The organism is Paenibacillus solanacearum, assembly GCF_910593845.1.
Taxonomy (GTDB): domain Bacteria; phylum Bacillota; class Bacilli; order Paenibacillales; family NBRC-103111; genus Paenibacillus_G; species Paenibacillus_G solanacearum.
In genome coordinates this window covers 230,686-288,356 of sequence record NZ_CAJVAS010000001.1, presented here as the reverse complement: position 1 = coordinate 288,356, position 57,671 = coordinate 230,686, and the positions used below count along the sequence as shown (strand labels likewise).

48 protein-coding genes are annotated in these 57,671 nt (G+C 54.2%); 7 read left to right on the top strand and 41 right to left on the bottom strand.

Translation table 11 applies throughout. The annotated features are described in order from the left end of the window. Positions 1–98: 98 nt before the first annotated feature. From KXG62_RS01195 to KXG62_RS01085, 23 genes are all read right to left on the bottom strand, one after another. Positions 99–1,016 carry an aldo/keto reductase gene (locus KXG62_RS01195; RefSeq protein WP_218090068.1) on the bottom strand — a complete coding sequence of 306 codons (918 nt, stop codon included), beginning with the start codon at positions 1,014–1,016 and terminating at the stop codon, positions 99–101. 232 nt (positions 1,017–1,248) lie between these two features. Continuing rightward, entirely contained in the window at positions 1,249–1,575 is a 327-nt protein-coding gene (locus KXG62_RS33980; protein ID WP_246627243.1) for a VanZ family protein, read from the bottom strand. Between the two features lie 338 nt (positions 1,576–1,913). Further along, positions 1,914–2,798, bottom strand: coding sequence for an ABC transporter permease subunit (locus tag KXG62_RS01185; RefSeq protein ID WP_218090067.1), 885 nt, complete (start codon positions 2,796–2,798; stop codon positions 1,914–1,916). Further along, complete coding sequence (locus tag KXG62_RS01180; protein WP_218090066.1) at positions 2,795–3,754, bottom strand: ABC transporter ATP-binding protein; 960 nt, start codon at positions 3,752–3,754, stop codon at positions 2,795–2,797. The genes KXG62_RS01185 and KXG62_RS01180 overlap by 4 nt, the downstream gene beginning before the upstream one ends. Next, complete coding sequence (locus KXG62_RS01175) at positions 3,751–4,905, bottom strand: hypothetical protein (protein ID WP_218090065.1); 1,155 nt, start codon at positions 4,903–4,905, stop codon at positions 3,751–3,753. The genes KXG62_RS01180 and KXG62_RS01175 overlap by 4 nt, the downstream gene beginning before the upstream one ends. A 14-nt stretch (positions 4,906–4,919) precedes the next feature. Then, on the bottom strand, positions 4,920–5,441 hold the full coding sequence (locus tag KXG62_RS01170) for a sigma-70 family RNA polymerase sigma factor (protein WP_218090064.1): 522 nt from the start codon (positions 5,439–5,441) through the stop codon (positions 4,920–4,922). Between the two features lie 302 nt (positions 5,442–5,743). Then, the gene (locus tag KXG62_RS01165) at positions 5,744–7,081 is read right to left on the bottom strand and encodes an ABC transporter substrate-binding protein (RefSeq protein ID WP_218090063.1); all 1,338 of its coding nucleotides are present in this window, start codon (positions 7,079–7,081) and stop codon (positions 5,744–5,746) included. 153 nt (positions 7,082–7,234) lie between these two features. Then, positions 7,235–8,116 carry a helix-turn-helix domain-containing protein gene (locus KXG62_RS01160; RefSeq protein ID WP_218090062.1) on the bottom strand — a complete coding sequence of 294 codons (882 nt, stop codon included), beginning with the start codon at positions 8,114–8,116 and terminating at the stop codon, positions 7,235–7,237. Between the two features lie 27 nt (positions 8,117–8,143). Further along, positions 8,144–9,313: a glycoside hydrolase family 88 protein gene (locus KXG62_RS01155; protein ID WP_218090061.1), complete on the bottom strand. Its 1,170-nt coding sequence runs from the start codon at positions 9,311–9,313 to the stop codon at positions 8,144–8,146. 280 nt (positions 9,314–9,593) lie between these two features. Continuing rightward, positions 9,594–11,150 (bottom strand): FAD-dependent oxidoreductase, encoded by a 1,557-nt coding sequence (locus tag KXG62_RS01150; RefSeq protein ID WP_218090060.1) that lies wholly within the window; start codon positions 11,148–11,150, stop codon positions 9,594–9,596. A gap of 4 nt (positions 11,151–11,154) precedes the next feature. Next, positions 11,155–12,453: an FAD-dependent oxidoreductase gene (locus tag KXG62_RS01145; protein WP_218090059.1), complete on the bottom strand. Its 1,299-nt coding sequence runs from the start codon at positions 12,451–12,453 to the stop codon at positions 11,155–11,157. Between the two features lie 209 nt (positions 12,454–12,662). Next, a complete protein-coding gene (locus KXG62_RS01140) occupies positions 12,663–14,192 on the bottom strand; it encodes an extracellular solute-binding protein (RefSeq protein WP_218090058.1) in 1,530 nt (509 codons plus the stop codon). A gap of 56 nt (positions 14,193–14,248) precedes the next feature. Next, complete coding sequence (locus tag KXG62_RS01135; protein ID WP_218090057.1) at positions 14,249–15,109, bottom strand: carbohydrate ABC transporter permease; 861 nt, start codon at positions 15,107–15,109, stop codon at positions 14,249–14,251. After that, positions 15,103–15,963, bottom strand: coding sequence for an ABC transporter permease (locus KXG62_RS01130; protein ID WP_218090295.1), 861 nt, complete (start codon positions 15,961–15,963; stop codon positions 15,103–15,105). Before KXG62_RS01130 ends, KXG62_RS01135 begins: the two co-directional genes overlap by 7 nt. Positions 15,964–16,264: 301 nt before the next feature. After that, positions 16,265–17,737, bottom strand: a complete 1,473-nt coding sequence (locus KXG62_RS01125) for a response regulator transcription factor (protein WP_218090056.1) — start codon at positions 17,735–17,737, stop codon at positions 16,265–16,267. Continuing rightward, positions 17,715–19,502 (bottom strand): cache domain-containing sensor histidine kinase, encoded by a 1,788-nt coding sequence (locus KXG62_RS01120; RefSeq protein ID WP_218090055.1) that lies wholly within the window; start codon positions 19,500–19,502, stop codon positions 17,715–17,717. Before KXG62_RS01120 ends, KXG62_RS01125 begins: the two co-directional genes overlap by 23 nt. A 369-nt stretch (positions 19,503–19,871) precedes the next feature. Beyond that, positions 19,872–21,083, bottom strand: a complete 1,212-nt coding sequence (locus KXG62_RS01115) for an ankyrin repeat domain-containing protein (RefSeq protein ID WP_218090054.1) — start codon at positions 21,081–21,083, stop codon at positions 19,872–19,874. Between the two features lie 245 nt (positions 21,084–21,328). Further along, the gene (locus KXG62_RS01110) at positions 21,329–22,267 is read right to left on the bottom strand and encodes a metallophosphoesterase (protein WP_218090053.1); all 939 of its coding nucleotides are present in this window, start codon (positions 22,265–22,267) and stop codon (positions 21,329–21,331) included. A gap of 190 nt (positions 22,268–22,457) precedes the next feature. Then, a complete protein-coding gene (locus KXG62_RS01105) occupies positions 22,458–23,504 on the bottom strand; it encodes an alpha/beta hydrolase family protein (protein WP_218090052.1) in 1,047 nt (348 codons plus the stop codon). A gap of 47 nt (positions 23,505–23,551) precedes the next feature. After that, positions 23,552–23,923: a Rieske (2Fe-2S) protein gene (locus tag KXG62_RS01100; protein WP_246627242.1), complete on the bottom strand. Its 372-nt coding sequence runs from the start codon at positions 23,921–23,923 to the stop codon at positions 23,552–23,554. A gap of 1 nt (position 23,924) precedes the next feature. Next, positions 23,925–25,022 carry an amidohydrolase family protein gene (locus tag KXG62_RS01095; RefSeq protein WP_218090050.1) on the bottom strand — a complete coding sequence of 366 codons (1,098 nt, stop codon included), beginning with the start codon at positions 25,020–25,022 and terminating at the stop codon, positions 23,925–23,927. A gap of 273 nt (positions 25,023–25,295) precedes the next feature. Further along, positions 25,296–26,606, bottom strand: a complete 1,311-nt coding sequence (locus KXG62_RS01090; RefSeq protein ID WP_218090049.1) for an ABC transporter substrate-binding protein — start codon at positions 26,604–26,606, stop codon at positions 25,296–25,298. A gap of 129 nt (positions 26,607–26,735) precedes the next feature. After that, a complete protein-coding gene (locus KXG62_RS01085) occupies positions 26,736–27,563 on the bottom strand; it encodes a helix-turn-helix domain-containing protein (protein WP_218090048.1) in 828 nt (275 codons plus the stop codon). 203 nt (positions 27,564–27,766) lie between these two features. Between KXG62_RS01085 and KXG62_RS01080 the strand changes: the two genes are divergently transcribed. Next, positions 27,767–28,192 carry a MarR family winged helix-turn-helix transcriptional regulator gene (locus KXG62_RS01080; RefSeq protein ID WP_218090047.1) on the top strand — a complete coding sequence of 142 codons (426 nt, stop codon included), beginning with the start codon at positions 27,767–27,769 and terminating at the stop codon, positions 28,190–28,192. 1 nt (position 28,193) lies between these two features. Here the strand turns inward: KXG62_RS01080 and KXG62_RS01075 are convergent, their stop codons facing one another. Then, a complete protein-coding gene (locus tag KXG62_RS01075; RefSeq protein WP_218090046.1) occupies positions 28,194–28,613 on the bottom strand; it encodes a MarR family winged helix-turn-helix transcriptional regulator in 420 nt (139 codons plus the stop codon). 129 nt (positions 28,614–28,742) lie between these two features. Between KXG62_RS01075 and KXG62_RS01070 the strand changes: the two genes are divergently transcribed. Then, the gene (locus tag KXG62_RS01070) at positions 28,743–30,239 is read left to right on the top strand and encodes an MDR family MFS transporter (RefSeq protein WP_218090045.1); all 1,497 of its coding nucleotides are present in this window, start codon (positions 28,743–28,745) and stop codon (positions 30,237–30,239) included. A 125-nt stretch (positions 30,240–30,364) separates the two neighbouring features. Here KXG62_RS01070 and KXG62_RS01065 read toward each other — a convergent pair whose 3' ends face one another. The 3 genes from KXG62_RS01065 to KXG62_RS01055 form a co-directional block, all read right to left on the bottom strand. Beyond that, entirely contained in the window at positions 30,365–31,654 is a 1,290-nt protein-coding gene (locus tag KXG62_RS01065) for an ABC transporter substrate-binding protein (protein WP_218090044.1), read from the bottom strand. A 408-nt stretch (positions 31,655–32,062) separates the two neighbouring features. Beyond that, positions 32,063–32,524 (bottom strand): MEKHLA domain-containing protein, encoded by a 462-nt coding sequence (locus tag KXG62_RS01060; protein WP_218090043.1) that lies wholly within the window; start codon positions 32,522–32,524, stop codon positions 32,063–32,065. A gap of 103 nt (positions 32,525–32,627) precedes the next feature. Then, positions 32,628–33,443, bottom strand: coding sequence for a GDSL-type esterase/lipase family protein (locus KXG62_RS01055; RefSeq protein ID WP_218090042.1), 816 nt, complete (start codon positions 33,441–33,443; stop codon positions 32,628–32,630). A gap of 484 nt (positions 33,444–33,927) precedes the next feature. Here KXG62_RS01055 and KXG62_RS01050 point away from each other — a divergent pair, with 484 nt between their 5' ends. Further along, positions 33,928–36,807, top strand: a complete 2,880-nt coding sequence (locus KXG62_RS01050) for a fibronectin type III domain-containing protein (RefSeq protein WP_218090041.1) — start codon at positions 33,928–33,930, stop codon at positions 36,805–36,807. 67 nt (positions 36,808–36,874) lie between these two features. On the opposite strand, the gene KXG62_RS01045 is transcribed toward KXG62_RS01050, so the two are convergent. The 5 genes from KXG62_RS01045 to KXG62_RS01025 all read right to left on the bottom strand — a co-directional run bounded on the left by KXG62_RS01045 (position 36,875) and on the right by KXG62_RS01025 (position 41,598). Further along, a complete protein-coding gene (locus KXG62_RS01045; protein ID WP_218090040.1) occupies positions 36,875–37,681 on the bottom strand; it encodes an alpha/beta hydrolase in 807 nt (268 codons plus the stop codon). Between the two features lie 284 nt (positions 37,682–37,965). Next, on the bottom strand, positions 37,966–38,382 hold the full coding sequence (locus KXG62_RS01040) for a VOC family protein (RefSeq protein ID WP_218090039.1): 417 nt from the start codon (positions 38,380–38,382) through the stop codon (positions 37,966–37,968). Between the two features lie 138 nt (positions 38,383–38,520). Then, positions 38,521–39,321 (bottom strand): carbohydrate ABC transporter permease, encoded by an 801-nt coding sequence (locus tag KXG62_RS01035; protein ID WP_218090038.1) that lies wholly within the window; start codon positions 39,319–39,321, stop codon positions 38,521–38,523. 10 nt (positions 39,322–39,331) lie between these two features. Continuing rightward, positions 39,332–40,225 carry a carbohydrate ABC transporter permease gene (locus KXG62_RS01030; RefSeq protein WP_246627241.1) on the bottom strand — a complete coding sequence of 298 codons (894 nt, stop codon included), beginning with the start codon at positions 40,223–40,225 and terminating at the stop codon, positions 39,332–39,334. A 32-nt stretch (positions 40,226–40,257) separates the two neighbouring features. Continuing rightward, positions 40,258–41,598, bottom strand: a complete 1,341-nt coding sequence (locus KXG62_RS01025; protein WP_218090037.1) for an ABC transporter substrate-binding protein — start codon at positions 41,596–41,598, stop codon at positions 40,258–40,260. Positions 41,599–42,232: 634 nt separating this feature from the next. Between KXG62_RS01025 and KXG62_RS01020 the strand changes: the two genes are divergently transcribed. Further along, positions 42,233–42,658: a VOC family protein gene (locus KXG62_RS01020; protein ID WP_218090036.1), complete on the top strand. Its 426-nt coding sequence runs from the start codon at positions 42,233–42,235 to the stop codon at positions 42,656–42,658. Positions 42,659–42,746: 88 nt separating this feature from the next. On the opposite strand, the gene KXG62_RS01015 is transcribed toward KXG62_RS01020, so the two are convergent. The 4 genes from KXG62_RS01015 to KXG62_RS01000 form a co-directional block, all read right to left on the bottom strand. Next, positions 42,747–44,633, bottom strand: coding sequence for an ABC transporter ATP-binding protein (locus tag KXG62_RS01015; protein WP_218090293.1), 1,887 nt, complete (start codon positions 44,631–44,633; stop codon positions 42,747–42,749). 2 nt (positions 44,634–44,635) lie between these two features. Continuing rightward, the gene (locus tag KXG62_RS01010) at positions 44,636–46,363 is read right to left on the bottom strand and encodes an ABC transporter ATP-binding protein (RefSeq protein ID WP_218090035.1); all 1,728 of its coding nucleotides are present in this window, start codon (positions 46,361–46,363) and stop codon (positions 44,636–44,638) included. Beyond that, on the bottom strand, positions 46,360–47,043 hold the full coding sequence (locus KXG62_RS01005) for a TetR/AcrR family transcriptional regulator (RefSeq protein WP_218090034.1): 684 nt from the start codon (positions 47,041–47,043) through the stop codon (positions 46,360–46,362). The genes KXG62_RS01010 and KXG62_RS01005 overlap by 4 nt, the downstream gene beginning before the upstream one ends. A gap of 224 nt (positions 47,044–47,267) precedes the next feature. Next, complete coding sequence (locus KXG62_RS01000) at positions 47,268–47,975, bottom strand: hypothetical protein (RefSeq protein WP_218090033.1); 708 nt, start codon at positions 47,973–47,975, stop codon at positions 47,268–47,270. A 351-nt stretch (positions 47,976–48,326) separates the two neighbouring features. On the opposite strand from KXG62_RS01000, the gene KXG62_RS00995 reads away from it, so the two are divergent. Next, a complete protein-coding gene (locus KXG62_RS00995) occupies positions 48,327–49,988 on the top strand; it encodes a hypothetical protein (RefSeq protein ID WP_218090032.1) in 1,662 nt (553 codons plus the stop codon). 53 nt (positions 49,989–50,041) lie between these two features. Here the strand turns inward: KXG62_RS00995 and KXG62_RS00990 are convergent, their stop codons facing one another. Further along, positions 50,042–51,055, bottom strand: coding sequence for a DUF3231 family protein (locus KXG62_RS00990; protein WP_218090031.1), 1,014 nt, complete (start codon positions 51,053–51,055; stop codon positions 50,042–50,044). A gap of 170 nt (positions 51,056–51,225) precedes the next feature. On the opposite strand from KXG62_RS00990, the gene KXG62_RS00985 reads away from it, so the two are divergent. After that, complete coding sequence (locus tag KXG62_RS00985) at positions 51,226–51,507, top strand: ArsR/SmtB family transcription factor (protein WP_218090292.1); 282 nt, start codon at positions 51,226–51,228, stop codon at positions 51,505–51,507. A 71-nt stretch (positions 51,508–51,578) separates the two neighbouring features. After that, positions 51,579–52,790, top strand: coding sequence for an MFS transporter (locus KXG62_RS00980; protein ID WP_218090030.1), 1,212 nt, complete (start codon positions 51,579–51,581; stop codon positions 52,788–52,790). 199 nt (positions 52,791–52,989) lie between these two features. Here KXG62_RS00980 and KXG62_RS00975 read toward each other — a convergent pair whose 3' ends face one another. The 4 genes from KXG62_RS00975 to KXG62_RS00960 form a co-directional block, all read right to left on the bottom strand. Next, positions 52,990–54,321 carry an ABC transporter substrate-binding protein gene (locus KXG62_RS00975; protein WP_218090029.1) on the bottom strand — a complete coding sequence of 444 codons (1,332 nt, stop codon included), beginning with the start codon at positions 54,319–54,321 and terminating at the stop codon, positions 52,990–52,992. An 89-nt stretch (positions 54,322–54,410) separates the two neighbouring features. Then, positions 54,411–55,388 carry a hypothetical protein gene (locus KXG62_RS00970; protein ID WP_218090028.1) on the bottom strand — a complete coding sequence of 326 codons (978 nt, stop codon included), beginning with the start codon at positions 55,386–55,388 and terminating at the stop codon, positions 54,411–54,413. 83 nt (positions 55,389–55,471) lie between these two features. After that, the gene (locus KXG62_RS00965; protein ID WP_218090027.1) at positions 55,472–56,107 is read right to left on the bottom strand and encodes a histidine phosphatase family protein; all 636 of its coding nucleotides are present in this window, start codon (positions 56,105–56,107) and stop codon (positions 55,472–55,474) included. A 54-nt stretch (positions 56,108–56,161) separates the two neighbouring features. Beyond that, positions 56,162–57,493, bottom strand: a complete 1,332-nt coding sequence (locus KXG62_RS00960; RefSeq protein WP_218090026.1) for an ABC transporter substrate-binding protein — start codon at positions 57,491–57,493, stop codon at positions 56,162–56,164. Between the last annotated feature and the right edge of the window lie 178 nt (positions 57,494–57,671).

Here is a 57,671-nt window from a genome sequence, read left to right as displayed (position 1 = left end):
GCCGGCATCGGACGAGCGGATCGGACGGCGTTCCGAGGCACCGGCTGAAAAAAAGAAAAACTCCCCAAGAAACGGGGAGTACAGATGCAAAGCAGCCGTTACGGAAGCACGTTGCCGGCCGCGCGGTAAATTTCATACCATTCCTGACGCGTCAACGTAATCTCGCTGGCCTTGCAGCAATCGATCAGCCGCTCCAGGCTCGTCGTTCCGGTAACAGGCTGCATGCGAGCGGGATGGCGCAAAATCCATGCGATAGCGATCGTCGTATTGCTTACTTCATATTTTGCCGCGATCTCATCGATCTTCCGGTTCAATTCCGGGAACTTCTCATTGCCGAGGAACACGCCTTCGAAAAATCCGAACTGGAATGGCGACCACGGCTGGATCGTAATGTCGTTAAGCCTGCAGAAGTCGAGCACACTGCCGTCCCGGTTCACAGCGGAATCGTTCAACATATTCACGTTGATGCCGCTGGAGATCATCGTGGCGTTCGTAATGCTCAGCTGCAGCTGGTTGGCAACAAGCGGCTGCTTCACCGATTTTTTCAACAACTGGATCTGCATCGGATTTTGATTGGAAACGCCGAAATGACGCACTTTACCCGAACGTTCCAGCAGATCGAACGCTTCGGCTACCTCTTCCGGCTCCACCAGCGTGTCCGGACGGTGCAGAAGCAATACGTCCAAGTATTCGGTCTTCAGCCGTTTCAGGATGCCGTCCACCGATTCTAAAATATGCGCTTTGGAGAAGTCGAACATTCCTTTGCGTATGCCGCACTTGGATTGCAGAATCATATTCTCGCGAATGCTGCCGTTCATGCCGATGGCTTCCGCGAATATTTCCTCGCAGGTGCCGCCGCCGTAAATATCGGCATGATCGAAGAAGTTGGCTCCTTGTTCCAGCGCCGTCCGTACGAAGCGCTCCGCCTCTTTTTTGTCGAGCGATTTGATTCGCATACAGCCGACCGCGATCACCGGTACGTCCAGTGCGCTGCTGCCCAGCTTGATCGTTCTCATTTCCGTGTCATCCTCCTTCGGGGTTGTCCGGGGTATGTAGTCCTCTGCCATTGTCTCATACTCTCCGATTCGTTTTCAACATAAACCGAACGGACGTCTCCTTCCCCCGCTCCGCCGCCGGAAATGGCGTATAACGCAAAAAAACATTTGATGGTAGCGAAGAACCGCATCAAATGTTTTTCGGTTAGCACAATCGTCAAACCGAATGTGATGACTCCATGAAAAAACATGTTCAGAGACGCAGTCGCACCGCAAACACTAAATATAATAAAGCAGGTAATCCGGCTGCTGATAGTATTGTAATTGCAGTACGTACTCTTTTCTCATTTCGTAATATGAACCATAAAAGCTTATACCCTAAAATACCCACGACTCCACCCAAAAAATTCAAAAGGATGTCATCAATGTCTGCTGCTCCAATGGCTAAAAGTCCCTGGATGATTTCAATCCATAAACTCACCATGAATATAATTAGCATATGAGTTCTGACGCTTTTATCGTTTTTGAATAATGACAAGTAGGTGCCAAGTGGAATAAAGATAACGATATTGCCAACCACATTCGCAAAAGCGAAGTTTTTTTATAGTGGCCGCGTTGCTAAATAGATACTCGTTTATACTATAAAAAGGAATGAGATTGATGGAACGATCTAAAGTCCTTTGGCCATTGAACACATCCAAAAGCGAAACTCTGGATAAGAGCAATAATTTAAATAAAAAAAGGATATAGCAAAAGAAAACTCCGTATATAAAGACGGTTTCAATTCTCTCTCGTTTATTTATAATACTTCCGTTTTCCATGGCTTCCCGCCTATTCCCTGACGTACCGTTTATACATTCGAAACACGTTGACTATACGCCGACCTAGCGTGTAAACCTTTGTACCAGGCTTACTCGGTTACAAATCTTTGCGCTTGAACAGCCAAAAGCCGGCAAGCAGCGCGATGAGCGTATAAATCACGGCATAGAACAGAAACGCATTCGAAGGCACCTGGTTGAATGCGAACGGTCCCAGCGAGCGGTTCAGATCCACGATGCCCTGCAGCTCGGTCAAGTCGAACATCTCGGCCAGCATCCGCCTCTGAATGGCGTCGGCGGGCATGAGCAGCGACATGAGGCCCGCGATGTTCATCAGCGGCTTGAGCACCTCCGGTTCAAGCGGCAAGCTGCCCGCCAGCTTCTCGATCATGCCGCCAAGCCATCCGACGCCGAACAGCATTGTCATGAACACGCCGTTGCCCAGCGCCGAGAAGTAGCATGAGCCGAGCATCGAGATAGAGATGAGGATCGGCACGACGCCGGCGAATAGTAGAAACGACAGCGTCAGGGAGCCGAGATCCGCCGGAATCGTCGCATGAGCTCGCGTAACGGCGAGGATCGAACAGAACAGCAGCAGGGCGTAGCCGATGCCGAGGCTGACGAATCCGATCCACCGTCCCGCGTACCATTGCCAGCGCGGAATCGGGCGGGGCAGCAGCGCCTGGAGCACCCCCTGCTCCGCTTCTCCGGCAACGACGGAGAACGAGCTGAAAATCGACAGAAACGCGACGACGAACGAACCGAAGAAAAAGCCGAGCGTCAATATAATTCCGCCCGTAACATACCGTTCGATCAAATATTCGGCGCTTGCAAGATCAATACGCGTGTTGTCCATGAACCGGTTGCCGAGCGTCGATGCGACAAACCAGAACGCGATCAGGAAAATGACGGTCATCAGCAGCGTAAGCAGCATTACTTTTTTGCGCAGCATCTCTTTCCAGGTCATGCCGATCATCGTGATCATGGCCGTTCCCCCCTGTGGCTTAATCCGGAGACGGCGCTGACGAACCATTCCTCGAGCCGTGTTTTCGCTTTGGCCACTTCATACAGCGTCAGGCCCTGCTCGATCATAAGCGCGTTCAGCCAGCCCGCCTGCTCCTCGTCTTCCAGCTCGGCGGCCAGCCATACCGTATCGCTGCCTTCCGGCACCGGAAGCTCCACTCGCGATACGGGAAGCTGCGTCGCATCCCGAAGCCACTGCAGCAGAAGCGGCGTAAACCCGCCGACACGAAAATGCCAACGGGTTTTCTCCTGAAGCACGTCGCTCACGCTTCCGGTATGCAGTACATGTCCGTTATTGAGCAGCGCCACGCGATCGCATATGACCTCGACGTCCTCCAGCAAATGCGAATTGAGGAACAGCGTCTTGCCTTGCGCCTTCAGTCGCTGCAATATACGCCGGACGTCGCTCCGCCCCAGCGGGTCGAGCGCCGACGACGGCTCGTCCAGGAACACGATCTTCGGGTCGTTCACCAGCGCGCAGGCTAGGCCGAGTCGCTGCTGCATTCCTTTGGAGTAATGCTTCACCCGATCCCGGCCGCGCGCGCCGAGTCCGACCTCCTCCAGCAGCAACGGAATCTGCCGCTTCGCTTCCGCCGGCTGCACGCCGCATAACCGGGCGTGCAGGCGGACCACTTCTTCGCCGGTCAGCCATTCCTGGTACCGGTACAACTCCGGCAAGTAGCCGATGAGCCGTTTGGCCCCGATCGAGCCGATCGGCTCTCCGAATAGTGAAGCCGAGCCGCTAGAGGGCCGAATCAGACCGACGAGCATTTTGACGAACGTACTCTTGCCCGCCCCGTTCGGGCCGAGGAAGCCAAAGGCTTCCCCTTCCTTCACTTGAATCGTAACGGCGCGGCAGCCGCGGCCGTTGCCGTAATCTTTGGTAAGTTCCGAAGCTTCGATCGCCAGAGCCCTCACAGCCCCATCAGCTCCTTGATCTTCTTCAGCACGGCGTCCTTCTCCGTATACATCGTGCCGCCGTTAAAATTAAACAGCTGGCCGTCCTTTACCCACGTTGCGTTGTACCGCGACCAGGACCGATCCTTGGATTGATCGAGCGTCAAGGCGACGTTGACGCCGTTCACGGAGATTGTCTCCGTCTGGCCGGTGGCGATAACCGGGAACGGCGCGCTCCCGCCTGTCAGCATATTGCTCTGCTTCAGCGCTTGCTTCAGGTGCTCCGGCAGCACGGGAAGGTCAAGCACGGCGCTGAGCGCCTCGGATACTGGAATGGACGGGTCGACCGTCACGACCGGTACGCTCTGCTGCGAGAACGATGCGTAGGTTTTCATTTCTCGGCCGCCGAAGTTGTAATTGACGCCTTCGCCGATCTCCAGCGTGACCGGCTTGCCGTCGACCGAGGCGGGAAGCAGCTTCTTCGCTCCGAGCCGCTCCAGCGCTTTGTTCACCTCATCGACATGGAGCGTGAAGGTCAGCTTGTTGGACGGAGATACGTACACCGAAGGCTCCTTGGCATCCTTTATCTCTTGCGGCACGTAGAGCTTGTATCCGAGCGCTTTGGCCGCTTCCTCCGGCGTAAATTGCCCTTGCAAATTGCCGCTCGTCTGCGAGAACGTGCCGAATTGATTGATTTGCTCGCGCGTCTGGCCGTCGGCCGAGATGCGGTTGAACAGATCGCGCAAATCGTTTTCCTGCACGACCGTCACTTCTTGCATGCGGAATTTGTTCAGAATCGCCGCGAGCGCCTCGTTATCGAACGGCGACGCGATCAACGCGGCAAGCACCGCGCAGGCGGCTGCCGCCGATAATTGCTTGCGGCGGCTGCGAAGCCAGCCGAACCGGCGGGACGCCAAAGGCTCGGCATGACCGCGATCTGCAGCCGGGGCTGCCGACGCATCCGGCGCACCGGTCTTGGCAAAATCGGCTGACATCGCCGCAGCAGGCTGTACCGAATGCTCCTCGCCCAGCAGCGGCTCGGCGGAACGGGGGGCTGCATGCTCCTTCGTCCACTTCGTCTGTACAGGCTCTTGGGCAAGCCTGTCCTGTAATCTTTCCCAGGCCGCGTCCGTCCATTGTTTCTCTAGTTCATCCTTTTTATTGGAAGGCATCGCTGTTTCCTCCTTTAATTCATATATTGCTCAGGCTGCGCTTTGGCATATCGCTTCAATCGCGTCGTCGCCCGGTGAAGCAAGGTACCGACAAGCGGCTGGCGCACCTGCAGCTGCTCGGCGATCTCGGCGTAGCTGTAGCCGGAATAGCGCAGCAGCAGTACTTGCCTGTCGCGCTCGGGCAGCTCCTCGAGCAGCTCCCTGACTTCTTCCTGATCGAGCTTGCGCAGCAGTATATCTTCATTGGAAGGCGGAGCCGTCTCCACCGCCATCAGTTGCTCCTGTTTGGCCTGAAGCGCGCGCTGCCGCGACACTTTGGCCAGATGATCATAGGCGATCCGGGTCAGCACCCGGTGCAGCCAAGCGCCGATTACGGCAAGATCGTCGGGAGGATTACGGTACAGCCGCAAAAACACTTCCTGCGACAAATCCTCCGCCGCCGCTTCGTCGCGCACCAAAGCAATCAGTTTTCGCCGTACGGCGGGATAATGCGTATAAAAAATCGTTCGAAATTGATCGGATTCCGGAATGTCCATTCGATTGCCTCCTTTCCGCTGCAGCTATATATAAGACGAGGGCAGGCCCGGTTTTGTATCACTTCAGTGTAAATGAATATTGCAGCAAGCGAAACCCGGTTATTATTGGATGAAGCGGCCGCCAGATTCACCCGGCGGTTTCGGCGGCGACGGCGTTTGTATAAACGGGAACAAGCCCTATCCCGCATCTCGCAGGTTAAGGCTTGTCGGTAACGCCACGGACCGCTCCGTATCATCTGTTCATCGCCTGTACGACCGCCGTTCACTCCGCTCGATCTCGGCAGGCACCGCAGCGGAACGGATCATTTCTTCATGCTTTCGATCTCTTTCGTCGCGCCCTCTTCCGCCATCTTCAATGCCGTATTGACATCGTATTTTCCGCTTAAATGGTCCAGGAACGTATTTTTCAGCCATTTTCTTACGATGTCGTCATATTGGCTCGCCTTATGCGGCTGTCTCGGCGTCGTTTTGAAGATACCGTTTACATTTTTGGTCTTCAGCACCGGGTAGTCGGCACCGAACGATTTCATTAAATCTTCGTCGTTCAATGCGGGAAGCGCCCGGCCCATCTTCACCAAACCGCTTTGGACTTCTTGAGAAGATGTGAGGAATTGAATGACCTTGAACGCTTCGTCGGGATGCTTGCTTGTTTTGGACAAGGCCAGCACTTGCGCGTCGACCTCCGATGATTTCCCCGGAGAATCGCTGAAGCTTGGGAAGGAAACGACATCCCAGTTGAAGCCGAGCTCGTCGTTCATTTGCGCCGCTTTTTGGACCCGGGTTCCGAAGTAAGGCATCATGGCGATATTTTTATCTTTGAAAAAGTCGTCGGAGCCTTTCCATATGTTTTTCGGATCTTTCGGCTCATTGCCGGGCATCGAATTGAATTCTTTGGCGATTTCGAAAACGTTCTTCCAGCCGTCCGTCGTTACTTTCGCTTTCTGGTTTTGCCCGTCCATATAAGAAAGCGACAGCCCTCCGGCGAACACATCGATAATATCCGCAGGCTGCAGCCCTTTGTACGCGATGCCGTCCTGCACCTTCGTCACTTTCGCGGCAAGCGCCTTCACTTGATCCCATGTCATCTGGTCCTTCGGGTATTCGACGGAAAAGCGGTCGAAGATGTCTTTGTTATACAGCATCGCGTAAAAATTCACATACAACGGCAAGGCGTACAATTCGCCTTTGGCCCCGTAGTCGGCGATCGCATCGATCGCTTCCTTGCGATACAGCGACCGGTCGAGCCGGTGCGTCTTCATGAGGTTCGTCAAGTCGGCCGGAGCGTCCAGCTCTTGAAACACCAGCAGCTGCCTCATGCCGGTCATAATGATGTCCGGCATCGTTCCCGCCGTGGCCAGCTCGTTCGGTGACGTCCCTTTGCCGCTTGCGACATATTCCAGCGTAATGTGCGGATACTTTTGCTTGAGCGGTGCGGCAATGTACTTGTCGAAATCCTCCTTCACCAAAGCCCCCGAGTAAGCGTACGCTTGAAGCGTCACGGGCTTCGACTCCTCCGGCTTGCCCGCTGCCGGATCTTTCGATTCCGCACCCGATGAATGGGACGCTGCCCCGCCGCAGGCGGACATGACCATCAATGCACTCGAAACGGTAAGCGCTGTCAAAAACGACTTTTTATTCATCCTTCTTCCCCCTTGCCATCTTATGGTTTATGAACATCAGCTGCATATGAGTCCGGATTCAAGTACGGCGCTCATCGTTAGCTTATCAACATTGGCTTCGATCCTGTAGGGAGATTCTTGCTGACTTTTGTAATTATTATGCTCTGTTGCGGGCTATGAATCGTCCGTCTGATCCGCATGCGCGTCGCGGTATCGTCTCGGCGTTATTTTTTCGTATCGTTTGAACAGCTTCGTAAAATAGCTCTGATCCTGAAAGCCTGTGCTTTCCGCCACATCGCTTATCGGAAGCCGGGTTGTTGACAACAGCTTCTTCGCTTGGGTCAGCCTGAATTTCATCACATATTCCATGACGGTGAAGCCCGTGCTCTTCTTAAACAATCTTGCAAAATGATAAGTGCTCATCCCCGCGATCTCCGCCACCTCATCCAGCCGCAGCGGTTCGTTGTACCGTTCTTCGATATAACGGAGAGAGGCAAAAATTTCGGCGCATACCGAAACGCTGCGCTCCGTCCCCCAAGGCCCCGCTCCTTCCATTTTGTCCAGCACGATTTCGGAGAGCACTTGCGTCATGATGAGAGAGGAACGGACTTCCATAGAGGGCGGCCGATAATTCAGCAGGCTTACCAACTCCATCAGCGATTGGCGAATCTTATGCAGACGATCGGCCGAAACCTCAAATACCGCCATGTCGCCAGCCTCCACAAGTTCGAAGTAATGGGAAGCCGGCACGCCGTCAAAATGGATCCATAGCAGCTCCAGACCTTGGTTCGGCGACGTACAAATTTTATATCCCTTGTGGAGATCAAGGTAAATGAACTGGCCCGGTTGAAGCGGCCATGTCCGGCTATTCGCCTCCAGACGGCCCGCACCGCTCAGCACCAGGCTCAGCTGGTAGCCGTAGAGCTTGGCGTCGTTGCGTTCCAACGCGTACGACGGGCCGCAATTCGTCTGCCCGACGGACAGCGGATACAATAAGAACGTTTTGGCCGTTTCGCTCGGAGCGTGATTGAACTGGATACTACTGGCTAGCTTCAACGTGATCACCATCCCGAAAGGCTTGACTTACCAATAGCGGTCCCAGTCCTTGATGCATCTCACGAGCGCTTCGAAATAAAAATAATCGCCCCACAAACAGCATTCGTCGACGCCGGCCCACAGCGGAAGATTGTACACGCCATGCAGCAGCACCCCGTTACAGCCGGCTTCGTTGACGGATACATAATCGCCGGTCAACGAATGCAGCGTTCGGGAAACGACCTGCTCGAAGAGCGGCCTTTGCTCCGCATGCGCATCCATATGCTTCAGCAGCTCCAGCATGCCGCAGACCGCAATCGCCGACGCGGACGAATCCCGCTGCTCCCGTTCGCCGGTGTAATACAAATCCCAGCAGCAGACATCGTCGGACGGCAGACGGCTGATGTAATACGCCGTCATGGCGGTTGCCGCCTGCAAGCTTTCTTGATGCGAACTACGGCTGTAATGCAGCGCCAGCCCGTATATGCCCCACGCCATGCCGCGCGACCAGCAAGAGCCCGGTGAGAAACCGGCAAGCCGGTTGATCGGCTCGCCGCTATCCTGATGCAGGTCTACCGCATGGTAAATCATTCCGTTCTCGCGCAGGTTCAGCCGAAGCACATGCTCGATATGACGGCGGCATACGTCCACATACCGCTCATCCCCGGTTTCCTCATAAGCCCAGTGCAGCAGCGGAAGATTCATGACCGTATCGATGACGGTCCGATGCCGTCTGCCCGATTGGTGCTGGTAGATCATGCCATTCTTCGTTGTTTTGCTCCTCAGCAGCTCCGCCGCCTGCAGTGCCCACTCGCGGGCTTCCCGGTTGCCGGTCAATTTGAAGGCGGCTACGCATGAAGGGACGTAAACCATCCCCAGCTCATGGCCGTCATTGACGCCGACACCGTTCACTTTCATCCGGAAGCGCTGGCCGTACGATTCGAGCTGCGCTTCGGCCGCGCGCCGGTACTTATCGTCACCGGTCAAATCATAGGCAAGCCATGACATGCCCGTCCAAAATCCATGCGCCCACATGTGGTTTTCTCCGTGGGGATACCGCAGCCGTTCGCTATGGATTCCCGGAAATGTACGGCTATATTGATTCAAGTTATCGTCAAGCTTCTTCAAGACGAAATGAGCCGCCTTTTCGGCGTCGCCGAACGTTACGGATTCCGTGCTCCGCTTCATTCCGCCGGACTGCCGCACCCGGTTGTCCATGTCCAAACCTCCGCTTTCGGTTAAGTTGCGCTTGCGATTTGAATCCGCAGCGCAATCAAGGGAACTTCTTCCTGACAGTATCATATCACGGGCTTTCGTCGTGGAAAAAGAGAGGACCTTGCTCCATTTTATAACGATCTTGCTTGAAGAAAGGCAGCAGGTTCACCAGGCCCAAGCAAGCGAAGGCGCGCATATAAAAACACCCCTTGGTTCCAGCGCCAGAGGGTCCCGGCGGTTAGAACCAAAGGGGTGTGACTGTAAACGATTTGGGGCAGGTGCATCAAGGCCAGTGCAGCTCGGCGCCCTGGCGCTCCATCGTCTGTTGGAACGCGAGCAGGCGCTCCTTGCGGCTGCGCACCTCTCGCGGGCTCACGCCGTGCTCCAGGCAGAACGCGGCAAGCGTTCCGGCCGCTTCCCCGATGTTCCATTCCACCGGATGAAGCCGGTAGCAGCCGTTCGTGATATGCGTCGTGCCGATATTTTTGCAGGCCGGCAGCATATTGTCCAGACGTACGGGGATCAGCGCGCCGAGCGGAATTTGGAACGGCAGCGACGGGATATCGATATACGTCCGGTTCCCCGTGCTCGGATGCAGGTCGATCGCGTAATAGCCGATGCCGACGGTGTCCTCGAACGGCTGCGCTTTTCCGTCGGGGTGAGCGTCCGGGCTCAGATGCTGCTCCAGCACCGTAAATTCCGCCCGGATGCGGCGCGATTCGCGGATATACGGCGCCATCGCCAGGCCGTCCTCGGTGCCGACGACATCCGGGCGCAGCCGGAGCCCCGGGTATCCCGCTCCGCCGTCCGGCCGCGGCGCCTCCGTCTGCAGCCAGTACAGCAGCGATAGGCTGAGCTGCTTGGCGGCTTCCAGATGCTTGCGCCGCTCCGCTTCGGGGACGTCAATGACCGGACCGAGCCAGTAATCGTTCTGCGGGCAGTTGACGAGCGTAACGTCGCTGGCGAACAAGCCGGGCCGGAAGTGCGACCGGTCGAGGATGCGCCGGTAATGCCACAGCGACAGCTTGCCCTCCTGAGGGAACAGGGACAAGTCGACCGGCTTCAGCGTGCGCGGATTCGGGTATGTCCAGCCGAGCTGCGGGCCCGGCCAAAACTCCGCGCGATACGACTTCCAGAAGTCGTACTGCTCCGGGCGGGAGATCCTATGGTCTCCCCCTTCCTGATAGTCCATGGCAAAGCAATAGGTGATCGCCTGCATGTCATGCGGCATTGCCGGACCGTCCACCGCATGCGGCTCTCCTGTATCGGCGGCGGATTCGGCGCCCGTGACGTATTCCGCCCCCGTCAGCGGCAGCAGGTCGCCGCATTCGGTGGCGTCCAGCACGTAAGCGCCGGACGCGACGATGCGCGAGCAGTCGCACAGCTTCTCCAGCGTGACGGAACGGACGATGCCGCCGTCCGTTTCCGCCGCGACCGGACGCACGCCGCGCAGGACGGTCAAGCTGCCGCTATGCACGTGCGGCGCCAGCATCGTCTCCAGCACCGCGAGCGCGGCGCGCGGTTCATGGCTGATGCGGCTGACCAGCGCCGTGCCGGGATTGAGCAGCGGATTGGCGGCCGCCTCAGCCGTAAGCGGGAAGTGCTGCTTGTAGTATTGGCGAATGCCGTCCCGGAGCTGCCGGTACGTGCGCGTGCAGCCGTGCTGCTCGATCCAACGGTGCTCATCCGGCGGCACCGACTGGCTCGTGAGCTGGCCGCCGATCCAGTCGGTTTCCTCGGTCAGAAGGACGGTCCGCCCGGCTTGTGCCGACGCCAGCGCTGCGGCGCAGCCTCCGAGGCCGCCCCCGATGACGAGGACATCGGCTCGCATCTCTTTCATCGGCTTACTCCCCCGCAGCGCTCGGCGTTTCTGCCGTCAGGCCGAGCACAGCCCCTTGATCGGTCAGCGCCTTCTGCACTTGCCTCACATCGAGCTCGCGAGGCAACACGCCGCCTTTGGCGCACAGCGCCGCCGCCGTGCCGGCCGCCTGGCCGATCGCCATCGCGATGGGTTGGACGCGGATCGCCGAATGCGCTTCATGCGTCGCCGAAATCGGACGCCCGCCGATCAGCAAATTTTGAATCTTTTTCGGGACGAGCGTGCGGAACGGAATATCGTACCACTCTCCTGGCGGCAAGTGCTTCAAGATCGTCCCTTCGCCGTCCGGGTTATGGATATCGACCGGATAAGCGCCGCGGGCGATAACATCCTCGAACCGGCAGGAAGCGAGCAGCTCATCCGCGGTGAGCATATATTCGCCGACGACTCTGCGGGATTCCCGTACTCCGATCTGCGGTGCGGTCGTCTGCAGATAGGCTTCTTCGAAGCCCGGAACCTCCGCCTTCAGGAAGCGGACCAGCTGCTGCACTTGACGCCGGCCTTCGATCTCCGCCGCCGTCAAATCCCACGGGTCGGTGGCGTCCTTGCGGATGACCCGCGTCGTATTGAAATGAATGACGCCGGGCTGATTGGCGTAAAACCACAGCACATCCTCGCGCGGGCAATCGATTTCGCCCCGTTTCTTGGCTTCCTTGTACAGTGCCGTAATTTCCTGCCGCGTCTGCAGCCGGTCCATGTCGACACCCGCCATCCGGAAATTGAGCGTCATCGGTTGGCTCAGGCTGTCGACGGCCCTGCCTTTCTCCACAATCGCGCCGGCCAGCGCCGCGAGGTCCGCATCGCCGGTCGCATCGACGTACATGCTTGCCTGGAAATCGACGAGACCTGCTTTATTCGCAAACCGGATCGCTTCGATCCGCGCGCCGCTCTCATCCATCCTCGCTTCGCCGAGGAAGGAATGGTACAGCAGCGTAACGCCGGCTTCCTGGCACAGCTGCTCGGCGGCCACCTTCAGCGCTTCCGGATCGAACGCCGTTCGCTGCTTCGGATGCCCGTACATCCCCATCGCCGTCATCCGGTCGATCAGCTCCTGCAGCACGCCGAAAATCAGCTGTACGTTCGCCCCGCCCGATGCCCAATACGACATCCACGGATTGACCATCATGGCCGTCCCGGCGCCGCCGAGAAACCCGTAGCGCTCAACCAGCAGCGTCTTCGCCCCCATCCGCGCCGCCGCCACGGCGGCAGCGATGCCGCTGGGGCCGCCTCCGGCGACAATAACGTCATACGATTGTTTGATCATTTGTCAAAAACCTCCTCGATTACGAAAATGAACAGGAGCCTTGAAAGCCGGGACATCGGCCATCCTGCGGCAGGCACTGCAGCGCCAATGAATCATCGAGCGCGCGGGCCCGCACGTGGGACGCCTGCTTGTTCTCGCGGTCCAAGCCCCTGCAATAAATGAAGCCGGTAGGCCCGTGACGTTCGAGCGATGAAACGGCTGCCGGCCGCCTACTTCACAAAGCCCTGCTCCTTGATCTGCTTCTCCGCAGCGTCCACATATGTCTTATATTTAAAGGTTGTGTCAAACGTTTTCAGGAAATCCCCATATTCGGAGATCGGCCGCTTGCCGGTGACGAACTTGATCATCTCCTCCTCCGCGAACCGGTCCGCATCCGCCTTATTGAAGCCGGTCGGAGGAATGACGGAGCTGTCGAACGCGTGGATGCGCGGCGTTTTGATCGCAAAGTCGGTGGCTGCCGCCTGGTTCGGGAATTTGATCTCCAAATACTCCTTGTTCGGCCGCCCCGTAATTTGATACAGGTTAAAATAATTGCCTTCCTTGGCCATCAGCGGCGTAGGCTCGAGCTTCCCGTCCTTCAGGTTGTAATGCTTGCCCGGCAGGCCGTACATGACAAGCCAGTTGCCTTCTTTCACGGAGACGTAGTTGATCAGATCGAATACCTTTTGCAGCTTCGCTTTATCTTTTTCCAGCGATTTCGGAATGACCCAGTAGCGCGACGGCCGGTCATAGTCGTAGGAGCCGTCGAATTGCCCTCCCGGCCCTTTCAGCGGCGTCATCTGCACCCAGTTCGCTTTCGGGTTGATCGCCTTGTACTGCTCGACGAATTCGTCCTTCGCAATGTCCGTCCAGCCTTTGAAGATGAAACCGGCTTTGCCCTGAAACGCCTTCTGCACCTCAACGTTGCCTTTGTTCGTCATGATCTCGGGATCGACCACCCCCGCATCGAATAACGATTTGATATATTTAAGCGCTTCCGGCATGGCGGGGTCGTAGTACGCGTTCATCACCTTGCCGCCCTTCTCGTAGAACGAGCCGGGATTGCCTACGCCATACGCGCCGAACAAGGTGGCGAAGCCGTCGAATTTGGCCCCGGTCAGCCCGTACGTATCCTTCTTGCTATTACCGTCCGGGTCCTGCTCGGTGAACGCCTTGGCTACCGCCAAAAACTCCTCCAGGTTCGTCGGCGTCTTCAGGTTCAGCTTCTCCAGCCAATCCTTCCGCACCCACATCGAGGAGAAAGGCACATCCGCCGTCCGGGGCACCGCGTAAATTTTATTGTTGACCGTTACTTTCTTCAAAATGTTCGGCGTCAGTCCGACGATGAAATCTTTGGCCGGCTTCAATTCTTTGTCCATATAAGGCGTCAGATCCAGCAGCAGTCCTTTATCGGAAAACTCCTTGACATCCGAGAACTCGACCGAGAATATATCCGGAAAATTGCCGCCCGACAGCCGTACGCGAATCTGGTTTTTGTAATCGTCGCCCGAAGCGATCGCCGTCAGCTGGAGATCGACATTCAGCTTCTGGTCGATCGTCTTCTTGATGTCGTCGGCATCCGGCGCAGGCAGACCGGACGCCGCCATCGCCATCTGCAGCTTGATCGGGCCGGATGACGGCTGACTGCCCGTGCCTTTGGCCGAAGGATCGGACCCGTTACCCGACGTGCAGCCTGCCAGAACGTTCACTGTGAGCAATGCGGCCGATACCCCCAGCGTCCCCCATACTCTCCTGTTCATGCGCTTCCCCTTCCTTCCAATCGAATCTGTATTGATGCCGGCTGAAGGCCGGACGTTCAACCTTTGATGGAACCGAGCAGCATGCCCTTGGTGAAATGCTTTTGCAGAAACGGATATACGGCCAATATTGGCGCACTGGCAAAGATGACGGCGGCCATCTGCATCGTTACGGTCGGAACCTGGTCTTCGGCGTTTTCGAGCGGCTGCTGCGAGAGCATCAAAATCTCGCGGACAACGACCTGGAGCGGAAAGAGCGTCCGATCGGTCACGTACATAATGGCGCTAAAGAAAGAATTCCAATGACCCACCGCGTAAAACAGCCCTACCGTGATCATAACGGGCAGCGAGAGCGGCACCGTGAGCTGAACCAGAATGCGGAATTCCCGGGCCCCGTCCATGCGGGCCGATTCGAACAATTCCTCCGGCAGCTGCTCGAAAAAGCTTTTCATAATGAGCACATTGAAGCTCGACACGGCCGTCGGCAGGATGAGCGCCCACAAGCTGTCGATCAGCCCCGTCGCTTTCACCACCAGATACGTAGGAATGATGCCTCCGCTGAACAGCAGCGTGAAGACGACCATGACGAGGAACGCGCTGCGTCCGGGCAAATATTTGCGGCTCAGCGGATAAGCGACGAGTGTCGTCAGGATCAGATTGATCGCCGTGCCGACGACGGTGATGTAGACGGTGACGCCAAGCGACCTTGGAATGGTCGACGTGCCGATCAGCTTCTGGTAGGCATTGAACGTAATTTCTTTCGGAAACAGCACGTACCCTCCATGACGCAGCACCTCGGCAAAAGGCGTAAGCGAGACGGAAAACACATACAGCAGCGGGATGACGGCGGCAAGGCCGACGATCGCCAGAATACAATAGCTGACGGCCTGGAACAGCTTATCTTCCGTGTTGCTTACCATATGTTCTCCCCCCAACGTCTGGACAAGGAATTGGAGATATACACCAGGATGAGACCGATCGCCGATTTGAACAACCCGACCGCCGAAGCGAGGCTGTAATTCCACTGCTCCAGGCCTGTCCTGAATACCCAGGTGTCCAGAATGTCTGCGACCGGATACACGTGAACGTTGTACAAGATGTAGATTTGCTCGAAGCCCGCATCGAGCATATGGCCCAGCCGCAAGATAAGCAGCAGCACGATGACGTGGCGGATGCCGGGCAGCGTGATGTGCCACACCATGCGCAGACGGCTTGCGCCGTCCACCCGTCCGGCCTCGTACAGCGTCGGATCGATGCCGGCAATGGCGGCCAAATAAATGATCGCGCCCCAACCGAGATTTTGCCATATTTCCGAGCCGACGAGCACGCTGCGGAACCAGTCGGTCGAGGTCAAAAACGGAACGGCTTTGCTGCCTGCATCCACAAGCCATCGGTTGACGATGCCCGAATCCTGCGAGAAGAACATGAGCAGGATGCCATAGATGATGACCCAGGATAAGAAGTGCGGCATATAGCTGAGCGTCTGCACGAGCGACTTAAACCAGCGCACCCTGCATTCGTTCAGCAAGATCGCCAGCGCGATCGGCGGCACCATGCCGAACAGCAGCTTGTAGACGCTGATGAGCAGCGTATTCGTAAGCAGCTGGGAGAAGTACGGCGATTCATAAAATTGCTGAATGTATTTGTACCATGGATCGGCCCACGGACTGCCGAGGATGCCTTCCATCATGTCATAGTCCTTGAACGCGATGATGACGCCGTACATCGGGACATATTTATAAATCAAGTAATAGATCACGCCGGGCAGCAGCATGATATAAAATTCCTTGTACGCCCAGATGGCCTTCAGCTTGTTCCTTGGCCTGGCGCCTGCCGTCCGCAGCTTGGCGGCCGGATTCGCTTTCCTCGCGTCAGGATTCAACAGCCTCACATCCTTTCCTCGCTGCTTCGCTTCCCCTCGGTTCGGGCGTCAAACGGATGCGCCGTTCGGCTGACCATCGCCGGTTGACATCGCTTGGCCCGCTAAAGTGCGCGATCTTTGCCTGATTCCACGATACCATCTGGTTATGTATGGGATAAGGAACATTTTTTGGAGAGTAATGGAACAAATTTTGTTAGTTTGTGCCAACTCGATATTCGCTCGGCGTCGTCCCGGTCCAGCGCCTGAAAATTTTAATGAAATAATTGGCGTTCGGATAGCCGACCCGCTCTCCGACTTCCGCAACCGGCAGCTTCGTCCGTTCCAAGAGCCGCTTGGCCGCGCCGATGCGAATCTGCTGAATGTGATGCATTAACGTGACACCCGTTTTTCTTTTGAACAGCGCGCTGAAATACGCTTCATCCATGGCGACAAGCGCAGCGATCGACTTCAGCGTCAAATCGTCGTAATAATGACGGCGGATGTGCCTTAGCGCCTTGTCGATTTCCGGATGACCCGTGGCCGATTCGTTCACGTCGCCGTACTTGAGCGCATACCGTTCCGCACTGGAGAGCAGACGACGGCCAAGCTCCTCATGAGAGACGCTGGCCATGTACTCTTCCTCCGGCGTGCCGGTCTCTCCGGCGATGAGCGCTAAGATCCGGTCTACGCGCAGCGCCGTTTCCTTCACGGCGGCCATCGGCAGACGGCGCTCCGCCATCTCCTTCCATCCGGCCTGCAGCCGGCTTTGGAGCTCATCGGCCTTATGCTGCTCGAAGCTTTGAATCCACTCGCGCTCGGTGTCCCAGCGGAGTGTGGCGGCCGCAGCGGGGAGCCGGTCCGGCGCGTCGGCCTCGATGAAGCCCGATGCGCCTTCGTACCAGATCCGGTCCATTGTGCGCAGCACGCGCCTCCACGCTTCGGACAGCTCGTCGCGCTCCACGGGCCGCGCATAGACCGCCGGCCAAGGGATGGAGCAGCGGCTTGCTTGCGGCCGGAACGCCGCAGGGTCCCAGACGAATACCGTCGTTTGGCCGAAATGCGAATGCATGTGCAGCACGGCACGGCACCCCGGCGATACGATGCCGAGCTCCAGGAACGTTTCCGGCGTGAAGCGATCCGTCCCGTGCAGAAAGGAAACGATCGCGACCGATCGGAAGCGTCCATACCCGCCGGGTTCCTCGCCCGTCGGCAGCCACAGCGCCGCTTTCCCTTCGGCGATCGACTGCCACATGTCGCGGTATACCGATTCGAACGGCTGCCGGTGCGACCGGGATCTCGCCAGCAAATCGCGCACCAGCTGGCGCTTCACCTTGTTCAGCGTTTCCTCGATGGCCTGTACGTTCATCGACAGCTTCAGCAAGTACGCCGACGCTCCGTATTCGAGCGCTTGGCGGGCATACTCGAATTCGTTCATGCAGGTCAACATGACGAACGCGCATTCCAGCCCTTCCTCCCTGGCGCGCTTCATTAGCTCAATCCCGTCCATGACCGGCATCACAATATCGGCGATGACCAGATCCGGCGAACAGTCATGCATCAGCGCCAGCGCCTCTCGCCCGTCCCCCGCTTCGCCGACGATCGCGAACCCCATCGCCTCCCACGGGACAAGCTGCCTGAGCGATCGCCGGACAAAAGCCTCGTCTTCAACGAGCAGCACGTTCCACATGATTCGCTCCCCCTTCTTCATACGGTCTCGCGAGCAGCAGCGGAAAGCCGAGCCGTACCCGCGTTCCTTCCGCCAGCGGATGAATCTCGAGCGTCGCCTGCTGCTTGAACAGCAGCTCGAGCCGTTCTTTCGTATTTTTCAGTCCGATCCCTTTCCGTTTGCGGGCGGCATTGACCGAGGCCGCCGGGTTCCAGCCGGCGCCGTTATCTTCCACCTCCAAATAACAACGGTTCTGCTCGACGCCCGCGCGAATCCAGATGATCCCGCCCTTCCCCTTGCCGGATAACCCGTGAAAGATCGCGTTCTCGACAAGCGGCTGCAGGCTCAGCTTCGGGACCAGCGCATAGGCAAGCCCTTCGTCGCATTCCCACCGAATCTCGAAGCTTTGCTCGTAGCGGAACGATTGAATGGACACATACGCTTCCGTCAGCTCCCGCTCCACCCGGAAATGAACGAGATCCGTTTCGTCGTTGAGGCCCGTTTCCAGCAGCTTGCCGAGCGCAACGCAGATCGCAGCCGTCTCTTCATCGCCTTTGCCGAGCACGTTCCATTTCACCACATTCAAGGTGTTGAGCAAGAAATGAGGGTTCATCTGCGACAGGAGCACCTGAAACCGGACCGCTTCCTTCTGCCTCTCTTCGGCTTTGAGCCGCTGCAAGAGCGCCTGCAAATCGCTGATCATCTGATTGAACGTCTTGGCGAGCAGCAACACTTCGCCTTTGTAGTTCCCGGTATGCAGGTAGGTTACCAGCTGTTTGTCCGCGACCTCCGCCATCTTCTTCTGCAGCAGCCGAAGCGGCCGGGTGAGCGTCGATAAAATAAAGAACGTAATGACGACGAACAGGAACGTAAACAGAAGGAAGGTCGTGAGCGTTTGCCGTTTCATCTGCCCGACGTCGCCGAAAAACTGCTGGATCGGAAAACGGCTGACCAGCGTCCATTGCATCGCCGGCACCGGCATCCGGTTATACAGATACTTGCCTTCCATCCGGTGCGTGCTGTCCAATTGCTCTGCCTCCGACCGGGCAAATGCGGTCAACACGGGGTCGGCCGGTTCCCCGGTACCCCCGAGGATCGATCCGTTGCCATCAACCAAGAAGAAGTCTTGCGTAATCGGAAAGCTCCTCACCATGGAGGACAGCCAGGCCTGCACATCGATCGCGATGCGCAATAACCCTGCCCGGCCGCCGGAACCGTCATGAAGGATCAAATACAGCGTTAACAGACGGGCGCTTCGGCTGTCTTCCGGCCGCAGGTCGCTCGCTTCGTCGGGAACCCAGGCGTACGCCGTTTGTTCGCCCGTCAGCGCCGCGCCGGCCTTCCCGTTCATTGCGTCATCGTAGGTTAGCGGCATGTGGGGGATATAGGACGCGTACTGTTTGCCGTCCCGTCCGAGCAGGGCGTAGTACACATAAGGAGAAGGAAGAATTTTGCCGTTGATTTCATTCCATAAGCTTGCCAGCTGCTTGCGGGCTTCTTCTTCGTCTGCCGGCGTTGTTCGGTTCAACGCGCCGGTAACGGCGGGATCTTTCTCGAGACGGATCGCGATGCGAAACACCGTGCTTCGCAAATCTTCGAACATCATTTTGAGCTGCTCCAGCTGCTCCGTGTTTTGATTAATAATTTGCGATTCGAACGAATGCTCGATGGTGCTGATGCTGTGGAGTTGGAGGAAGGAGTAAGGCAGAAGAATAAGCAGCAGAAATGCGAGAAACAACCGGTTTTTCAAAGAAGACAGCGCGAAAAATCCGATCTTGTCTTTCACGATAAGCACCCCCCGCAATTGGTATGCTATTCGTTGTAAACGCTATCATATTCGGACAAAAAAGAAAAGAGCCTATCCGACCGGAACGAATGGCACGGACAGGCCGGAAGTTATCGTCAGCCCTGCGGCTCCGGCAGCTTGTCCGCATCGGCGGGATATCCTCCCGTCTGCAGCTCGCGCAACTAGAATGCTTCACACTCACCTCTTTTTACCTCATTCTATCCATTCGCACCGTTTGCATAGAGCATCCGCGTTATTCATGGAACGCCCAACGGGCTGGGTGGTTAAAAGAGTTCCAACCATTTTCATTGCAACAAAACGCCTACCCTCCGGTTCCGAATGGGCAGACGTTTCAATGTATCGCATGCCTTATGAGTTGGATTCGTACCTGTGCAGCACTTCGCGTGCGCGTTCCTGTAAGCCCGGAGAAGCGTTGCGATCGGCGCCTGCGTCGATCAGCATGCGGATGACGGCGCCCCAATCCGGGTGAAGCAGCGGCCAATGGCATACCGGATCGCTATGATCGGCTGCCCATACCGCTTGTCCCAGTACGGTTGCGCCATACATGTTCCTTGCCTCCAGCGGTGCGGCGCGTTTGAGGAGCAGCTTGACGACGTCCGGCTGCCCGCCGACAGCCGCCCAATGCATACCGCTCATGCCGCGCACCTGCATCCCCGGATCAACCCCGCGGTCCATCAAAAACTCGACAACATCGGCATGGCCGTATTCGCACGCCCACATGAAGCCTGACTCCAGCTGCGCAATTGTCGCATTCGCGTTCAAATGCCCGTCTTCGTCGAAATCGCGCTTCACCCGGTCCAGCTGCCCCAACCCTGCAGCTCCTTCGAGGTCAAGCCGAGCTCCGCGCTCCGCCAGAAAAGCGGCGGCTTGCGGCCGTCCGTTAGCCAGACATGCATTGACGATAGGCATGTCTCCGGGAGCGCCGTCTATCGACGCACCTGCCTCCAGCAGCGTCTCCATGAGGGCGATCTGCACGCCGGCGCGAGCCGGATGGACGCTCGTCGCCACGAGGCCGAACGCCGTATCTTGGCCGTACATGGCGGCGACCGCATCGACCTCTGAGCCGGCATGCAGCAGCAAGGCCGCAACGTGAACGGCGTTACCCGGCGTCCGTTGGCGGTACGCCTCCACGCCGTTCGCTCCGATGTAATGAAGCAGCGTCGCTTGGTGTCTTCTCATCGACCGCTCCCGAACCAACGCCGGGCGCTTCTGCAGCAGCGCTTCAAGCGCTTCGGTATCGCCGGCAATCACCGCCTCAACCGCCGATTCAAACATCGCCGCCGGCGAATGGCTTCGCGAAGCTTCCGATGCGAAACGTGCGAGCTCCTCCCAGCTTCCGAACCCGTAGCCCCGGGCGATGATGAGCCGCGTCTCGCAGAGCGTCAGCTCCCGTTGTTCCTTCGCTGAAGCGGGAATGTCAAGAAAGAGCGAATTCGTCTGCATGAAGCGGGAGGATTCGAAATCATCCGACTTCAGCATCTCCAGGAGACGAACCGCTTGCCGATCATACTGCTGCAGGTCGGAGTCAATCGGCAGCGGCTTCAACTGCGCCGTGTTCATAACCCATCTTCCTTTCACGATAAAATCCGTTGCAAATTCATGTTTCATTATGAAGCGGGTCAATGGAAATACAGCCGCTCACGATGGACCAGCCGATGAATATTTTAGCGACTCGCACATAAAAAAAGCTGTAGATGAACAAGCGTCCAACTACAGCTTATCACAAAACATCAGAAATCATTTCACGTTTGTGTATCGGTTTCACATGTTTTCCTTACTCGCTCCCTCGGCAGGCCGGATTAGACTCACACGTCGGCGGTGATTGTCGGGAATTGAACTTCGCCTATTTGTTCTGCCGTGAGCCGGACACTGAGTTCGCATCCATCTTCCGTTTCATATTTGCCCGATAACGGATTGAACACCTGAACCGTCAACTGCTTGGTGGAAGGCTGGTACTTGACGATTCGCAAGCGTCCCTCGCCCCCGTTTGGCGCGCTTTGCCAATTTTGAAACGATTGAAACACCGGGTTGCCGCTCTCGCCGAGATCGATCCGGTAGCTGAGGTTATGAGGAATATGATGACCGGAAAATACGGCGATCAGATTGGGATGATGCTTGAACGACTTATGCCACAGGTCCTCTCCGTCATTCGCGCCGGACGCGCCGGGATAAATTTTCGGATTATGCGTATTGCCGTGCTTCGTTCTTTCCCCTTTCATATACATATAGCTGTGCGTCATGACGATCGCCTCATGATCCGAATGGGCGCGCAAAATGGCGTTGCACCAGTCGATCACTTCGTCTCGAGGGCCAAACTCCAGCGATACAAAAATGAATTTGCCGCCTTCGATGTTCAGCTTCGCATAGCTGTTCTCGGATTTCCCTTCTTCGAACGTTGCGCCGAACCAAGGCTTGCTGCCGTAAACGGATTGTCCGAAATACTGATTGAACAGACGGGAGCTTCTGTCGATCTTTACCTGATTATCGTAATCATGGTTGCCTATCGCAATGAGCATTGGAATATCCGCTTCATGAATGACGTTGAGCGCCTGCTGGGCGATCCCGTACTGCTCTTCCTTCGTCTCTCCTGCGTTCACCACGTCCCCTACGTGCAGCACCATCTTCAGATTCAAGGCATCCGCTTGATCCGCAATCCACCGGGTTAATCCGGTAAAGGCCGATTCGTGTCGGGCCGATAAAATTTGCGTGTCCGGAATTACGGCGATCGAAAACGTGTCCGTCATTGTCCATTCCTCCGTCTCGGTTATTGGTTGCGTCATGAGGCCTACCCTTTAGTTTAATTGAAATGTGACAAAAGAAATACCTATTAAATCGATTATCTTTAGCACAAATCGCTTTCTTTATGTTCCGGGAACGTTCCATTCATCCCTCCATGCTGAAAAATCCCCCGATGGCGGGGGATTACGGCCGTATTCAATAACTGTTGCATATCCCCCGTTCCTCGCTGCCATCCATCCAAGTAATCCGATAAGGAACAGGCCGGGCCGCGTACATTGTAATTCGGCGCGAATGCAGATCGTAATGCGCCGTTGCGAGCGAATGGACGGAGTCCAGATGGATATGGAAATGCTTCGTATACAGGAAGCCGCCGACAAGCAGCGTGCCTGCCGCCTCCAGCCTCGGCGCCTGCGCGTGATCCTGCCGATTGCGCTCCGATCCCTCCTCCAGCAGCCGCTGCTGCTCCTCGGACACGCCGGTCAAATGGCCGCGTGCGCCGACGCCCGGCAGCTCGTCGTAACGGACCCCTGCACGCCGGCCGAGACGTTCCATCTCGCGCACGTAGGCGCGGGAATGCGATACGGGGACCCGAATATCTCCGTCCCCGTGCGCCATATACAGCGGCGTCCGGACATTGGCCGCCAACCGCAGGCCGCTCCGCGCTTCGTACCGCTCCGCGTTGGCTTCCGGGCTGCAGCCGATCCACACGTCCATCTCGTCGCGGAATTCGCCCGCTTCATCCTGCGCATACCATGCGGCATAATCCGAAATGCCGTATAATGCCGTCGCCGCCGAGAACAAGTCCGGGAACTTCGCTACCGCGGCGAGTACATTCCCTCCGCCTCCGCTGCCTCCTTCGAGATAGATGGCCGGCTCTACTGGCAGTAAATATTCCGCGTACTCCTGCTGTACGAAGCGCACGGCGTCGTACATGTCGATCAGCTCGCAGCCGTTGCAGTCCGGTTCGCCTTCGGAGAAAGCTCGGCCCCGCATATCGACCTGCACGACAACATACGGCAGCTCTCCCGGATGCTCGCGCCGCACCGGATTCGGCATACTCATGTGCCAGCCGTGCAGCTGCACGAGCATCGGGCCGGGCTTCTCCGGCTTTATAACATTCAGGCCGAGCTGAATTCCCGGCGTTACCGATGAAGTATAGCGGCAAAAATCTTGATAAGGCGATTGAAACGACCGGAGGCTTGTTTTCTCCAGCCTTGTTTCATCTTCGTAGGCTTCGTACATCGCTTATTCCCTCCGAACGCTTGTCGTCAGCAGCGGATGATTGACGGTTATTCCGTCAACAGTACATAAATTTCTTCTCCTTCGACCTGCACTTCATAGCCGCGAAGCTTAACCTGTTCATCGGACAGATGCTTGCCCGTCAGCAAATCAAATTCCCAGCCGTGCCATGGACATCTTAACACTTCCTTGTCCTTGCCGAATTCGTACTGATAGACGTCCGATGGAAGCTTGGTCCCGCATACCTTCCCCTTGCACACAGGCGCGGCAGCATGAGGGCATGCGTTGCGCCATGCATAGTACGCTCCGTTTACGTAGTAAATGCCGATTTCGATCCCACGGATTTCAACCAGCTTGCTCCCCGTCCGAACAACATCGCTTGCTTGAGCCGCATAATACTTCTTTTTTGCCGATGTCGTCATGTTATCGGGCATCTCCTTCCACAGCAACCGCTGGCGCGGAAGTAAGACCGTACAGCTCAATCGCGTTGTCGGCGAATATTTTATCGCGAAGCTCCTTGCGGATCGGCCGCAGCGCTATTTTCGGGTTATCGTAATCCCAATGCGGATAATCCGAGGAGAACATAACCATATGGTCCGCGCCGATCATATCGAAGATCTGGTTGATATGGTCCGGCCGGGCCGGCTCCTCGATCGGCTGGGTGGTCAAGCGAATATGTTCCGTAATGTATTCCGACGGCAGCCGCTTCAGCCAAGGCACCTGGTCGCGCAGCCCTTTAAAATTTTTGTCCATCCGCCACATCAGATGCGGCAGCCAGGCGATCCCTCCTTCAATCGCCACGAACTTGAGCTTCGGAAATTTCTCGAATACGCCCTCGCACACCAGGCTGTTGACATGAGCCATGTAGTTGATCGGCAATATGTTATGCCACTCCAAGTATCTTGTCGGATAACCGGATGGCGTCGGCGCCCCGTTCGGCCCTCGGCCCTCCGTTCCTGGATGAATCGCGACGGGAAGCCCGTGACGCTCGGCGGCTTCATAGATCGGATGGTAGAACCGCTGCCCGTACAAAGTGCGGGCGCCGCTGCACATGATGACTTGGAGCATGTCCGGATGTCCGGCCATCCGGTCGATTTCTTTCGCCGCTGCGGCAGGATCGGAATGGTTAATCAGAATCGAGCCCTTGTACCTCGGACTCGCCTTCAGCCAGGTGTCCGTAAGCCAGTCGTTATAGGCCGACGCGACCGCGTTCGCGTAGTCCGGGTCGGGATGCAGCGAGATGCCCAGAATGCCCGATCCGGTTAAAATCGCATAGTCGATGCCGTTAGGCTCCAGATGATGCTTCAGTAGGAAGTGCGGGTCGCTCCCCGGCGGTCCGCCTCCATCCGGCACCGCATCCTTGCGCATCACCCCGACCGGCGAATACCAGCCGTAAGTCGCTCCCGCCCCGGAGCCGGACCATTGTTCGTGCCATACTCTGGGCAAATAGGGAAGCAAATCTTTGGATTTCGCAATCGCATTGTGGACATCCGTATCAATCAATTTCGGCCTGTTACTCATCGTTTCTCCTCCATCCGAATCGTCGTGTTATCGGTTGTTGTGAATAGAATAAAACGAATGATGTCTCACGTACATGAACGTAAATCATCGATAACTGGATTATTGTTATGCAAGCTTGCTCCGACGGATCTCTACCGCCGGAAACAGCGAACCCCCGTTATCGCAGAGAACGTCGTTCTCCCGGGCACCGGGGGCAAGAGGTGATTCGGCCTGTAATAGTGACACGGCTGAACCCCTCGGATCGCAGCGAGGACGCAGCTCATGTGCGGCCGATTATTTCACTTGAATCGATTCGATTTCCTTTTTGGCGGCTTCCGCCGAATCCCGCAGCGCCGAATTGATGTCTTTATTTGCGAACAGCGTTTCTTTCATCGCCGCGACGACGTGCTTTTCCGCGATGCTCGTATATTCGGTTTTCGGGATGGCAGGCGCGTAGCTTGCCGGTACAAGCGCTTTCAAATTTTTGCCTTTATAAAACTCGGCGTATTCGCTGCCCTTGCCGAACTCCTTCAGCACGTCGGGCGTCGTCACAATCGGCGGAAGACCCATGCGGGAGGTGAACAGCTGGAATTCGTCCGTCGTAAAATACGACATGATCTCGAACGCCTGCTCTTTATGCTTGCTTTGGCTCGTCAAGTAAAAATAAGCCGGGTATGATTGCGGCCCTACGCCCTTCGCCTCCTTGAACGATGGAAGCGGCACGACATCCCAGTTCACATCGGACATCTCGGCATCGCGCCATACCGTCGAGAAGGCGAACATCGCTGCATTTTGCGTCTTGGTGAAGGCCGCTTTATGGATAGCCGTATTGGTCGACATGGCATCCTTGTACGTCTCCATGCCGGGGAGCTGGAAGAAACGAAGCCAGTTCTTCACAAGCCCGGCATATTTATCGCTCGTGAACACAATTTCGTTCGTCTTGGCGTGAATGGCCGGAAGCGACAGCTGGTTATGCGAGAGCATATGCCCGGGAGACATAATGTACCCGTAATACTGCACGCCGGCATCGATCCGGGTCAGCTTCCGCGATAATTCATACAGTTCATCCCATGTCATGCCCTCGGCTGGATACGGAACAGCGAACTTGTCGAATATATCCCGGTTGTAAAATAAAGCCATGGTCGACGTTCGCACCGGCAGCCCGTACATGCCGCCGCCTGCGAGCTCCTTCTGGATCGCGACCGTCGACGGTTCGAGGCGGGACGTGTTGTAGTTGTATTTCTTTATCAAGTCCGACAGGTCGTATTGAAAATTATACTTAAGCACCGCGCTGTTCGTGAGTCCGATGGACGTAAGGATCAGATCGATCTCCACACCCGAAGTCACGAGCGCCGCCAAGTCCCCCGTCACATATTTGACGGTCACATGAGGAAACTTCTCCTTGATTTTGTTGCCGTACTCCACCATGAAACGCTCTTCGGGATGCTTATCAACGTTGTATACGGTCAGCTCCACTGGGTCTTTCTTTGCCGCAGGCACGCCGCCAACCTCATTTCCCGTTTCGCGTCCCGGACTGTCCGCACCGTTGCAAGCGCTTACGAAAATCAGGGCAATGATCGATATCCAGGCTTGTTTACACCGCATTCGAACTGCTCCCCCTCGCTTCCCCGCATGCTCCTCGGGTTTCTAACGTTATCTTACCGTCCGGGCGTGCGATGCGTACATGGAGAAATAATTCGATAAACTGGATAATTGTTATGTGTTGCGTTCGTACTACCCGTTACGGAATTCCCGCGGAGGAATGCCGACATGAGCCGTAAACAGTCTTGTGAAGTAGAACGGGTCCAGGAGCCCGACCTCCCGCGCGATTTCGTTGATCGCCAGCCGGGTTGTCTTGAGCAGCTTCTTCGCTTCATCCATGCGGATTTTTTGCAAATATTCAATCGGCGTGTACCCGGTATGCCGCTTGAACAAGATCGAGAAATATCCCGGAGACAGCGAAAGCTGCTTGGCAAGCCATTCCCGTGAAATGGCCGCTGCATAATTGGCCTTCATTAGGCCGATCGCTTCTTCAACATATTTGTAAGGCGCCGAGTTGGAAGCCGGATCACTGTCCCGCAGCACATCGAGCTTGCTCAAAATATCGAGCATCGCCAGTTTGACGCGCCACTCGTATCCTTTATTTTTGGCTGTCCACAGCTTGAACGCATGCTCGAAATCGTCCTTCATGCTGCGGTCCGTCACACGAAACGTCTCCGGCAGCGGCAATATTCCCGTTTTGTCGGTCCATAACGATTGCGAACCTTCCCAGCGAACGAGCCCATACTGGTAGCTGAACGAATAATGTCCAAGGGGACGATCCGGGCTCGAGGTAAGGAGCAAGCGCTGCCCGGGCTTATGCTGGAATACCGTCCCTTCGGATATTGCCGTTTTTTTATGCTCCAGTTCAAGCGTGCCCTCCCCGGTATACACATAGGCCAGCAGATGCATCACCGTCGATTCCCGAAAGAGCGTGTACTGGAACTCCTCCCAATACGTTTGCTCCCGGTGGTTCATATGAAGGATTCTCGGCGTGAATCCTTCCAGAAATTCATAGTCCATCGTTGCCGCCACCTCCATCAACGATTCCCTTGATACGTTAACTTTACCTTCTCATCTTCTGCTTCGCAATGCAGGAATGGGACCGCTTCATCTCGAATTGATATAATGAGATATATTTCGCATAAGAAATATAGAACGATCAAGAATAGAACGTTACCGCGCGAATGGCGATCACAGCAACCTCTGACAGGAGGCACATCCCAATGAATGATTATAATAAATATGCGTTTCGCATTCGCAGCGCAATGCAAAAAACGCAGCGCGAAATCGCAGCGAAAATGCTGACGCAATACAAAACCAAATTAACGAGAGTCCAATTTTACCTGCTTCAGCTCATTGCCGATGAAGAACCGTGCAAAGTAACGGACATCGCCAAACGATTCGGCGCCAATCCGAGCACCGTCTCGACGGTTGTGACCCGTCTTGTCCACGAGAAGCTGATCACCCGGGAATACGGCAACAACGACCGCCGGAACGTATTCGTTTCCATTACGCCGCTCGGCAAAGAAGTGCTTGAAGAGGATTTGCGCAACTACAGTCAAGTATTGGAGCATTACTTGTCCCGCCTGGAGCCGGACGAGCTGGAAGCCTTTATCCTTACGTTCGAGAAGCTCGCTTCGGTCAAATAGTTCATTCCACAAAGGTCCGGTTCAGCCGAGCGAGCAGTTCGCCGAATTGCCGGCGTTCTTCATCGGTCCAATCTTTAAACAACTGTGCATGTCTGGCCAGCCGGGCTTGTTGCGCGTCCGACAGCTTGCGCATGCCTTCTTCCGTCACTTGAAAATAGCTTGACCTGCCATCGGCGGCATTGGGCAGCCTTCGTACATATCCTTTGGCTTCCAAAACCGCCGTTTGCCTGCTGATCGTCGATATATCGAGCCGGAACTCATCGGCAAGCGCTTTGACGCTGGTCGGTCCGCCATCCTTCGAAAGCTCCGTAAGCAGCGTGTAAGAGGACCGGTCCAGTCCTCCCAGCTCCTTGTCCAGCGAGCTTCTGCGGATCAGTACCACCAATTCGTAATCGATCCGTTCAAGATCGTTCTTGTTCATTATATGATCATTCCTTCTGCATGTATTGACATCCGGGTCGGTAGTTGTATAATACAAATACTGTCAGATGATTGTATCATACAACTATTTGTGAATAAACCCCATTCTCATTGCATTGCAGACGCGTTCATGCCGCCCGTTGCTGACGGACCGACGGCAAACTATGCAATAAAAGGCGGCGAAGAAGTGGCAAACGGCACATCGAGTAAATCGGCATTTTGGCTCATTATTTTATCGATTTTTTTCGGGAATTTCATGTCCATCCTCAGCTCGACAACGATTAACGTCGCATTCCCCATCTTTCTTAAGGATTTTCATGCCGACCTCGGCCAAGTTCAGTGGATGATCACCGGATTTTTGCTTGCGACCGGGATCGTCGCTCCGGTTGTCGGTTATTTCGGTGATCGTTGGAGTTACAAACGGCTGTATGTCGGTGCATTAACCGGTTTCACGCTGTTCTCCGTCTTATGTACGGTCGCTTGGAGCATCGAATCGCTCGTAACGTTCCGCATTATGCAGGGCGCATTCAGCGGCTTGATCATTCCGACGACGATGACGATGATTTACCAGTTTATCGAAAAAGACAAACAGGCGTTTGCGATGAGCCTCTGGAGCTTATCGTCCATGCTGGCCCCGGCGTTCGGGCCGACCTTGGGAGGCTGGCTCACCGAATATTACGGCTGGCAGTCTTTGTTTCTGCTCAATTTGCCGATCGGCTTGACGGCCATCGCCGTTGCGTGCAAATGCCTGCCCTATCACAAGGCGCGCGCGTCCAAATCATTTGACTTACCCGGTTTTGTTACCGTTTTGCTCAGCAGCTCGCTCATCATTTTATCGTTCAGCGAGGTGAACCGTTGGGGTTGGATCTCCTGGAAAACGCTGGGCTGCCTGCTGGCCGGAGCAGCGACACTCGTGTATTTCATTCGCCGTGAGCTGTCCTTGAAGGACCCGCTGCTCAACCTGAGCGTGTTCCAATCCAGCCGGTTCACGTATTGCTTGCTGATCAACTGCATCATTACGGCTTCATTATATTCGGGGACGTTTCTCATTCCCATCTTTTTGCAGGACATCCAGCAGTCGAATCCGCTGCATACGGCGCTCGTGCTGCTGCCCGGTTCATTGGTGATGGCTTTGTTCTCCCCAGTCGTCGGAAAGCTGTATTCCCGCATCGGGCCATTCTGGCTGATTATGGGCGGTATTGCGCTGCTGATCGTCTCCAACTGGGAGTTAAGCCGCATCTCCCTTCAAGCTACGCATCTGTACGTATCGGTCTGGATGACGATTCGCTATGTGGGCATTGCCCTCGCCTTCATGCCGGTGATGAACGCCGGGATGTCTTCCATCTCGAAGGAGAAATCGGGGCATGCCTCCTCCGTTACCAACTGGGTGCGACAAGCGACCGGCGCCTTGTCGATCGGCGTCTTCAGCTCATTGCTCGCGGCCAGATCGCTGACGCATCAGCAGGAGCTCGGAACGATTCCTCTCGCCCGGGAAACGGGTATGACATTAGGCGTGCAGGATGTGTTCTTGACGGCCACCGTCATCTGCATAGCCGCTATTCCGCTTACTTTTGTATTACGGGAAAGACGGAGCAAACTACAGCAGGTGATGGAAAAGATCGGCTAGAGGCTGATAGGCCTACCCATCGGTTTAGCAAGTTTTCCGTTAAACGTTCCATCCACTCCCGTTTGGGCCCGCGGTCAACAAAAAGAGCCCTCCCCATCGGGTTGGCTCCTGTCATGATGCATTATCTATTTTTGCTTGATCTTCGGAATGAGCAGCTTAATTTCCTCATCCGCTTCCCGCAGCGCGGTGTTAACATCTTTTTTGCCGGCGACGACGTCGGCGACTTTGGCGTTGAAAATTTTTCTGACATCCGCATGGCCGGAATAAGCCGATGACGGGGTGTACGGGGCGATTTTGCCTTTAAAAACAGCCTGCACATTTTTCCCCTTTAGAAAGTCCATCTCGGTACCGAAAGCATCCTTCACCGTCTTGCTGTTTAGCACCGGCACAAAGCCGAATTTTTTGGCCATCGTCGTCTGCACTTCTTCAGAAGTAAGCACCGAGATGACTTTCATCGCGTCATCCTGGTTTTTGCTCACTTTGTTGACGCCCATATACATCGTATCCCCGAGTCCCTTCAGGCCGTCATACCCTTTGTAGCTCGGGAGCTGAACCATATCCCAGTTCAGACCGTTCTTGGTCGCTTCCGGCAGCGAAGGCAGCAAATTCGTGAGGACCATCGCCGTGTTCTGATCTTTGACGAACGCATTGACCACATCCGCAAACGCGCTCCCCTTCGGCTCGTTCCCGGGGATCATGACCAAGCTTGAATACAAGGTAAGCAGCTGCTTCCATTGGTCATTATTGATCGTAGGCATATCCGTCTTCGGATCGAGCAGATCGATCGGCAGACCGCCCTTCATGGCGAAGATGCTCTGCGGGTGCAAGCCTTTGTACTGGAAGCCTTGATCGGACTTCGACACTTGCTTCGCCAAGTTGATGACGTCTTCCCAGTACATGCCGTCTTTGGGATACGAGACACCGAACTTATCGAAGATGGCTTTGTTGTAAAACATTACCGTTGGACTGCTGTAGAATGGCAGCGCCGCCAGCTGATTGTCGATTTTACTCCGCTCCATGAGCGCCGGGTCGAACTTCGCCAGATCGACGTTCTCTTTCTTCACCAATGGCGACATATCCTGCGTCAAACCAAGGGCAGCGTATTGCTGCATGCTATTGGAAATGGTAAAAATATCAGGAAACTCCCCGGCGGTCACCAATTCCTCCGGGTTTGTTCCTTTGCCCCGGGTGATTTGCTCCAGCGTAATGTGCGGATACTTCTTCTTGACCGGCTCCACATACAGCTGCTGCCATTGATCGTCCGGCACGGCCACCCATTGGTACAGTTTGATCGTAACCGGCTTGTTGGGCGCCTGAGCGTCCGGCGCGCTTGGCGTCGTCTTCCCTCCGGAACATGCCGCCAGCAGACTTAGCGCTGCCAACGACGAAACGATAACTGATAATCTTTTATTCACTGTGTATTCCCCCTCTATGTTTTACAGCAATCCATAGATGATTCTGTTTCGCGCCGCCTTTGTTGAAAGCGTTTCACCCGCGATAACTTTATTATAGAATAATCTTTTCCGGGGCGCTCACAGTACATTGCTAAAAATTATAAGGATGTTGCTGTTCCTAGGCGGCATTCGTATATATTTGCTATTTATTATCAATATGTTGCTTATGCTCGCCGGAGGCAAGCGAGCGCAGCTCCAGTCTGCGAATTCATCCGACGACTGCGCGCTCGCGGAGTGGAATCGCCGTGCCGGGGGCCATGACAAATAGCCGAACCGCGATTTCAGTCGCAATTCGGCCGGACTATGCAGGCATGAATATGGCAGTGTCGCCCTCTTCCTTGATGTTCGATGCAGCGAAGCTTCTCGATGCTATACTTCGCGATGCGTTCGAAATGCGGCGGCTTGACCGTGAATAACGCCGTTCTCGTCGGTCACGTTCCATACCGTCGCCTGCATAATATAAAATCGCTTGCCGGTACTGGAGATTCGAACTCCGGTATAATCGTCCACATACCCGCGCTCGCCGACGGCTTGCATAAACCGGGCCCGCTCCTCCCGCTCCATCGGCTCCGCCGTAAGCCTCGAAGGTGTCCGCGTGAACGTATCCCAGTCCATCTCCCACAGCTCCAGCGCCTTTCGACTGCCGAAGTTCAGTACCGGATCGGCTTCCGTTCCATGCGAAAGAACGACGATCGGGGCATGGAACAACGCTTCGAACGGACGGTCAGGATCATTCGCTTCATCCAGAAGCGACTTGCCCGTCCATCTTCGGTAGCTGTCCATTAGGCGGACGGCATGCGTATCGGTTCCACCAACGCCTGTATACCTCATGTGCTCGTACGCCTCCTCTATCCATTGAATATAAGAGTAGTATACTGCACTGCGATATCTGATGGCGAACACTACGTTCGCACCGCTGCAGATTGGCGTCATATCATAGATATTTTTTTAAATTGTTGAAGACAACCGAGTATCCATTTTCGAACATGTGCAGGCCATCCTTGGAATACTCTTCCTTTAAATTTCCTTCAGCATCCATTAGTCCTTCGTTCACATTAATGAATTCGTATAGGTGTTTTTTGGCCAATCCCTCAATGGCCTCATTTGCCTCATGAATGGCTTGATTTGTTCTTGTCTTAAACATTTGTTCCTTTGTCGTTTTGTTAATTCCAGGAAAATCGGCTTTTGCATTAACCGGAAAATACGCCATAACAAACACCTTGCAATCTGGCAATCTTTCCTTAATTCTTGTTAAAATTCGATCATAATTGGCAAGCAAGTTTTCTTTTTTATATTTCGGTGAACTGATATCATTTGTTCCAATATTAATAAAAATCTTTGATGGTTCCAGCTCAAAAATACATTCTTCCATTGAAGCTAATAAATCTGCTGTAACAAAACTGCCGACTCCGCGATTATAGACACGATAGTTTTTGTCTAGCGTTTGCGTAAATTTATTAATTGGAAAGCCTTCCATTAATGAAGAACCAACGAATACTGTCTTTCCCTTTTCTACATGTTGATTTTGGTCTTTGTACCTTTTCACTTTCTCATTCTTCTGCTTTTGAACATTGGATACGGTTTTATTCTGCGAGTCAGGAACTGCGGTTTTGGGTGTTACCTGTTCCTGCTTCGCCGGTTCCGTCTTGTCGGAAGATGGTTGGTTGCTTTCCGTCGTTGCGACCTTACAAGCTGTAATTCCGAATACCATCAGTGCCACAAGAAATGTTATTCCAGCTGTTCTTCTCACGCGATAAACCTCCCTGTAATCGGCAAACTCGATCAGCTTCCCTATCCGAAATTTGTTTATGGGGCTGGTTGTTTTTGTATTTATATTAATCTTCATTCTTTTATAACGAAAATACATATTTAAATATAGTTGATATAACCAAACGGATATAAAGTTCAGGCACTACGGAACTGAGCGTCCTTTCTGTGCCAGGTCCATAGCACTGCACCGGAAAAAGGACCATTATCTAGGGCAAGCAGCACGGACATTCCGCGAGTTTCTTTTCGGATTTTTTGCGAAGCTGAACCTCGGCATATAGCCTGAAGGTTATTTACAATATACAAAACTATATATTATGCTGCATGGAAAGGGTCCGATATAATAGACGAAGAAAGCGCATTCATAGTCGCAACACGAAACTGAGCGCTTGGAGGCAGATCGTTAAAATTAAGTATAGGGGGTGAAATGAGAAAGGAGTCTACCCTATTAACGAGGAGAGAGAATCATGAAGAAAACGTCCTTTGTAACCGCAATCGCAGGCGCCCTCTTGCTGACAAGCTTGTTCCCGGTGACGACTCATGCGACTCCAGTCAGCGCGACCATCAACATCAATACGAGCGCTACAACATCGTACAACCCGGATTTTCGCGGCTTGAACAACGAACCGGAACGTACCGCCATCCGAATCAACGATGCGAACGTCATCAATGCCGCAAATTATTATGGACGAATCGGTTTTCTCAGGTGGCCTGGAGGCACGCCTACCAACAGCTATTCCTGGAAGCTCGGATCTACGGATGCCGAATACAACGGGCAGGCAATGAAAGAAGCGGGTCGCTACTACCCTCAATTGTATGCGAGGCGCTATCAGCTCACCAAAGGCGGCGAGCGCATCTCCGATTACGTGGACTTTCTGCAACAAACGGGAGCCAAGGCGGTCATTATGGTCAACGTCTTGCAGTATAATCCGGAGCAGTCGCGTGATCTGGCCAAATATTTGTACGATAATCATGTGCCCGTGCTTTACTTTGAATTAGGGAACGAAATTTCGTACTACACGACAGGCATCGGCGGTCAACAAGCGGCATTCAAGTCCGCCACCGACTATTTGAACAGGGCCAAGACGTTCAACGACATTATCAAATCGGCGTATCCAGGCGCCAAAACCGTCATTTCTATGAGCAACAATCAGGCGGCAGGCTTCGACAACGAAGTCTACAGCTATCCGAACAAGTATTGGGATGCGATTACGACGCACAGGTTCAAAGGCGACGGCGCCACCGCAAGCGCTGCGATGACGAACGCCAACGGGTTCTTGGACAGCTGGAACGCGCTGATCAACGGCAATTACGGGGTCAATTTGCCAGGCACCCCCCTATTTCTCGGCGAGCACGGCGTCGCGCTGGGAGGGGAACTGTACAACTCGCAGTATCACGGCATTTACGTAAGCGAGTCGATTCTTCGTCTGGTGACAAATTCGAGCATCCCGTACTTGGCGGGTTATACCTTTACCAACGGCGTATTCACCCCTGGCACGAGTGACAAAATGCTGCTGGAGGACGCCTATCAAAGAGGAACCACCGTGGACACGTCGACTTTAAATTTCAATCCGTATTACGGCGCGCCAGCCGCTTCGCTGAAGGTCATCGACGGCGCTATCAATCAAGGTACAGTCGCCTGGGGCACATCGGTCACAGGTGGCAGCACCGTCAGCAAGACAGGCGGCACGATGCCGGCGTTGTTCGCACAAGCGTTCAGAGGCGACAACGGCAAAAATTATGTCGTCATTACGAATAAATCGGCCGATGAGCACGAAGTTACCGTTCGGATGAACGGCAGCAACGTGACCTCCGCACTGACCAAGACGTACACGACTGCGACTGATCCGCTGGCGAGGAACAGAGGAGCCAGTTTGATTAATGTAACGGTTCAATCCGGCTCGACGAACAATCCTGTGCTCGTGCCTCCATACAGTGTCATGAGGGTGGAATGGACGCGCACTAGCAGCCCCGATGCGCCACGCCCCCCTGTGCTGATGACGACGGCAGCCGGCAATCAATCCGTAACGCTGAAGTGGCAGGCAAGCTTGAACGCTGCGGGATACAAAGTGAAGTACGGCACCGCTCCCGGCAGTTACACGACGACGGTGGACGTGGGCAATAACCTGACTCGAACGATAACCGGTCTTACGAACAACAGCACGTATTATTTTGCGGTGACGGCATACAACGCCACTGGGGAGAGCGCGGTTTCCAACGAAACGTCTGCGACGCTGTCCGCTCCAGCAGCCCCGGAAACCAGACGCGCTTTCGGGGAAACGATCAGCAACATCGGCGTCGAGTGGAAAATCGTGCCGGGGGCAACAGGGTACAAGGTCAAATATGGAACGACTTCAGGTACGTATACGAACACGATCGATGTCGGCAACAATATTGGAAAATTAGTCAGAGGTTTGACGGTAGGCACGACGTATTATTTCGTAGTTACAGCGTACAACGGAAGAGGAGAAAGCGGTCCTTCGACGGAAATGACAGCTGCAGCGCCAAGCTTCCTGCCGCTCGCACCGCACAACGCCGCGATCACGAGCGAGACATCCAATTCGATCAGCATCAAGTGGGAACCTACCCGCACGGAGACGTATCGTAAGTATTTTGAAGACGGCACATCAAGCGGTTGGACGGCCAAGCAGGGAACCTGGTCCGTCGTATCCGATAGCGGCCGGAACGCAGGCTTCTATCAATCGCCTCTCACGGGCATGGGCGTGACGATATTCGACTCCATCGTGACCCCTAATTATGAAGTAGAAACAATGGCCGAAAAAGTCGAATCTGATTCCAGTAAAACGGTGTTTGCTTATGGTCTCGTGGCGAGGTATGCGGACAATTCCAACTACTATAAGTTCGTTTACAACATTAATGAAGACAAATTTAAAATCGTCAAACTCCAGAACAACACAGAAACCGTGCTAACTTCCATCACCCGGACCCAATTACTGGAGAATAAGAACGTTCCCGGTATGGATTTAAATAATTTATTGATGTACTTCAGAGTTGAAGGGAACACGCTCATAGGCTCAGTCAACCAGTTTGGACCGATTTTGACCGCAACGGACAGCACGTTCTCCAGCGGCAAATTCGGCTTGTACTCTCTGAATGAAAAGGTGAACTTTAACTGGGTGCGAAATTACCGCGACAACGCGGATAGTTACACGGTTTACCGTAGTACGGGGCCTACGGCGAACTTCAGCGCTTTGCAAAGCGGCATTACGGGTACTACGTTTACCGACAATACGCCGACTTCCGGTGTTACGTATTATTACTACATAAGGGCTGTGAACAGCAACGGAACCAGCTATCACCATTCCAACACATTGCGCAAAAACTAAGCGGATTTAACATGGGACACCTCCTCGGAGGCGTCCCGCTTTGTGTTTCGGTATTCCCGATTCCAGATTAAAAAAACTGTTCGGTCAAAAATCGATCGACAGCTTGCAGTGCTTCGGCCTGCGCGGAGGTTGTCACCCCGCTTCCGATGCTGTGCTTTATGCCGTGCTTTGCGCCAGACAAGACGACAAGCTCCGCCTGCTTCCCCTGGGCAAGGAGCTTATCTCGAAACTGGATGGATTGCTCAAGCGGAATAATGTCGTCTTCGTCGCCGTGAATAAGCAAAACGTTAAGCTCGCTGCCGTTGATTCGGTCAATCGGCGATGCGGATTCATACAGCCCTGCGGATTCTTCGTCAGGCTGCCCGAACAACCCGGCTATGAGCGGCTTCGTATTGTCGTAGTTGTCCTTGGGATGCAGAGTGGTCGCTGCATAATAAAGTACGAGCGTACTTAGCCTCGTATCGAGTATGGGCATTTCCGGCGTCCAGCCAAGCTTGTCATCGGCATCGATCGTCCCCAGCAATGCGGCCAGATGACCTCCCGCCGACGACCCGACAGCAGCAATCCGGCTTGGATCAAAGCGATACTGATCCGCACGTTCCATGAATACGGACAGGGCTAGCCGGACATCTTCGATTTGCGACGGATAAACCGCGCTCGGAGCGAGACGGTAGCCTACGGAGACGCATGTGTACCCTTTCTCACAAAAATAGGCAGCGACCGGATGCCAATGCGTTCGATTGCCAGATTTCCAGCCTCCTCCATGAATGAAAAAAAGTCCGACACCGTTGGCGTTGTCGCCCGGTATGAACAAGTCCATCTTTTGCAGCTCGTGATTGCTGCTGCTGTAAGGTACATTAAATAATTGTTCCATTGGAAGACCTCCGATTGTTCTGGATACAAGCAATAATTAACCATCCGTTCCCATGCAAACCCTTCCATTCTTGTAGACAAATCGCTTTCTCAACAATGGTAAAGCAGAACCGCTTTGTATTCAACCAAAGGAAAAGTCGATTTCGTCATCAATGTTGCCGACAACATTTAAGTTGGAAATGTATGTAAGCAATACAAAAACACCGCCCACTGTAGCTTGGACGGTGTTGGGTTTGGATGTATGGCGGCGAGACGCTTGTTCGGCGCGCGCGCTGCTTCCCAAGTTTATTGTTGCATGACGAACGACGGGTCCATGTACATGATCTCCCACAAATGTCCGTCGAGATCCTCGAAGCTTCTCGTATACATAAAGCCGTGATCTGCAGGTTCATTGGAGACGCTTGCTCCGGCGGCCAGCGCCTTGTCCACAATCTCGTCAACCTGCTCCCTGCTTTCCGCCGACAAGGCGACGATCGCTTCCGTCGTTTTATGCGCGTTGGCGATATCTTTCTTCGTAAACGTCCGAAAGAAATCTTCGACGAGCAGCATCACATAAATATGTTCGCTGATCACCATGCTTGTTGCATTGTCGTCCGTGAACTGGGCGTTAAATTCAAACCCTACCTTCGAGAAAAAATCAATCGACCGCTGCAGGTTCGCAACCGGCAAATTCACAAAAATTTTGTCCGCTGTCAGTGCCATCTTCTTGATACAGCTCCCTTCGCTTACCGATAATTTCTTTACATCTTCAATATAGCACAGGGACGACACGCGGATTTCTTAAGGATTGCTATATTGCTTGTTGCCTATCGACTACCGTTTAGCAGCAGCAAACGGTAATTATTTGACGCCGGAATGCATGAAGCTGTTGATGAATCCCTTCTGAAAGGTGAAAAACCCGACCAGCAGCGGGATCGCGATAATTAACGTCGCCGCCGTCACCTCTGCAAACTGGGCGCCGGTCTCGGAGGCGTGGGCGAAGATGGCCAGTCCTACCGTGAGCGGCCGATTTTCCGGCGAGTTCGTAACGATGAGCGGCCACAGGAACGCGTTCCAGTGATGACTGATCGAGACGATGCCGAAGGAAATGATCGACGGAATGGCCAGCGGCGCGTACACCTTCACTATAATCTGGAGCACGTTGCAGCCGTCCATTCGCGCCGCTTCCTCCAGCTCGTACGGCACCGACTTGAACGTTTGCCTGAGCAGAAACGTCCCGAAGGCGGACGCAAAATAAGGTATCATGATGCCGAGCTTCGTGTCGATCAGCTGCAAGCTCTTGAGCACTTGATAGTTTTGCACGATCAGAATATCCGGAGGAACCATAATCTGCATCATGACCAGCATCAGAAGCGCGTCCTTACCCCAAAATCTCAACCGTGCAAACGCGTATGCCGCCAGAATGACGGTCACCAGCTGAACGGCCAAAATGCCGATCACGATCTCAATCGTATTAATATAATATTGGCCGAAAGGAGCAGCGTCCCACGCCCGTATATAATTGTCGAATGTAAACTGCAGCGTCCACCCGGAGCCCACGATCATATCGCGGGGCCGAAACGAGGTTAATACGGTCCAAGCTAATGGGATGATCCAAATGGCAGCCAGCAGGTACATTAAGCCGTATTTCAGGTAGCGCATTCCAATCATCCTAACTGTAATGAATTTTTTTGTCCAATCCGAAAAATTGAACGCAGGAAACGATCAGCAGCAGCACGATGAGCACCACGGTGAGCGTCGCCGCCATCCCTTCATCCCAGAACTTGAATGCCGTCTCGTAAATATGGAACAGCAGCAAATTGCTCGCATTGTCGGGTCCCCCGCCGGTCATTACCGGCAAATGATCCACCAGCTTAAACGTGCCGGTCGTGGCGATAATGAAAATAAACAAGGTGCTGGGCATAAGCAGCGGGAACGTAATTTTCCAAAATACGAACCACGGTCTGCCCCCGTCCACTTCCGCCGCTTCGTACAAATCTTTCGGAATGTTCTGCAGCCCCGCCAAGTAAAATACCATCAAAAAGCCGGCTTCCTTCCACACCGCCATGACGATGGTGGCTCCAAGCACCGTATCGACGCTGCCCAGCCAGTTCACCGACGGAATGTGGAACCATTCGAGAATACTGTTCAAGATCCCGTATTTCGGCGTATAAATAAACAGCCAAATGTTGGCGATCGCAACAGCCGGAATAACCGTCGGGTAAAAATAAAACGTGCGCATGAACCCGCCGCCCCGAATCGCCCGGTTAACGAACAAAGCCATCGCCATGGCAATCGCCATCGCGACGGGCACGGTTCCCACCACAAAAATAATCGTATTGCCAAGCACCTTCCAAAACTTTTCGTCTTCCCACAGCTTCTGATAGTTTCCCCAGCCGACAAATTGCGGAACACGGATTGCCAGCTTCTTCATGAAGAAGCTGGTGTATACCGTCTTGAACAGCGGGTAAAACGTAAACATCGTAAGGAAGACGAAAGTAGGAAGGAGAAGCAGCCACGCTTGCCCGTTTTCTCGCAGTCTTCTGGCCATCAACCGCTTCTCCATTGAACACTCCCCCATTCGCTTGTGACCGTTCGTTATTTGTTGAAAGGAGCGAGTACCTTCTCGGCCGCTTCCTGCGCCTTCTTGAGCGCTTCTGCCGCCGTAGCGGTCCCCGTAATGGCGGATTGCAAATTATCGTTCCATATTTTCCCGACTTCCCCGGAGTTATGCGTAGAGAACGAGGCAGAAGCATATTTCAGCTGGTCGCGCGCCGTTACGGCTTGCGGGAACGATGCGATATACTTCTTCATGATCTCCGTCTCGTTCGAGCTTCTCGTCGGCGCGACATAGCCCGTGTCGATGCTGAACTGGGCAAGCCGTTCCGGCTGCGTCAGCCAGCGGATATACTTCCATGACGCTTCCTGACGTTCTTTGGCAATGCCTTTAAAGATGTACAGGTTCGCGCCGCCTACAGGCGTGCCGAAATTTTTGCCGGCCGGGAGGAACGCCGTACCGAATTCGAACTTCGCGCCGTTCTTGACCGCGCCGAGATTGCCTGTCGTGTGATACATCATCGCCGTTTTGCCGCTCATGAAATCGGACGGAATCGTCGCCCAGTTCGTGGCGCCTTCCGGCATTACTTTTTCCTTCTTGATCAAATCGATCCAGAATTGCAGCGCTTTCACATTTTCCGGCGTATTGAAAAATACTTTTTTGCCGTCCTGGTCCATCAGGTTTTTGCCGTTTTGCAGGGCGAGCGCCTGGAACATCCAGCCGATATACTCGGTCGACGATATTTCAATACCCCAGCGGCCGGGCTTCGTCAGCTTCTTGGCATATTCCGTCAGCTCCTGATAGTTTTGCGGCGGTTTGTTCGGATCGAGACCGACCTCTTTGAACGCGTCTTTATTGTAGTACAAGATGATCGTGCTGCGCTGGAACGGAATGCTGTAGGTTTTGCCGCCGGTCTGCGCATTGGCCAAAAAGCCTTCGTAAAAGTCTTTAATATAGGCGTCTCCGCCATCCTTGGCGATCAAATCGTTCAGTGGAATGATCGCGTCCATATCGAGCAAGGTGAACAAATCGGTCGAGGAGACCAGCATCAGATCGGGCGGCGTGCCCCCCATGACGGCCGTTTGCGCCTTGATCAGCGTATCCTGGTTGCTGCCGGTATAAATCGGCTTGACCGTAATCCCGTCTTTATTCTCCTTGTTGAACTGCTCAGCCAAACTGTCGAATATTTTCGTTAACGGCCCGCCGACCGCCACCGGGAAGTAGAACGACAGTTCGATCGGCTTGTTCGATTTCGGCGCGGTATCTCCGCCCGGCGTATTCCCTCCGGCGGAAGGAGCCGCAGGCGCGCCACACGCCGTAAAGAGCAGCAAGCATGCGATGAGAACGGTTACAATGATGGATCTGGCATTGGAAAAGACCATTGTCTTTCATCTCCCTAGGCTTCGATATGGATAAACGATGAAACCGATGTGTTCTCTGAGATCGAGTCCATCCCCCCTTTCAAAAATAAAAAAACCGAGCGGCAACCACCTCTTTTCCTCCATGTGAAAAAGAAATGTGTTGCACTCGGGTTTCTCCTGGTCTCTGCCCTTGTGAACGCTTACATTGTATCGTTTTTCCAATTATAACTTCTTCTTCATACGACTGCAACAAAAAATTTACAACTAAACTAACTGTGTTACGTCGGATCGTAAGCGATTTTCAGCGGACGGACGCGGCAGAATGTCAGGGCACCAATGTCTGCCGGGCTCTATTTTCTTCCCTTGCCTGGTCGTTCATTTTGGCCGGCGTCCATTTCGGCTCCCATACAAGCCGACATCGGCTTCTTTCACTCCGGAAACGTTCGATACGGCCTGCTTGACGTTGTTGACGATTTCGTCGGCGAGTGGACATTGGGGAATGGTCAGTCGTTACATTGGCTAACCTTCCTTTTTCTCCCCGTATAGAATGCCCCATTGTCGCATGACGCATACTTGCGAACATATGTTTTGTTTTATATAATAGAACGATGGATATAATGAACCATGGATGTAAATAATCGAAGGAGCTGACTACATGAGTTTGCGGTTAATACCTTATTTGATGATGAATGGCAATGCCACGGAAGCGATTCAATTTTATGAAAAAGCGCTGGACGCCAAACTCCTCTTTCAGCAAACGTTCGGTGAGATGCCGGCCAATCCGGAATTTCCGTTACCCGCGGAAGCAAAAGGGCTTGTTGCACATGCCATGCTAAAAGTCGGCGAAACGGACCTCATGTTCTCGGATATGTTCCCGGGGCAGCCCCATCATATCGGAAATCAAGTGACCATTTGTGTCTCGACCGACGACGCAGACCAGTCGAGACGATTTTTTGAAGCGCTGCAGCAAGGCGGCCAAGTCAGCATGCCTTTGCAAGAGACGCATTTCAGTCCGGCCTACGGGATTGTAACGGACAAGTTCGGCGTTACCTTCCAAATTTATACGGAGAGCAAGCAATAAGACGGTTTGCAATGGAGTTACGACTTACAAACGCAGCAACGGCTCTGTTCCTTAGGGACAGAGCCGTTGTCGATTTCGGTCGCTTCGTTTAAGCGACCGTCCCTTCGGCGAATTGGCTGTTGTACAGCTCGGCGTAGAAGCCGCCCTTCGCCAGAAGTTCTTCATGCGTTCCTTGCTCAATCACATTACCGTGGTTCATGACGAGAATCAGGTCGGCATCGCGAATCGTCGACAGCCGGTGCGCGATCACGAAGCTCGTGCGCCCTTTCATCAGCTCGTGCATCGCCTTCTGGATATAAATTTCCGTGCGCGTGTCGACGCTGCTTGTCGCTTCGTCGAGAATAAGAATCGCCGGGTCCGCCAGAATTGCGCGGGCGATCGTGAGCAGCTGCTTCTGGCCTTGCGAGATGTTGGACGCTTCCTCGTTCAGTACGGTATCATACCCATCCGGCAGCGTGCGGATGAAATGATCGGCCTGGGCCGCCTGAGCCGCCGCAATCACCTCATCTTCGACTGCTCCGATGCGTCCGTATGCGATATTGTCGCGAATCGTACCGTTGAACAGCCACGTATCCTGCAGCACCATACCGAACAGGCGGCGCAGATGCTCCCGCTTCATGTCGGCGATCGGACAGCCGTCGATCGTAATCGCGCCTTCGCCGATCTCATAGAAACGCATCAGCAAGTTGATCAGCGTCGTCTTGCCGGCGCCGGTCGGCCCGACAATCGCGACGGTCTGCCCCTGCTTCACATCGATGTTCATCCCTTCGATCAGCGCCGCGCCTTCGTTGTAGCCGAAGCTGACGTTCTCGAAGCGCACATCGCCGCGCGGCTCCTGCAGCATCACTCCTTCGGCCGCTTCCGGCACTTCTTCGGCTTCGTCCAATATCTCGAATACGCGCTCGGCCGACGCCAGCGTCGATTGGATGACATTCGCAATATTGGCGGTCTGGACGATCGGCATCGAGAACTGGCGCGCGTATTGAATGAACGCCTGAATGTCCCCGATCGCAATCGCGCGCTGCGTCACCAGCACCCCGCCGACAATGCAAATCAGCACGTACCCGATATTGTTGATGACCGTCATCAGGGGCATCATAATCCCGCTGATGAACTGCGACCGCCATCCCGATTCGTACAGCCGGTCGTTGATCGAATCGAACGTTTCAATGGACTTCCGTTCGTGACCGAACGCCTTGACGATCTTATGGCCCGTATACATTTCTTCCACATGGCCGTTCAGCTCGCCGAGCGCTTTTTGCTGTCCCGCGAAATGCGGCTGCGAGCGGGAAGCAATCGCTTTGATGACGACGAAGCTTAGCGGCAGTGTCAGCACGAGTATGATCGTCAGCAGCGGGCTGATGGTCAGCATCATAACGATGATGCCGATCAGCGTAATGACCCCGGTGATCATCTGCGTCAAGCTCTGCTGCAGCGTACCGCTAATGTTTTCCATATCGTTCACGACCCGGCTCATGATTTCGCCATGCGTCTTCGAATCGTAATATTTGAGCGGCAAGCGCGTCAATTTCTCATTGACGTCTTTGCGAAGCCCGTACACCGTCCGCTGGGCGACGCCCGCCATCAAATACTGCTGGATATATGCGAAGAGCGAACTGAATAAATACAACACGATCAAGACCAGCACGATATCGAAAATACGTGCGAAGTCGATAGCTGCATGCGCGTCGCCGCCGAATTTGGCCATCAGGCCTTCGAACATGACGGTGGTCGCCTGCCCCATAATTTTCGGGCTGACGATGCTGAATACGGTGCTTAATACGGCCGTAATCAGCACCGCGATCAACTGTGGGCGAAACGGCTTCAAATAGCCGAGCAGCCTGCGAAACGAACGCTTTGCATCCTTCGCCTTTTGTCCCGGCATACCGAACCCGCCTCCCATCGGTCCGCGTCCGGGTCCACCCATCGGTCCGCCCATCGGCCGGCTTGCCTGGCCTCTCTGTTGATTTTGCATACTCATGCGATTTCCTCCTCCGCCAGCTGTGAGGACACAATTTCCCGGTATACTCTACAGGTCTCCATCAACTGTTCGTGATTGCCGATGCCGGCTATGGTGCCTTCGTCCAGCACGATGATGCGGTCCGCCTGCATGATTGTGCTGACCCGCTGCGCGACGATGATGACCGCGTCATCGGCCGTCTCCCCGGCGAGCGCGGCTCGCAGCTTCGCGTCGGTCTTGTAGTCGAGCGCCGAGAAGCTATCGTCGAACACGTACAGGTCCGGTCTTCGGACCAACGCCCTTGCGATGGAAAGCCGCTGCTTCTGGCCTCCCGACAAATTCGAGCCCCCTTGCGAGATGACCGCATCGTAGCCTTCCGGCTTCTCCTCGATAAACGACGCGGCCTGGGCAATTTCCGCGGCATGCCGGATCTCTTCCTCCGAGGCGTCTTCTTTGCCGTAGGCGATGTTATCGCGAATCGACCCCGAGAACAGCACCGCCTTCTGCGGGACGAATCCGATCCTCGAGCGCAGCGCTTCCTGCGTCACTTCGCGAACATCGACGCCGCCAAACGTAATGCGCCCGTTGTCGATATCGTAAAATCGGGCGATCAGATGGGCCAGCGTCGTTTTGCCCGAACCCGTGCCGCCGATGATCGCCGTTGTCTCGCCCGGCTTCGCTTCGAACGAGATGTTCGAAAGCGCCGGCTTCTCCGCACCGGGATAGCTGAACGTGACGCGGTCGAAGACGACATGGCCGCCGCGGCGCACCGAAGCGCTCGCCGAAGGCCGATCCTTGATAACCGGCACGGTATCCAGCACTTCATTGATCCGCGCGGCGGATGCCGATGCCCGCGGTACCATGACGAACATCATCGACACCATAATGAGCGAGAACATGATCTGCATGGCGTATTGCAAAAATGCCATCAAATCGCCCACCTGCATGCCGCCGGCGCTGATGCGCTGGCCTCCGAACCAGATGATCGCGATCGACGTAAAGTTCATGATGAGCATCATCATCGGCATCATGGCCGCCATAATTTTGTTCACTTTCACAGCCGTTTCAGTCAAATCGAGATTCGCCGCATCGAATCGCTGCTTCTCATGCTCCGTCCGGTTGAACGCCCGGATGACGCGAACGCCGGTCAAATGTTCGCGCAGCACGAGATTCAGCTTGTCGATCTTGAACTGGATCGATTTGAACAGCGGTATGCCCTTCCTGGCGATCAAGTAGATTGTCAAGGCCAGAACCGGCATGACGCCAACGATCACAAGCGACAGCTTCGGGTCTTTCGAGAAGGCCATAATAATGCCGCCGATACACATCATCGGCGCCGATACCATCATTCGCATCATCATCAGCAATACTTGCTGAACCTGGGTAATGTCATTCGTCGTGCGGGTAATGAGGGAAGCCGTACCGAGCTTGTCGAATTCCTGCAGCGAAAAGCTCTCGGCCTGCGCGAACGTTTGGCCGCGGACGATGCGGCCGAAGCCTGCGGAAATTTTCGACGAATGGTAGCTCGCCCAGACGGAGAACCCTCCGCTTAGCGCCGTTACGAGCAGCATCAGCCCGCCGATGCGCCAGATGTGGCTCACATCGCCGGTTGCGATCCCTTGATTGACGATATCCGCCATGAGCGTCGGCAAGTACAGATCAGATATCGATTGGAGGAAAATAAGCAGCAGCACCAGGGCAATCGCCCACCGGTACGGCTGCAAAAAGCGAAAAAGTTTGATCATACGTTATCCTCTCCATTCCCTTGTCGATCGCGGGACGGAGCGACAAGAGCGATACAGGAAGCAACGGCATCCTCCATATCGCGATGGAACATGCGCTCCATGTCCTGCCGGCTCGTCCCTTGCGCTTGAAGCTCCAGATGCAGCTGCCGCAAATGCATCAAACCGTGCATCATGGCTCCCCAGTATTGCGTCGCCATCAGTTGCGGAGACATCGGACGAATCTCACCGGCTTCCATCCCATTTTGCAGCGTCTCGCGGATCCGGTTCAGGTTGTCGCGGTGCCATTTCCACTCGTTCAGCTCTTCCCCGGTGAACAATACATGCATATCGTGGCGCATTCGCATAAAAAACAAAAAACTGTCCGGCTGCGCCAGCAAATTGTCGTACATCGAACGGACAAAGACCTCCAACAGCTCCAGAACGGGAAGCTTTTTTTCGAAATGCCGCTGGACGTGCTGATTCGATGCTTCGAACATGAACAGAAACAGCTCTCGAAATAGCGTCAGCTTATCTTTGAAATAATAATAAACAAGACCTCTAGCTACGCCCGCCTGGACGGCAACATCCCCGATTTCAGCGGCTGCATACCCTTTCTCCACATATACCTTCAGCGCGCCCTTCATGATCGCTTCCTTGCGCTGACGCCGGATTTGTTCATTTTGCTCTTTGTTTCGCGGCAAATCAGGATCACCTTTCTTTCATTGACTTTCATGTCAACCAAAACTATAGCGCAGAGGCAGGAGCGCTGTCAAGGGGACTTTGCGGATACGACGACGGCTGAACGCCACGGTCGGCCGCGCCGCTAGTTGCATGCAGCGAGAGGCTTCGCAAAGAGGCCGTCGAACCGACAAAAATGCCTCCGCATCTCCTGTCAGAGTCGCGAAGGCATTGCGGCATTCAATCTTCAACGTACGGAATCCGATTCCATAACGGCGAGTTCCATCTTCACCGGTTCGTTCGCCAGCTCCAGATCGGCGGCTTCGCCGACTCGTCTTCCCTCATTCACTAGAACATAGAGCGGAATGAGTACAATGAAAAATACAAGATCCAAGAATAACACCATCCCTAACGGATGCTCGCCTGCCGCCATAACCCCGAGCATCGCTCCCATCAGGCCGCCCATCAGACCGGCCAGCATGCCGTCCATCGAAGCCAGTAATCCGAACGGCCCGCCTGCGAAATAACCCGCCAGCATGCCGCATGCCACCGCAATGACCGTAGGAATGAGCATTTCCCCGATCATCACTCCGGCGATCGTGCCGATGAGCAGACTCGCCAGCATCCCGATCGACATGGCTGCCATCATGCCTGACATCGCGGGCAGAATCGCTCCCGAGCGCCTTACCTTTAAAGTCATCAGCAAGCTGGCCAGCCCTACGGCAAGCAGCGACGCGACATAAGCCGCAAGCGCGCCCGGCGAATCCGCCGCACGCTGCACGGCAGTAACGCTTGGAGCCGCAGTTTCGCTGGGGGTCCCGGAGGACATATGGCCGGAATGCTCCGCTGCCGCGATTCCGCGAATAGGCTTCGACTGCTGCGCGTGAGCCTCGTTCATCATGCCGAACAACAGCAGCAAACCTAACACCCATGCGTAAACCAGCTTTTTATTCATCCCTCATCGCTCCCCTTCCCCTGCCATTGCCGCCACTCCCGGCAGCGGCCGCCTTCTCTTAACATATCGCGAATTCGCCGATATTAGAATGACTCCATCGGGCTATGCGATTCGCTGCGGACGGCTTTGCCCTAAGGCGTCCGGAAGCAAACCGTATTCGCTTGCGGATATGACGCGAACCTCCGATATGGAAGACGACAAATACAAAAGGAACGGATGATTGTATAAAGAATTTCGCGCGGATCGGGTGGTATGATGTCTCTAGCTTCGGAAGCGATCGCAACGATCCGTGGCGGCCGTTAGGAATGCTAAGAAGGCTGCCGCAGTCATTGAAAAAGGAGCGTGGCAGAATTGAAGAAGATACCGCACAGCGGCAAGGAGCAGACGGAAGGCGGTCAAGAGGAAATACCGAATAAGAAATGGACGAGGCGAGCGCTGCTTGCTTCCGCAGGCATGGCCGGCGCGGCGCTCGTCTGCGGAACGGCGTTGGGCACTTCGAGCGGCAGCTCGGTCCCGGGGTTGTCCGGCGCTACCGTCAGCGGAAACACATACGAGCCGAATCCGGATAACCCGCTTCCGGTCACCTCGCCCCCCTGCCCGCAAGTAGATTTCGTGCAGCTGCTTCGCGAGCACAGCGAGACGGCGCCGCAGCTGTACGCCAAAGTGGCCGGCAACCGGCAGATCGAGGTGCTTATCCCGTTCAGAGGAGCGCGCTGCGCGCATTACGCCTTCATCAAGGATCCGAACGACGATTTCATCAAGCTGCAAAACGGCGCGGTTTCCCTTCTCCGTTCCGCGCTATCGGTCGCAGATGCCCTGGATTATACGGGAAAGACAGGCAACTGGGTTACCCAGTTCCCGCCGAACGATTATGCGACGCAAGTCGGCGCTACATTCACGTTTGCATTTTCCGGCACGGGCTTCGACTTTCAGCATTATACCGATAACCGGGGCGGCATATGGGAGTTTGCGGTCGACGGCATCCTGACCGTGACGGTCAGCACGCATATCGAAGCAGTTCCTCAAGCGGAGCTGCACGGAAATTACGGCTGCAGACCGATCGCAAGGGGGCTTGCGGACAGTACGCATACGATTGTAGCCACATTCAAAGGGGACGACCCGGCGCATCCTCCTTCCGGCGGGGCGGGCACGTCGAGGGGATGGGTTCGCAACGCGGCGAATTACGCTTCCAAAGACCAGCCTTACCGGACGGTGCTGTTGTACGATTCGACATCGATTCAAACGAACAAGCCGGTCAAGCTGTTCGATGTTCTGCATTCGTGGAGCAACAAGGAGTTTGCGCTGAACGTCTCTCCCGCCGGCTCCGGTTTCGCCAACCATTGGCTTCCCGAGCATGTGAATGTCGGCACCGTCTATACGGGTGTGTCGCAGCGCATCTATTTTGATGATACGGAAATTTCCAGCTGGACGCCCGACACGACGTTTCGTCCCGTTCGCGCGGTCACGATCGTGCAGCAAATGATCGGCAGGCATCCGAACGATCCGGCGAATCCGGTCGCCGAAATCGACTGCGTGCATACGGCCAGCGCAAGCGGCGTATCCGTGAAGACTAAAGTGACGTGGCTGCGGCCGGTCTTCATTCATACCGGATACGGGATGATGTTTCCGGCGGCCGGGACTTTCGCGAGCAAGCTTGTGACCGGCTCGGGAAGGACGTACGAAGCCAGCGCCACGGACGGCAGCAAGACCGACTTGACGGAGAACGACCAATCCGTAAGCTACGCTTACGTTCACAACGCCTCAGGGACGAACGGCGAGCCGGACACGGTGGTGGCGATGACCGTGCAAGACATCGCCAAGACGTTCCGGTACGGCCTACCCGGACGAAGAAGAACCGGCTCCGTCGTATGGCTTCAGCACCGGGATGCGACGATGCAGAAGCTGTATCCGCAAATATTCGATCAGCACACCGCTGCCGCCGGAGAAACATACGAGTCCGGTGGTACCTATTTCATTGGCGAGCTGCCGCTTGCCCATCGACTCTTGACTTGACGCCGCAGGGCGCCGGCTGCAGGCCGCTTAAGCAGCGGCTCTGCCTTGCAGAGCTACGTCTTGCTCGCCATCGCCAGCCGTTCCCGATTTTCCGCAAGCGGCGGCTGTTCCATCCAGCCGCGGTCGGTCATCACCTTCAACCATTCGCCGCTGATTCTCATATCATCGCCGATCGCCATCGTATAATGGGCGATGAGATCCTTTCGCGGGGAAGAAGCGAGACCGGAGCCGTAATACACCATCGCGCTCGAAAACAAAAATCCGACGTGAAACATCATCAGCTGATCTGGAAACGGAGAAATCGTCGTATCCGTAACCTCCGACTCGAGGCTGGGCGGCGCTGGCAAATGATCGTCATCCAGCGTCTTGGAAAACACATTAATATGCTTCTCCTTCACCTTGATGGCGTCCTCCAAAAATCGCTTCACAGCAGAGCTTTTCGCTACTTGGTGGAAGGCAACGAGCACCGCTTTGGCTAAAATGCTTTTTTTCAAATTAAACAAAATATCCGTTATTTCAACACAGGACAGCGGACGCTTCTTACTCAGCAATCCGACCACAAAGCCCTCGCTCTGCACAAACTCCGGCCGTTCCGGCGGCGTGAGGGTTGGCGGACGAAAGTAAATTCCTTTGCTCATTAACAAATCTTTGGACCGGTCGCATAATTTGACCGATGAAGCGAGACACTCCGAGAAGTACGCTCGTATATCCTTGCGCGAAGACGTCGTGATGGCGCCGCTGTATCCGTGACAACCGTGGATGGACATGATGTTCAAATAATGAAGCGCAAGCGGGTCGGTGAACATTTTGGGGGCGTTCGTGCTCACATCCTGCAGCGCAAACCCTACGGGCAGCGGATAACTTTCGCTTTGGAAAAAAGATTGGATCGTATCGATATGCCGCTCTCCCAAATGAACCGCATATTCATAGAGCTCGCGGATCTCGGCATCCTCCACGTTTTGAAGTATAAACTTGTTCATGCACAGACCCGCCGTTTCATTCATGTACTGCGTCCATAATCCTGCAATTTCGGCTGCAGTCAGCTTCGGATGATGAGTTGAACTCAATCGTAACACCTGCCTCACCTAGAGAATGTTTCCAGATTAATGTTACCTTCTTTTTCATGAATATGCATAACAGGCATGCGTTTGAAAAATTACCGCTTTACAATCAAATCCATATGTGTTATCGTTTATTTCCATAAATATAGAAATAAGACGATGGCTAGGTGATGACAATGGTTCGGGATGACGCAGACGTACGGCAAGCTGTCAAAATATATAAGGCGCTAGGAGAACCGACCCGGCTGAAAATTGCGATGCTGCTGACAGAGGAGAGAAATTTGTGCTGCTCCGACATTCAGGGCAAGCTCGAATCCATCGCCGGATCGACGCTCTCTCACCACCTGAAACAACTGACGGAATGCGGCCTACTGGATTTGCGCAAAGACGGCACTTACATATTTTACAGCGTGAACCGCGAAATGGCCCAAAAGTATGCACCGTATTTGCTGAACTAATTTTTTTTCATCATTATTTCTATATTTTTAGAAATATAAAATTTTGGAGTGGAGAAAGGAGCGCTTGCATCATGTCAAACGCTTGGAAAATTTATATGCTGGCCGCCGTCAGCTTTCTGGTCGGCACGTCGGAATATGTCATTGCCGGCATTCTGGATAAAGTGGCGAACGATATCGGCGTGTCGGTCTCGGCAGCCGGTCAGCTCATCACGGTATTTTCGCTCGCCTATGCCTTCGGGACCCCCGTTCTGATGGCTTTAACCGCCCGCCTGGAGCGGCGCAAGCTGCTGCTCTACGCGCTGGGCCTGTTCGCAGCGGGCAACCTGGCGGCGCTTATGCTTCCGGGATTTGCTTCCCTCATCGCCTCGCGAGTCATTCTTGCGATGAGCACCGGCGTGTTCGTCGTTACCGCGCTGACCGTTGCCTCCAAGCTGGCGGAACCCGGGAAGCAGGGCGGCGCCATTGCGACGCTCGTTATGGGCTTCAGCACTTCGCTGATCGTCGGCGTGCCGATTGGAAGGCTCGTTGCTTCCGCCTATGACTGGAAGCTGATCTTCGGCGGAATCGGCCTGCTCGGCATTGCCGCCATGTTCGTGATCGGCTTCGCGATCCCGCGAACCGAAGGAGAGGAGCCCGTCCCGCTGCGTAGCCAGCTCGCTCTGCTGAAGCAGACGCATATTATCGTCGCGCTGCTGGTCACGTTTTTCTGGATCGGCGGCTACGCCATCGCCTATACTTACATTTCACCGTTCCTGCTTACGGTTACGGGGATGAGCGAGCAAGGCGTAAGCGCCAGCTTGTTCGCCTTCGGCATCGCCAGCCTGCTCGGCTCGAAGCTGGGAGGCTTCGGCACGGACCGCTGGGGCGTGCGCCGCACGCTAATCGGCGGCATGCTGCTTCACGCCGCTGCGCTCGTCGTGCTGTCGCTATTCGCGACAACGCCCGCCGCCATCGTCCCGCTGCTGATGCTATGGGCATTCTCGGCCTGGTCCTCCGGCCCGACGCAGCAATATTACTTACTGACGCTGGCGCCGGCCGCATCCGGCATTATGCTCAGCTTGAACACCTCCGTTCTGCAGCTGGCAATGGCCGCCGGCGCGGGCGTCGGCGGTGTGGTCGTGGAGCAGGCGTCGCTGTCGTCCATCACATGGATCAGCGCAGCCGGCGTCGCCATTGCCGCAGGCACGGCGGCATGGTCGTTCCGGCTGTCCCGTGCCCGCCAGGAATCCGAACCCGACGCCCCCGTAACGGCACGTCGGCGGATACGTAAAGTGAGCGCATAATCGCAAATTACGACAAAGCCGAGGCAGCGCTAACGCCCGGCTTTGCTCTGCACACCGAACAAAAAAAAAAAAACGGATGACAAAAAAAACCGGATGACTTCTCATCCGGCTCATACTTTGATACAATGACCATGTTGAGTGGGGGATGCATCCCGTGAACCTGTTGCCGCAGGTTCACACCGTGGGAAGCATCCTCTTCTTATTTATTTTCCTGAATCCATTTGTTCGCTTTCTCTTCCGCTTCCCGAAGCACCGTATTGACGTCTTTCTTTTCGTATGCGATTTGTTTAGCGGCTGCATTTAAGAAGGGATAGACTTTAATATCGAATTTGTGCTGCCTTGGTACTTTGGATAATTTAGGAATGAACACACTTTGAATATTTTTACCCTCGTAAAGCTTTGTGTCTAAAGCATATTCTTTTTTCATCGTAGGATCGGCCAGAACCGTCGCTTTCGAGCCACGATTCATAGCCCTCTGCGCTTCCTCGCTTATCATCGTTTTGAGGACCGCATATGCCGCCTTCTTGTTTTTGCTGTTCGGTGTAACGGCTGCCATTTGTACTTCCGGCTCTCTGCTGTAACCCTTCTGATCCTCGAATGTCGGCAACGACACGACATCCCAATTGAATGCTTTGCCCGTTTCCTTTAATTGCGGAAGACGTGCGGTGATGGCTGCAGTATTGAATTGATACATGGCGAGCTTTTGATCTTTAAGGAAGAAATCAATGCTGTACTCATAATTTTTATTCATCTCCACGATGCCTGGAATGCCGTACAACTTCTCGAGCAGGCTGTATGCCCTCTTGTATCCTTCGGTCTGGAACACGGCCTTTTCGCCTTTCTCGTCGAGGGCGGGAAGTCCTAATTGCCGGGTCAACCTCGTTGGCGGCCCGATAGCCAGACCGACGTACTGAACGCCTTGATCCACTCTTGTTACCCTTTTGGCTAATTCGATCGTTTCATCCCAGGTCATGCCGTCTTTCGGATAGGGAACACCAAATTTATCGAAGATGTCCTTATTGTATATCAGCATGTTATACATGATCGAATACGGCATGCCGAAGGTTTCCCCTTTATCGCCGAAGCTTTTCACAATATTGATTGCTTCCGGCTCAAACTTGCTGAAGCTGATTTTCTCATTCTTGATGAACGAGTTCAGATCCGACACGAGTCCCCTCTCCAACAGATCGTAATACCAATAGCTGGTCGACAAGATCATATCGGGGACTTCGCCGGAGGCTACCATTTTATCCAGGGTCATTGCCGATTGCGGGATCAGTTGCGGCGTTATGTTCGGGTATTTGGTCTTGATTGCTCGGGTTACCAGCTCCTCCAAATCGGCATCGTTCAATACCGATGCATTGTAGGAGTAAATCGTAAGCGTCGCCGGCTCGTTATTGTACGCGTCCGGGTTGACGGCTTCTCCTTTACTTTCGCTTGGCGCAGCCTCCTTCCCGCAGCCTGCGAGGGCGAACGTCCCCAGTACAGACATCGCGACTAGCAATGGAATCGTTTTGTTTCTCTTCAACATATTCAAGCCCCTTCATGATCTTTTGATTAGTTCATTATTAAATTGAACACTGATTCAATAAACCGCTTGCAATGATTATATCCTGTTGCTTAGAAGGCGGTGTATCCGTTGAAATAGTGAACACCATCGCTGGTCGTATCGCTTGAATCCGCTCTGCGGTTGGTGTTGAACCAAAGTTTACCCCCATTATCGATGCCGACGTCCTCGATTTCAAAAAGGTCAGAATACGCGGAAGACGTAATACGGAATGACAAATCATTATCCGAATAAATGGTGCCGCTGGCGGTTGATATATTGCGGTATACAAGTACAATGCTAACGTTCTCATAGGTGAGGGGCAGGTAAATCGTATTATTGCGATAGCCGAAGCCTTGGAATAAATACGAATTGATGTTAGATACGGTACTTCCGTTGACCAGGGCATCTTCGATATTAATGGAAAAGGCGCTGGTTACGTTAATGGTACCACTGTTTGCAGTCAGCGGAAGTGTGCCCTTGTAAAAGGTCTTTCCGGACTTAAAGAGGAAGTTAATATTGCTGGAGTCATTGCTTGTAATTTTCACTCCGGACATTCCCTTATCTGTGCCATTGTATTTGATTGTATAGTTGCCCACTTTGTAAAACGTCGAACCTACATATTTCAGTTTGACCAGACTCATGTTTCCGGCGTATGTAGTGAGAATGAACATGTAAAACTCTCCATCGATGGTGCTGAGCACCATATCGTTGGCGTGGCCGAGATAGGTAGCGTAGGTTGTTGAAGTATCGCCGTTTGTCATAAGTGTAGTGGATCCATCACTCATTTTGGTGCGGTATATGACGGCTTTGGATTCATCGCTGTTAATTTTAATGGAATAAGTGTATGTGGATCCTACAGCAAACCCCTGCGAGGAGTAGCAGTTATTCGCATTGCCGAGCGTTGCGATGGTGCTGTACGTATTATAATAGGCTGCACTGGCTGTGAGCGGAACCATCATCACGATAGAAAGAATGAGGACTACTGTTAACATAAATCGAGAGTTGCGGCCCAAAGACCTTTTTGCAGCTTTATTAAAAATATGGTTCATACACGATCCCTCCAATTCATAATCAAGCCCTTTGTTCAGAACCGCTGCAGCCCACTTGGCTTATCGACTTCATTAAGATAGATTTATACACCCGCAGTGCACTCCTTCGTTATAAACGTATCATACCTGCAGTTCAACATCAGGACGCGCATCCCTTCTTTGGATGTCTCCAGTATTGAAATACCGGTGTTGCTGTGGACCAATCGGCGATAAGCGATCATCGGCATGGAGAGCATGCCCGCCAAGTATATGCGGATCGACATGCTGTGGCTTACAACAAGCACGCGCTCGTGCGGATGTCTCGTTGCAATCTCTTCAAAGAACAGGCTCATCCTTCGAAATACAGTACCGGCGCTCTCGCCTGTTATCCCGGCCGGGTACAATTCCGGTTCTTCGTTCCATTGCTTCCAAGCCTGCGGGTATTCGGCGCGTATCTCCCGGGCTTTCAACCCTTCCCACAAGCCAAAATCGATTTCTGCGATGCGCGGGTCTGTCTGTACATTCAAACCTTTGGCAAGCGCGATCGGCTCGGCGGTCTCCTTCGCCCGGGTCAATGTAGACGCATACATGGCATCTATGGAAGTGCCGGCCAAGAACAATGCCGTTTGTTTCGCTTGCTCAGCCCCTACTTCCGACAACGAAATATCCGTACTCCCGCAATAGCGATCGGTGCTGTTCCACTCGGTTTCTCCATGCCGGACGATATAAAAAGTAGTCAAAGCCTGCTCCCACCTTCACTCTATACGTATGATCAGCGCATTCCGGATTACCGCTTATTTATTTTCCTGAATCCATTTGTTCGCTTTCTCTTCCGCTTCCCGAAGCACCGTATTGACGTCCTTCTTTTCATATGCGATTTTTTTAGCGGCTTCATTCAGGAAGGGATAAACTTTAATATCGAATTTGTGCTGCCTTGGCACTTTGGTTAATTTAGGAATGAACACACTTTGAATATTTTTACCCTCGTAAAGCTTTGTGTCTAAAGCATATTCTTTTTTCATCGCGGGATCGGCCATAACCGTCGCTTTCGAGCCCCGATTCATAGCCTTTTGCGCTTCCTCGCTTATCATCGTTTTGAGGACCGCATAGGCCGCCTTCTTGTTATTGCTGTTCGGTGTAACGGCTGCCATTTGTACTTCCGGCTCTCTGCTGTAACCCTTCTGTTCCGGGAATGTAGGTAACGACACGACATCCCAATTGAACTCTTTACCGGTTTGCTTTAATTGTGGAAGACGTGCGGTGATGGCTGCAGTATTGAATTGATACATGGCGAGCCTTTGATCTTTAAGGAAGAAATCAATGCTGTACTCATAATTTTTATTCATCTCCACAATGCCTGGAATGCCGTACAACTTCTCGAGCAGGCTGTATGCCCTCTTGTATCCTTCGGTCTGGAACACGGCCTTTTCGCCTTTCTCATCGAGGGCGGGAAGTCCTAATTGCCGGGTCAACCTCGTTGGCGGCCCGATAGCCAGACCGACGTACTGAACGCCTTGATCCACTCTTGTTACCCTTTTAGCCAGCTCGATCGTTTCATCCCAGGTCATGCCGTCTTTCGGATAGGGAACACCAAATTTATCGAAGATGTCCTTATTGTATATCAGCATGTTGTACATGATCGAATACGGCATGCCGAAGGTTTCCCCTTTATCGCCGAAGCTTTTCACAATATTGATTGCTTCTGGCTCAAACTTGCTGAAGCTGATTTTCTCATTCTTGATGAACGAGTTCAGATCCGACACGAGTCCCCTCTCCAACAGATCGTAATACCAATAGCTGGTCGACAAGATTATATCGGGAATTTCGCCGGAGGCAACCATTTTATCCAGTGTTGTTGCGGATTGCGGGATCAGTTTCGGTGTAATATTCGGGTATTTGGTCTTAATTGCTCGGGTCACCAGCTCCTCCAAATCGGCATCGTTCAATACCGATGCATTGTAGGAGTAGATCGTAAGCGTCGCCGGCTCGTTATTGTACGCGTCCGGGTTGACGGCTTCACCTTTACTTTCGCTTGGTGCAGCCTCTTTCCCGCAGCCTGCGAGGGCGAACGTCCCCAGTACAGACATCGCGACTAGCAATGGAATCGTTTTGTTTCTCTTCAACATATTCAAGCCCCTTCATCATCATTTTACTTCGACCGCAATACAAGCGCTTACAATTCAACACACATAGGCTTCCCCCCTTTGTTAGTCATCTGACCTATATTCTGGCAACCAGTTTCTTACAGCCATATCGTAGATCAGAACATTCAGTATTTCAATGAAATGAAAGTGTGATTTTGTC

What these genes read in the sequence shown, in the direction of transcription:
- KXG62_RS01195 (WP_218090068.1), bottom strand. Translation starts at nt 1,016, where the DNA reads ATGAGAACGATCAAGCTGGGCAGCAGCGCACTGGACGTACCGGTGATC.
- KXG62_RS01185 (WP_218090067.1), bottom strand. Translation starts at nt 2,798, where the DNA reads ATGATCACGATGATCGGCATGACCTGGAAAGAGATGCTGCGCAAAAAA.
- KXG62_RS01175 (WP_218090065.1), bottom strand. Translation starts at nt 4,905, where the DNA reads ATGCCTTCCAATAAAAAGGATGAACTAGAGAAACAATGGACGGACGCG.
- KXG62_RS01170 (WP_218090064.1), bottom strand. Translation starts at nt 5,441, where the DNA reads ATGGACATTCCGGAATCCGATCAATTTCGAACGATTTTTTATACGCAT.
- KXG62_RS01165 (WP_218090063.1), bottom strand. Translation starts at nt 7,081, where the DNA reads ATGAATAAAAAGTCGTTTTTGACAGCGCTTACCGTTTCGAGTGCATTG.
- KXG62_RS01155 (WP_218090061.1), bottom strand. Translation starts at nt 9,313, where the DNA reads ATGGACAACCGGGTGCGGCAGTCCGGCGGAATGAAGCGGAGCACGGAA.
- KXG62_RS01150 (WP_218090060.1), bottom strand. Translation starts at nt 11,150, where the DNA reads ATGAAAGAGATGCGAGCCGATGTCCTCGTCATCGGGGGCGGCCTCGGA.
- KXG62_RS01145 (WP_218090059.1), bottom strand. Translation starts at nt 12,453, where the DNA reads ATGATCAAACAATCGTATGACGTTATTGTCGCCGGAGGCGGCCCCAGC.
- KXG62_RS01140 (WP_218090058.1), bottom strand. Translation starts at nt 14,192, where the DNA reads ATGAACAGGAGAGTATGGGGGACGCTGGGGGTATCGGCCGCATTGCTC.
- KXG62_RS01135 (WP_218090057.1), bottom strand. Translation starts at nt 15,109, where the DNA reads ATGGTAAGCAACACGGAAGATAAGCTGTTCCAGGCCGTCAGCTATTGT.
- KXG62_RS01130 (WP_218090295.1), bottom strand. Translation starts at nt 15,963, where the DNA reads ATGCTGCTGCCCGGCGTGATCTATTACTTGATTTATAAATATGTCCCG.
- KXG62_RS01125 (WP_218090056.1), bottom strand. Translation starts at nt 17,737, where the DNA reads ATGTGGAACGTGCTGCTCGTTGAAGACGAGGCTTTTGTCCGGCGATCG.
- KXG62_RS01115 (WP_218090054.1), bottom strand. Translation starts at nt 21,083, where the DNA reads ATGAACACGGCGCAGTTGAAGCCGCTGCCGATTGACTCCGACCTGCAG.
- KXG62_RS01110 (WP_218090053.1), bottom strand. Translation starts at nt 22,267, where the DNA reads ATGACGGACACGTTTTCGATCGCCGTAATTCCGGACACGCAAATTTTA.
- KXG62_RS01105 (WP_218090052.1), bottom strand. Translation starts at nt 23,504, where the DNA reads ATGTACGAAGCCTACGAAGATGAAACAAGGCTGGAGAAAACAAGCCTC.
- KXG62_RS01100 (WP_246627242.1), bottom strand. Translation starts at nt 23,923, where the DNA reads ATGACGACATCGGCAAAAAAGAAGTATTATGCGGCTCAAGCAAGCGAT.
- KXG62_RS01095 (WP_218090050.1), bottom strand. Translation starts at nt 25,022, where the DNA reads ATGAGTAACAGGCCGAAATTGATTGATACGGATGTCCACAATGCGATT.
- KXG62_RS01090 (WP_218090049.1), bottom strand. Translation starts at nt 26,606, where the DNA reads ATGCGGTGTAAACAAGCCTGGATATCGATCATTGCCCTGATTTTCGTA.
- KXG62_RS01085 (WP_218090048.1), bottom strand. Translation starts at nt 27,563, where the DNA reads ATGGACTATGAATTTCTGGAAGGATTCACGCCGAGAATCCTTCATATG.
- KXG62_RS01080 (WP_218090047.1), top strand. Translation starts at nt 27,767, where the DNA reads ATGAATGATTATAATAAATATGCGTTTCGCATTCGCAGCGCAATGCAA.
- KXG62_RS01075 (WP_218090046.1), bottom strand. Translation starts at nt 28,613, where the DNA reads ATGAACAAGAACGATCTTGAACGGATCGATTACGAATTGGTGGTACTG.
- KXG62_RS01070 (WP_218090045.1), top strand. Translation starts at nt 28,743, where the DNA reads ATGCCGCCCGTTGCTGACGGACCGACGGCAAACTATGCAATAAAAGGC.
- KXG62_RS01060 (WP_218090043.1), bottom strand. Translation starts at nt 32,524, where the DNA reads ATGAGGTATACAGGCGTTGGTGGAACCGATACGCATGCCGTCCGCCTA.
- KXG62_RS01050 (WP_218090041.1), top strand. Translation starts at nt 33,928, where the DNA reads ATGAAGAAAACGTCCTTTGTAACCGCAATCGCAGGCGCCCTCTTGCTG.
- KXG62_RS01045 (WP_218090040.1), bottom strand. Translation starts at nt 37,681, where the DNA reads ATGGAACAATTATTTAATGTACCTTACAGCAGCAGCAATCACGAGCTG.
- KXG62_RS01040 (WP_218090039.1), bottom strand. Translation starts at nt 38,382, where the DNA reads ATGGCACTGACAGCGGACAAAATTTTTGTGAATTTGCCGGTTGCGAAC.
- KXG62_RS01035 (WP_218090038.1), bottom strand. Translation starts at nt 39,321, where the DNA reads ATGCGCTACCTGAAATACGGCTTAATGTACCTGCTGGCTGCCATTTGG.
- KXG62_RS01030 (WP_246627241.1), bottom strand. Translation starts at nt 40,225, where the DNA reads ATGGAGAAGCGGTTGATGGCCAGAAGACTGCGAGAAAACGGGCAAGCG.
- KXG62_RS01025 (WP_218090037.1), bottom strand. Translation starts at nt 41,598, where the DNA reads ATGGTCTTTTCCAATGCCAGATCCATCATTGTAACCGTTCTCATCGCA.
- KXG62_RS01020 (WP_218090036.1), top strand. Translation starts at nt 42,233, where the DNA reads ATGAGTTTGCGGTTAATACCTTATTTGATGATGAATGGCAATGCCACG.
- KXG62_RS01015 (WP_218090293.1), bottom strand. Translation starts at nt 44,633, where the DNA reads ATGCAAAATCAACAGAGAGGCCAGGCAAGCCGGCCGATGGGCGGACCG.
- KXG62_RS01010 (WP_218090035.1), bottom strand. Translation starts at nt 46,363, where the DNA reads ATGATCAAACTTTTTCGCTTTTTGCAGCCGTACCGGTGGGCGATTGCC.
- KXG62_RS01000 (WP_218090033.1), bottom strand. Translation starts at nt 47,975, where the DNA reads ATGAATAAAAAGCTGGTTTACGCATGGGTGTTAGGTTTGCTGCTGTTG.
- KXG62_RS00985 (WP_218090292.1), top strand. Translation starts at nt 51,226, where the DNA reads ATGGTTCGGGATGACGCAGACGTACGGCAAGCTGTCAAAATATATAAG.
- KXG62_RS00980 (WP_218090030.1), top strand. Translation starts at nt 51,579, where the DNA reads ATGTCAAACGCTTGGAAAATTTATATGCTGGCCGCCGTCAGCTTTCTG.
- KXG62_RS00975 (WP_218090029.1), bottom strand. Translation starts at nt 54,321, where the DNA reads ATGTTGAAGAGAAACAAAACGATTCCATTGCTAGTCGCGATGTCTGTA.
- KXG62_RS00970 (WP_218090028.1), bottom strand. Translation starts at nt 55,388, where the DNA reads ATGAACCATATTTTTAATAAAGCTGCAAAAAGGTCTTTGGGCCGCAAC.
- KXG62_RS00960 (WP_218090026.1), bottom strand. Translation starts at nt 57,493, where the DNA reads ATGTTGAAGAGAAACAAAACGATTCCATTGCTAGTCGCGATGTCTGTA.